57 protein-coding genes (2 of these 57 only partly in view) are annotated in these 55902 nt (G+C 71.2%); 29 read left to right on the top strand and 28 right to left on the bottom strand.

The genetic code is table 11. From position 1 onward, the window contains the following. The 3 genes from H7A73_RS05305 to H7A73_RS05295 all read right to left on the bottom strand — a co-directional run. The coding region annotated (locus H7A73_RS05305; RefSeq protein WP_259362720.1) for an alpha/beta fold hydrolase crosses the window boundary (this coding region is incomplete at its 3' end): on the bottom strand, positions 1-2001 show 2001 of its 2511 nt. 510 nt of the annotated region lie to the left of the window's left edge. Further along, the gene (locus H7A73_RS05300; RefSeq protein WP_182064995.1) at positions 1998-3071 is read right to left on the bottom strand and encodes a 3-oxoacyl-ACP synthase III; all 1074 of its coding nucleotides are present in this window, start codon (positions 3069-3071) and stop codon (positions 1998-2000) included. The genes H7A73_RS05300 and H7A73_RS05305, both read right to left, overlap by 4 nt. Positions 3072-3140: 69 nt before the next feature. Beyond that, complete coding sequence (locus H7A73_RS05295) at positions 3141-4319, bottom strand: RimK family alpha-L-glutamate ligase (protein WP_182064987.1); 1179 nt, start codon at positions 4317-4319, stop codon at positions 3141-3143. An 87-nt stretch (positions 4320-4406) separates the two neighbouring features. Here H7A73_RS05295 and H7A73_RS05290 point away from each other — a divergent pair, with 87 nt between their 5' ends. Continuing rightward, the gene (locus tag H7A73_RS05290) at positions 4407-4889 is read left to right on the top strand and encodes an ATP-dependent zinc protease (protein WP_027465989.1); all 483 of its coding nucleotides are present in this window, start codon (positions 4407-4409) and stop codon (positions 4887-4889) included. A 117-nt stretch (positions 4890-5006) separates the two neighbouring features. Here the strand turns inward: H7A73_RS05290 and H7A73_RS05285 are convergent, their stop codons facing one another. Both H7A73_RS05285 and H7A73_RS05280 read right to left on the bottom strand, forming a co-directional pair. Then, complete coding sequence (locus H7A73_RS05285; RefSeq protein ID WP_182064986.1) at positions 5007-5900, bottom strand: alpha/beta hydrolase; 894 nt, start codon at positions 5898-5900, stop codon at positions 5007-5009. After that, positions 5897-6514: a TetR/AcrR family transcriptional regulator gene (locus H7A73_RS05280; protein ID WP_182064985.1), complete on the bottom strand. Its 618-nt coding sequence runs from the start codon at positions 6512-6514 to the stop codon at positions 5897-5899. Before H7A73_RS05280 ends, H7A73_RS05285 begins: the two co-directional genes overlap by 4 nt. A gap of 23 nt (positions 6515-6537) precedes the next feature. Here H7A73_RS05280 and H7A73_RS05275 point away from each other — a divergent pair, with 23 nt between their 5' ends. The 6 genes from H7A73_RS05275 to H7A73_RS05250 all read left to right on the top strand — a co-directional run bounded on the left by H7A73_RS05275 (position 6538) and on the right by H7A73_RS05250 (position 12575). After that, the gene (locus tag H7A73_RS05275; RefSeq protein ID WP_220456591.1) at positions 6538-7701 is read left to right on the top strand and encodes an MFS transporter; all 1164 of its coding nucleotides are present in this window, start codon (positions 6538-6540) and stop codon (positions 7699-7701) included. Positions 7702-7784: 83 nt separating this feature from the next. Then, entirely contained in the window at positions 7785-8477 is a 693-nt protein-coding gene (locus H7A73_RS05270) for a peroxiredoxin-like family protein (protein ID WP_182064983.1), read from the top strand. Between the two features lie 10 nt (positions 8478-8487). Beyond that, positions 8488-9762, top strand: coding sequence for a sensor histidine kinase (locus H7A73_RS05265; RefSeq protein ID WP_182064982.1), 1275 nt, complete (start codon positions 8488-8490; stop codon positions 9760-9762). Beyond that, the gene (locus H7A73_RS05260; protein ID WP_182064981.1) at positions 9744-10475 is read left to right on the top strand and encodes a response regulator; all 732 of its coding nucleotides are present in this window, start codon (positions 9744-9746) and stop codon (positions 10473-10475) included. The genes H7A73_RS05265 and H7A73_RS05260 overlap by 19 nt, the downstream gene beginning before the upstream one ends. A 145-nt stretch (positions 10476-10620) precedes the next feature. Then, positions 10621-11502: an ABC transporter ATP-binding protein gene (locus H7A73_RS05255; RefSeq protein WP_027465984.1), complete on the top strand. Its 882-nt coding sequence runs from the start codon at positions 10621-10623 to the stop codon at positions 11500-11502. Beyond that, positions 11499-12575 carry an ABC transporter permease gene (locus tag H7A73_RS05250; RefSeq protein WP_182064980.1) on the top strand — a complete coding sequence of 359 codons (1077 nt, stop codon included), beginning with the start codon at positions 11499-11501 and terminating at the stop codon, positions 12573-12575. Before H7A73_RS05255 ends, H7A73_RS05250 begins: the two co-directional genes overlap by 4 nt. 79 nt (positions 12576-12654) lie before the next feature. Here H7A73_RS05250 and H7A73_RS05245 read toward each other — a convergent pair whose 3' ends face one another. From H7A73_RS05245 to H7A73_RS05235, 3 genes are all read right to left on the bottom strand, one after another. After that, a complete protein-coding gene (locus tag H7A73_RS05245) occupies positions 12655-12885 on the bottom strand; it encodes a helix-turn-helix domain-containing protein (protein ID WP_071245067.1) in 231 nt (76 codons plus the stop codon). Beyond that, complete coding sequence (locus H7A73_RS05240) at positions 12885-13496, bottom strand: hypothetical protein (protein ID WP_182064979.1); 612 nt, start codon at positions 13494-13496, stop codon at positions 12885-12887. Before H7A73_RS05240 ends, H7A73_RS05245 begins: the two co-directional genes overlap by 1 nt. 77 nt (positions 13497-13573) lie before the next feature. Continuing rightward, positions 13574-14605 (bottom strand): YeiH family protein, encoded by a 1032-nt coding sequence (locus tag H7A73_RS05235; RefSeq protein ID WP_182064978.1) that lies wholly within the window; start codon positions 14603-14605, stop codon positions 13574-13576. A gap of 56 nt (positions 14606-14661) precedes the next feature. Between H7A73_RS05235 and H7A73_RS05230 the strand changes: the two genes are divergently transcribed. The 4 genes from H7A73_RS05230 to H7A73_RS05215 all read left to right on the top strand — a co-directional run bounded on the left by H7A73_RS05230 (position 14662) and on the right by H7A73_RS05215 (position 17418). Continuing rightward, the gene (locus H7A73_RS05230) at positions 14662-15345 is read left to right on the top strand and encodes a hypothetical protein (protein WP_182064977.1); all 684 of its coding nucleotides are present in this window, start codon (positions 14662-14664) and stop codon (positions 15343-15345) included. Next, on the top strand, positions 15342-16007 hold the full coding sequence (locus tag H7A73_RS05225) for a hypothetical protein (RefSeq protein ID WP_182064976.1): 666 nt from the start codon (positions 15342-15344) through the stop codon (positions 16005-16007). The genes H7A73_RS05230 and H7A73_RS05225 overlap by 4 nt, the downstream gene beginning before the upstream one ends. A 92-nt stretch (positions 16008-16099) precedes the next feature. Beyond that, positions 16100-16927: an alpha/beta hydrolase gene (locus H7A73_RS05220; protein ID WP_220456590.1), complete on the top strand. Its 828-nt coding sequence runs from the start codon at positions 16100-16102 to the stop codon at positions 16925-16927. A gap of 146 nt (positions 16928-17073) precedes the next feature. Further along, positions 17074-17418, top strand: coding sequence for a hypothetical protein (locus tag H7A73_RS05215; RefSeq protein ID WP_182064974.1), 345 nt, complete (start codon positions 17074-17076; stop codon positions 17416-17418). Positions 17419-17515: 97 nt separating this feature from the next. On the opposite strand, the gene H7A73_RS05210 is transcribed toward H7A73_RS05215, so the two are convergent. Both H7A73_RS05210 and H7A73_RS05205 read right to left on the bottom strand, forming a co-directional pair. Next, positions 17516-18895, bottom strand: a complete 1380-nt coding sequence (locus H7A73_RS05210; RefSeq protein ID WP_182064973.1) for an MFS transporter — start codon at positions 18893-18895, stop codon at positions 17516-17518. A 198-nt stretch (positions 18896-19093) separates the two neighbouring features. Next, entirely contained in the window at positions 19094-19264 is a 171-nt protein-coding gene (locus H7A73_RS05205; RefSeq protein WP_164941189.1) for a hypothetical protein, read from the bottom strand. 169 nt (positions 19265-19433) lie between these two features. Between H7A73_RS05205 and H7A73_RS05200 the strand changes: the two genes are divergently transcribed. The 4 genes from H7A73_RS05200 (at position 19434) to H7A73_RS05185 (ending at position 22089) form a co-directional block, all read left to right on the top strand. Beyond that, positions 19434-20213, top strand: a complete 780-nt coding sequence (locus tag H7A73_RS05200; RefSeq protein ID WP_182064972.1) for a LamB/YcsF family protein — start codon at positions 19434-19436, stop codon at positions 20211-20213. Continuing rightward, positions 20210-20842 (top strand): 5-oxoprolinase subunit B family protein, encoded by a 633-nt coding sequence (locus tag H7A73_RS05195; RefSeq protein ID WP_182064971.1) that lies wholly within the window; start codon positions 20210-20212, stop codon positions 20840-20842. The genes H7A73_RS05200 and H7A73_RS05195 overlap by 4 nt, the downstream gene beginning before the upstream one ends. Beyond that, a complete protein-coding gene (locus tag H7A73_RS05190; RefSeq protein ID WP_182064970.1) occupies positions 20839-21723 on the top strand; it encodes a biotin-dependent carboxyltransferase family protein in 885 nt (294 codons plus the stop codon). The genes H7A73_RS05195 and H7A73_RS05190 overlap by 4 nt, the downstream gene beginning before the upstream one ends. A 63-nt stretch (positions 21724-21786) precedes the next feature. Continuing rightward, positions 21787-22089 (top strand): putative quinol monooxygenase, encoded by a 303-nt coding sequence (locus H7A73_RS05185; protein WP_182064969.1) that lies wholly within the window; start codon positions 21787-21789, stop codon positions 22087-22089. Between the two features lie 52 nt (positions 22090-22141). On the opposite strand, the gene H7A73_RS05180 is transcribed toward H7A73_RS05185, so the two are convergent. The 4 genes from H7A73_RS05180 to H7A73_RS05165 form a co-directional block, all read right to left on the bottom strand. Next, positions 22142-22324, bottom strand: a complete 183-nt coding sequence (locus H7A73_RS05180; RefSeq protein ID WP_182064968.1) for a hypothetical protein — start codon at positions 22322-22324, stop codon at positions 22142-22144. A gap of 62 nt (positions 22325-22386) precedes the next feature. After that, on the bottom strand, positions 22387-23448 hold the full coding sequence (locus H7A73_RS05175) for a DUF2891 domain-containing protein (RefSeq protein ID WP_259362718.1): 1062 nt from the start codon (positions 23446-23448) through the stop codon (positions 22387-22389). Next, complete coding sequence (locus H7A73_RS05170; RefSeq protein WP_182064967.1) at positions 23435-24517, bottom strand: DUF979 domain-containing protein; 1083 nt, start codon at positions 24515-24517, stop codon at positions 23435-23437. Before H7A73_RS05170 ends, H7A73_RS05175 begins: the two co-directional genes overlap by 14 nt. Continuing rightward, positions 24514-25221 carry a DUF969 domain-containing protein gene (locus H7A73_RS05165; RefSeq protein WP_182064966.1) on the bottom strand — a complete coding sequence of 236 codons (708 nt, stop codon included), beginning with the start codon at positions 25219-25221 and terminating at the stop codon, positions 24514-24516. Before H7A73_RS05165 ends, H7A73_RS05170 begins: the two co-directional genes overlap by 4 nt. Before the next feature lie 97 nt (positions 25222-25318). Between H7A73_RS05165 and H7A73_RS05160 the strand changes: the two genes are divergently transcribed. Beyond that, entirely contained in the window at positions 25319-25963 is a 645-nt protein-coding gene (locus H7A73_RS05160; protein WP_182064965.1) for a GntR family transcriptional regulator, read from the top strand. An 82-nt stretch (positions 25964-26045) separates the two neighbouring features. Here the strand turns inward: H7A73_RS05160 and H7A73_RS05155 are convergent, their stop codons facing one another. Together H7A73_RS05155 and H7A73_RS05150 are read right to left on the bottom strand one after the other, a co-directional pair. Continuing rightward, complete coding sequence (locus H7A73_RS05155; protein WP_182064964.1) at positions 26046-26624, bottom strand: TetR family transcriptional regulator; 579 nt, start codon at positions 26622-26624, stop codon at positions 26046-26048. 53 nt (positions 26625-26677) lie between these two features. Beyond that, entirely contained in the window at positions 26678-27217 is a 540-nt protein-coding gene (locus tag H7A73_RS05150) for a hypothetical protein (protein WP_182064963.1), read from the bottom strand. 371 nt (positions 27218-27588) lie between these two features. Here H7A73_RS05150 and H7A73_RS05145 point away from each other — a divergent pair, with 371 nt between their 5' ends. After that, the gene (locus tag H7A73_RS05145; RefSeq protein WP_182064962.1) at positions 27589-27921 is read left to right on the top strand and encodes a hypothetical protein; all 333 of its coding nucleotides are present in this window, start codon (positions 27589-27591) and stop codon (positions 27919-27921) included. Positions 27922-28223: 302 nt separating this feature from the next. On the opposite strand, the gene H7A73_RS05140 is transcribed toward H7A73_RS05145, so the two are convergent. The 7 genes from H7A73_RS05140 to pstC form a co-directional block, all read right to left on the bottom strand. Then, entirely contained in the window at positions 28224-29000 is a 777-nt protein-coding gene (locus H7A73_RS05140; protein ID WP_247738054.1) for a phosphate ABC transporter ATP-binding protein, read from the bottom strand. 98 nt (positions 29001-29098) lie between these two features. After that, positions 29099-30145: a sortase gene (locus tag H7A73_RS05135; RefSeq protein WP_182064960.1), complete on the bottom strand. Its 1047-nt coding sequence runs from the start codon at positions 30143-30145 to the stop codon at positions 29099-29101. A gap of 89 nt (positions 30146-30234) precedes the next feature. Continuing rightward, complete coding sequence (locus H7A73_RS05130; protein ID WP_182064959.1) at positions 30235-32301, bottom strand: Ig-like domain repeat protein; 2067 nt, start codon at positions 32299-32301, stop codon at positions 30235-30237. Positions 32302-32365: 64 nt separating this feature from the next. Beyond that, a complete protein-coding gene (locus H7A73_RS05125) occupies positions 32366-34969 on the bottom strand; it encodes a hypothetical protein (protein WP_182064958.1) in 2604 nt (867 codons plus the stop codon). After that, the gene (gene pstS, locus H7A73_RS05120) at positions 34966-36711 is read right to left on the bottom strand and encodes a phosphate ABC transporter substrate-binding protein PstS (protein ID WP_259362717.1); all 1746 of its coding nucleotides are present in this window, start codon (positions 36709-36711) and stop codon (positions 34966-34968) included. Before pstS ends, H7A73_RS05125 begins: the two co-directional genes overlap by 4 nt. Continuing rightward, complete coding sequence (gene pstA, locus H7A73_RS05115) at positions 36708-38072, bottom strand: phosphate ABC transporter permease PstA (RefSeq protein ID WP_182064957.1); 1365 nt, start codon at positions 38070-38072, stop codon at positions 36708-36710. Before pstA ends, pstS begins: the two co-directional genes overlap by 4 nt. 2 nt (positions 38073-38074) lie before the next feature. Then, positions 38075-39058, bottom strand: a complete 984-nt coding sequence (gene pstC, locus H7A73_RS05110; RefSeq protein WP_182064956.1) for a phosphate ABC transporter permease subunit PstC — start codon at positions 39056-39058, stop codon at positions 38075-38077. Between the two features lie 570 nt (positions 39059-39628). Between pstC and H7A73_RS05105 the strand changes: the two genes are divergently transcribed. From H7A73_RS05105 to H7A73_RS05095, 3 genes are read left to right on the top strand one after another with little or no spacing between them, the layout of a single operon-like run. After that, the gene (locus tag H7A73_RS05105) at positions 39629-41095 is read left to right on the top strand and encodes a DUF6421 family protein (protein ID WP_182064955.1); all 1467 of its coding nucleotides are present in this window, start codon (positions 39629-39631) and stop codon (positions 41093-41095) included. Further along, complete coding sequence (locus H7A73_RS05100) at positions 41092-41775, top strand: SDR family NAD(P)-dependent oxidoreductase (protein ID WP_259362716.1); 684 nt, start codon at positions 41092-41094, stop codon at positions 41773-41775. Before H7A73_RS05105 ends, H7A73_RS05100 begins: the two co-directional genes overlap by 4 nt. Positions 41776-41779: 4 nt before the next feature. Beyond that, a complete protein-coding gene (locus H7A73_RS05095) occupies positions 41780-42853 on the top strand; it encodes a threonine aldolase family protein (protein ID WP_182064954.1) in 1074 nt (357 codons plus the stop codon). A gap of 39 nt (positions 42854-42892) precedes the next feature. Here H7A73_RS05095 and H7A73_RS05090 read toward each other — a convergent pair whose 3' ends face one another. Further along, positions 42893-44386 (bottom strand): CitMHS family transporter, encoded by a 1494-nt coding sequence (locus H7A73_RS05090; RefSeq protein WP_182064953.1) that lies wholly within the window; start codon positions 44384-44386, stop codon positions 42893-42895. Positions 44387-44539: 153 nt separating this feature from the next. On the opposite strand from H7A73_RS05090, the gene H7A73_RS05085 reads away from it, so the two are divergent. Both H7A73_RS05085 and H7A73_RS05080 read left to right on the top strand, forming a co-directional pair. Continuing rightward, the gene (locus H7A73_RS05085) at positions 44540-46249 is read left to right on the top strand and encodes a sensor histidine kinase (RefSeq protein WP_182064952.1); all 1710 of its coding nucleotides are present in this window, start codon (positions 44540-44542) and stop codon (positions 46247-46249) included. Continuing rightward, positions 46246-46908 (top strand): response regulator, encoded by a 663-nt coding sequence (locus tag H7A73_RS05080; protein ID WP_182064951.1) that lies wholly within the window; start codon positions 46246-46248, stop codon positions 46906-46908. Before H7A73_RS05085 ends, H7A73_RS05080 begins: the two co-directional genes overlap by 4 nt. A 77-nt stretch (positions 46909-46985) precedes the next feature. Here H7A73_RS05080 and H7A73_RS05075 read toward each other — a convergent pair whose 3' ends face one another. Then, entirely contained in the window at positions 46986-48233 is a 1248-nt protein-coding gene (locus H7A73_RS05075; RefSeq protein ID WP_182064950.1) for an endo-1,4-beta-xylanase, read from the bottom strand. A gap of 205 nt (positions 48234-48438) precedes the next feature. Between H7A73_RS05075 and H7A73_RS05070 the strand changes: the two genes are divergently transcribed. The 3 genes from H7A73_RS05070 to H7A73_RS18030 all read left to right on the top strand — a co-directional run bounded on the left by H7A73_RS05070 (position 48439) and on the right by H7A73_RS18030 (position 50065). Then, positions 48439-48900: a hypothetical protein gene (locus H7A73_RS05070; protein ID WP_182064949.1), complete on the top strand. Its 462-nt coding sequence runs from the start codon at positions 48439-48441 to the stop codon at positions 48898-48900. Between the two features lie 187 nt (positions 48901-49087). Continuing rightward, a complete protein-coding gene (locus H7A73_RS05065) occupies positions 49088-49921 on the top strand; it encodes an ornithine carbamoyltransferase (protein WP_182064948.1) in 834 nt (277 codons plus the stop codon). 9 nt (positions 49922-49930) lie between these two features. Then, entirely contained in the window at positions 49931-50065 is a 135-nt protein-coding gene (locus tag H7A73_RS18030) for a hypothetical protein (RefSeq protein ID WP_259362715.1), read from the top strand. Positions 50066-50159: 94 nt separating this feature from the next. Here H7A73_RS18030 and H7A73_RS05060 read toward each other — a convergent pair whose 3' ends face one another. Further along, a complete protein-coding gene (locus H7A73_RS05060; protein ID WP_182064947.1) occupies positions 50160-50675 on the bottom strand; it encodes a GNAT family N-acetyltransferase in 516 nt (171 codons plus the stop codon). Between the two features lie 177 nt (positions 50676-50852). Here H7A73_RS05060 and H7A73_RS05055 point away from each other — a divergent pair, with 177 nt between their 5' ends. Further along, the gene (locus H7A73_RS05055) at positions 50853-51461 is read left to right on the top strand and encodes a hypothetical protein (protein ID WP_182064946.1); all 609 of its coding nucleotides are present in this window, start codon (positions 50853-50855) and stop codon (positions 51459-51461) included. Positions 51462-51625: 164 nt separating this feature from the next. Here the strand turns inward: H7A73_RS05055 and H7A73_RS05050 are convergent, their stop codons facing one another. Then, positions 51626-51790 (bottom strand): hypothetical protein, encoded by a 165-nt coding sequence (locus H7A73_RS05050; protein WP_182064945.1) that lies wholly within the window; start codon positions 51788-51790, stop codon positions 51626-51628. Here H7A73_RS05050 and H7A73_RS05045 point away from each other — a divergent pair. Then, on the top strand, positions 51780-53111 hold the full coding sequence (locus tag H7A73_RS05045) for a family 20 glycosylhydrolase (protein WP_182064944.1): 1332 nt from the start codon (positions 51780-51782) through the stop codon (positions 53109-53111). The two genes, H7A73_RS05050 and H7A73_RS05045, sit on opposite strands and share 11 nt — an antisense overlap. 74 nt (positions 53112-53185) lie before the next feature. Here the strand turns inward: H7A73_RS05045 and H7A73_RS05040 are convergent, their stop codons facing one another. Then, a complete protein-coding gene (locus H7A73_RS05040) occupies positions 53186-54127 on the bottom strand; it encodes a LysR family transcriptional regulator (RefSeq protein WP_182064943.1) in 942 nt (313 codons plus the stop codon). Positions 54128-54246: 119 nt separating this feature from the next. Between H7A73_RS05040 and H7A73_RS05035 the strand changes: the two genes are divergently transcribed. Together H7A73_RS05035 and H7A73_RS05030 are read left to right on the top strand one after the other, a co-directional pair. After that, positions 54247-55221 (top strand): putative oxygenase MesX, encoded by a 975-nt coding sequence (locus tag H7A73_RS05035; RefSeq protein WP_182064942.1) that lies wholly within the window; start codon positions 54247-54249, stop codon positions 55219-55221. Between the two features lie 20 nt (positions 55222-55241). After that, a protein-coding gene (locus tag H7A73_RS05030; RefSeq protein ID WP_182064941.1) for a methionine synthase crosses the window boundary here: on the top strand, positions 55242-55902 show its 5' portion. 389 nt of this gene lie beyond the right edge of the window; only the first 661 of its 1050 coding nucleotides appear in the window; the start codon lies at positions 55242-55244; its stop codon lies off the right edge, out of view.

Here is a 55902-nt window from a genome sequence, read left to right as displayed (position 1 = left end):
CATCAGCTCGGTCGCCGCGGTCAGCAGCGCAGCCGAGACGGGAGCCCCGGCCGACAGGAACAGCCGCACGCCCCGCAGTGCCCGGCGGTCGGCGTCGGTGAGTTCCGAAGCGGTCGCGACGACGTTCGCAAGGGCCGCCGGCGACAGGAACACCACGGTGGCGTCAGCCGCGGCGACCGAGGCCGCGACCGCCTTCGCCGTCAGGGTGCGCGGCGCGGTGACGTCCATGTCGGGCGCGACCGACCGGGCGCCGAGGGCCGGGCCGAGCAGCGCGAACGGTGCGAAACCGGCGACGAGCCCGGTGCCGACACCGACGTCGTACTGGGTGGCCAGGGCGTCCCGGACGGCACTGAGCTGCCCGTGCGTGTACACGACGCCCTTCGCCGGGCCGGTCGATCCCGAGGTGAAGAGCACGGCAGCGGGCGCGTCAGACGACGGGGCCGCCGGCAGCGCGGTGCCGTGGGCGAGACGGCGGGCGCCGCGGCGGGCGACGTCGACGAGCGTGTGCTCCACCCGCAGTGCCTTCCGGGCCGGCGCGGGCAACGAGACCGTCGCGATGCGTCGCCCCGGCCAGCCGAGCGCACGCGCGGCACCGAGCCCGGGCAGCGCGCCGATGATCCAGTCCGGTCGGGCTCCGCGGACAGCCCGGGTCAGGCCGCCGAGTCCGAGTCCGGCGTCCGCGACGACGACGACCGCCCCGATCCGCACGCAGGCGTACAGGGCGGCGGTCAGGTCGGCGCCGGGGGTCACCAGGAGCGAGACACGGTCGCCGCTCCGGACGCCCAGGTCGTCGAGTCCTGCGGCGATCTCGTCGACCCGTCGGGCGAGCAGCCGCCACGTGATCGTGCGGGGGCCGCCGGCGGCGGCCATCTCGACCAGCGCGGGTTCGTCGCGCTCGCGCAGTTCGTCGAGCCGCGCCCAGAGCGGCGGGGTCGCCTGTGCGGGCGGTCCCGGGTCCACGGCGGAATGGAGGCCCGTGGGGGCCTGGGCAGGACGGCCACCGTCCGGCAGGCGGTCACCGAGCCAGTCGAACACCGCGCCCGCCACGTCGGCGTCCTCGGGCAGCAGGTGCCCGGCGCCCTCGAACCTATGGACGTCGGCGTGCGGCACGCGTTCGGTCAGGTCATCGAGGTAGCGCTCGAGGAACACCGGGTCGCGCGGACCCCAGAGCAGGAGCACCGGCACGTCGAGCGCGGCGACACCGGCGGCGATGCGGTCGAGTTCTGGGGCGCTCCGGTGCCGGGCGTCGACGGGGATGTCCGCGACGAAGCCGCCGATGCCCCCGCGTCGGGCGGCACCGCGGTAGGGCGCCCGGTAGCCGTCGGCCGTGGCACGGTCGAGCTTCGGGTGCGCGATGGCCAGGGTGGTCTCGAGGAACGCCGGGGTCACGACCGTCGCGCGGCCGAGCATCCCCGGGCCGAGGGCGAGCCGCAGCGGTGCCGGGATCGGGGCGTCGTCGGGCTGGTGCACGGCGGTGTTGCACGTCATCGCGGCGGCCAGGACGTCCGGGTGGTCGACCGCCCACCCGAGCGACACCACACCACCCCAGTCGTGGCCGAGGGTGACGACCGGTCCGGTCAGCCCGAGTTCGTCGGTCAAGGCCCCGAGGTCTGCGACACGCTGCGCCAGTCCGCGCTCGACGCCGGTGCGCTCCGAGAACCCCATGTCGAGCTGGTCGACGGCGACCACGCGCCAGGCCGGACCGCCGGCCTGGGCGACCTCGAGCGAGGTGCGGAGCACCGACCGCCACAGGTACGACCAGGTCGGGTTGCCGTGCACGCACAGGATCGTGCCGACCGGTTCCACACCGAGCGCGGCCAGGGCGCCGGCCGTGTCGAGGAGGTGCCACGTGCGCGCGGCGCGATCCGTTCCTCCTGAGCGATCACCGGACCACTCGGGGACCGTGACCAGACGCGACCACGCCGGGTCGAGGCCGGGCAGGGAGGGCGGCTGCGTCGCCGGAGCCGTGCTCGCGGCGACGCGGGGCAGCCGGGACCTCACCAGTGGAGTTCCATCATCGCCGTGTTGATGCCGGAACCGACGCCACCCAGGAACACGCGGTCACCGCGACGGATGCCGCCGGAAGCGACCTCGTCGGCCAGGGTGATCGGGATCGACGCGGGACCGACGTTGCCGAAGCGCTGGTAGGTGGTGGGGACCTTGTCGCGCGGGATGCCGATCGCCTCGACGAAGGCGTTGGTGTGCACGTCGGAGACCTGGTGCAGCACGTAGCGGTCCATGTTCGCCCAGTCGAAGTGGGCGCGGGCCTCGGTCCAGGCGGCGACGACGAGCTCCATGCCGCCCTTGAGCAGCATCTTCGCGTCCGTGAACATGCCGTCGACGCTGCCGACGCACAGGTCGTACCACTGGGTCGCCGCGCGGGTGACGCCGCCGACGATCCGGTGGCCCTCGGGGTGCAGGTCCGCCGGGCCGAGCACGGCCGCAGCAGCGCCGGACCCGAGGGTCAGGCTGGCGAACTCGCTCATGAAGTCCTTGCGGTTCCGGCCGCCCTGGTTCAGGCGGTCGATGGTGTTGAGCTGCACCTGGTCGGCGTCCTCGCCGTCGACGACGAGCGCGTACTTGATCTGCCCGGAGTCGATCATGCCCGCGGCGACGCTCATGGCGTTGACGAACCCGAGGCAGGCGTTCGCGATGTCGAAGTTGATCGCCGACGACGGCAGGCCGAGCCCGTGGTGCAACCGCACGGCGACGCTCGGCTCCAGGTGCGGGCGCGTCACCGAGGTGTTGATGAGCAGCCCGATCTCGTCGGGACGGACACCGGCCTCGGCCATCGCGCGACGTCCGGCGTCGATCGCGGCGTCCTGGAAGGTCTGCCCTTCGCCCCAGTTGCGACGCTCGATGACCCCGGCGACACGCTCGAGCAGCCCCATCGGCAGACGGAGCCGACGGAGGACCCCGCGGAGCTTGGCCTCGATGTCGGCCGAGGTCGTCACACGCTCCGCCGTGGTGGTCGCCACGGAGAGCAGTGAGACGTTCCGGTGCTTCGCCGTGGCGTTGCCGGGCTGCTCCGGTTCACTGCTCGATGCCTGGTCGACCGGCCGTTCCGTCATGATCGTCACCGACACATACTTCCGCATCTGGCCTGTGTGCGCGATCCGGATGCGCTGGACGGCTCCGGATCAGACGTCCTTCGGCAGCTTCCGCACCTTTGCTCGCCGCTTGCGGCGCTCGGGGATCATCGACCGCATCTCCTCGAGCTTGCCGAAGCAGAGCAGCCGGTCGCCCGGTTCGAGGGCGACGCCGCTGCGCGGGTTCGGGATGACGTTCGAGCCGCGGTGCAGCGTGAGGACCGTGATGTCCCGGTCCCAGAGCCCGGACTCCTTGATCGTCTTGCCGACCAGGTCGGCGTTCGTGTGCACGAGGAGCTCGGCGACGCCGTAGCCCGTCGAGACGGACAGTCGCTGGCGGACGTCGATCTCGGGGAACGCGACCTGGTTCGCGATGAAGTCGACGACGGCACCGGCGATGTCGAGGCTGGTGGCACGCTCGACGCCCTCGAGCCCTGGCGACGAGTTGACCTCCATCACGAGGGGCCCGTCGTTGCCCTCGAGCATGTCGACGCCGGCGACCTTGAGTCCCATGATCTGCGCCGAGCGCACGGCCACGGCCTCGTACTCGGGCGAGAGCGTGACCTTCTCGACGGTGCCGCCGCGGTGCACGTTCGAGCGGAACTCGTCACCCGAGGCGGTCCGGCGCATCGCCGCCACCACCCGGTCACCGACGACGAGGGCCCGGATGTCACGACCGCGGCTCTCGGCGATGAACCGCTGGATCAGGACGTTCTGCTTGGTGGAGTGCAGGGTCTCGACGATCGACTCGGCCACCTTCGCCTCGGGTGCCAGGATCACGCCGATGCCCTGCGTGCCCTCGAGGAGCTTGATGACGACGGGCGCGCCACCGACCCGTTCGATCGCGCCGCGCACGTCGTTGCGGCCGGCCACGAAGGTCGTCGCCGGCATGCCGATGTCGTGCCGCGACAGGATCTGGTTGGCCCGCAGCTTGTCGCGCGAGTTCGTGATGCCGTTCGCCGTGTTCGGCGTGTAGACGTCCATCTGCTCGAACTGGCGCACCACGGCGGTGCCGTAGTAGGTGATCGAATTGCCGATGCGCGGCAGCACCGCGTCGTAGTCGCTCAGCAGCTTGCCGCGGTAGAGCAGGTCCGGGTCGTCACCGGACAGGTCGATCGCGAAGCGCAGGGTGTTGAGCACCTTGACCTCGTGGCCGCGGTCGAGTGCCGCTGCGCGGAGGCGCTGGGTCGAGTACGCCTGGGGCGCGCGCGACAGGATGGCGAGTTTCATCGAGGGGTTCTCCGCTGGGTCGGATCGACGGCGACGCCCCATCAAAGCATGCGGACGTGGCCACGGAGCATGCGACAGGATGGGCACATGGCGCGAGCTCCGAAGTCCTCCGACAGCGGGCTCGTCGTCGCCGGGTGGCGGGAGTGGGCGGGACTGCCGGACCTCGGCGTGCCGTGGATCAAGGTGAAGCTCGACACCGGCGCCCGGAGCTCCGCGTTGCACGCCTTCGACCTCGAGGAACTGCCCGGCGAGCGGGTCCGGTTCTCGCTGCACCCCTGGCAGGACACCGATGCCGACGCCTCCACCATCGAGTGCGACGTGCACGACCGGCGGATCGTGCGCAGCTCGACCGGACACACCCAGGAGCGCATCGTCGTCCGCACGCGGATCGCGTTGGCCGGGCAGGTCGTCGAGTCCGAGGTCACCTTGAGCAACCGGGACCAGATGGGGTTCCGGATGCTCGTCGGTCGCGAGGCGCTCCGGCAGGGCTTCCTCGTCGATCCTGCGCGGTCCTTCATGGCCGGGCGGGCTCCGAAGGAGATCCGGCGCCGCAACCGCGGACGCGCCTGAGCGCTCCTGGTCGCGCGACGCGGGCCGTGGGGTGACCGGTCGACGGCCTGGAGGCGCGGTGCGGGGCTGCCACGGGCCTCCCGTCCGCCTCGACGCGCGTCTCGGGCGTTGCCCGGGTCAGCGACCCAGGTGGCGGCCGAGGAAGGCGAGCTGCTGGGGCGCCAGACGGCGCCAGTAGCCGTGCGTGTGGGCGCCGGGTGCGAAGCCCCCGGCCGGAGGCGTGTCGAAGCCGTCGACGTAGGCGTGCACCGCCGGCGCGAACCCGTCACCGTTGCCGCAGTCGACGCGGACGGCGACGCCATCGAGCGCGCGCTGCCGGCCGAGGACGGTGTTCGCGCGGAAGTCGGCAGCATCGTCGAAGGCGCCCCGGGCGGTGTCGGCGGCCGACTTCCAGAGCGCCGGGCTGATGGCCGAGACGGCTCGGACGCGCTCGGCACCGAGGACCCCGCCGAGCCGGAGCGCTCCGAAGCCACCCATCGAGTAGCCGGTCAGGGCGAGGCGGTCCGTGTCGAATCCGCGGCGGGCGATCAGGGGCAGGAACTCGTCGACGACCATCGCGGCGGGATCGTCCCCGTCGGCTCGTGGGTGCCAGTAGCGGTTGCCGCCGTCGATCGAGGCGATCGCGAACGGAGCTCCGCCGTCGGCGACGTGCGCCGCGAGGAACCGGTCGTAGCCCAGGCTCCGCCCGAAGAACGAGGTGTGGTCGTCGCCGTAGCCGTGCAGGGCGACCGCAACCGGCAAGGGGGCGTCCGACGCCGGGGCCGCGATGGTCCAGCCGACGGTGCGGCCGTTCCGCGCCGCCGACACGAAGGTGCCGGAGGTGGTGGGGACGGGCTCGACGTCGGGGACCGTGCCGTCGGTGCCGTCCAGACCGAGGACCCGGTACAGGGTGGAGCGTCCGGGCAGCAGGCTCAGGTTGATCGCCTCGGCCACGGCTCCCGCGGCGACGACGCCCGTGCCACCGATCAGCAGGGAACGCCGCGTGATCGTGGCAGCACGCGATCGGGTCATGGGGTGGGCGCCGTTCCGTCTGCGGTGTCTCCGTCTGGGGTGTCTCCGTCTGGGGTGTGTTCACGGATGAGGGCCGCGGCGACGGACCGTGCCGTCGTCGTGTCGAGCGCGGGATCGCGCAACCGCATCGCAAGGGAACCGGAGACGATGAGGAGCAGCTGGTCGGCGAGGGCGTCGGCACGCGGACCGACCACCGGCACCGCCTGTGCCAGGAGCCGCTGGCGCAACGTGGTGGTCTCGAGGTCCAGCACCTGTCGGACCTCGGCGGGGGCGTCGGCGTACTCGGCGGCGGTGCCGAGGAAGGCGCACCAGCGGGAGCCCGTGGGCGTCGAGCGGTAGTCGTCGAGGGCGTCGAACACCGCCAGGAGTCGGCCCAGGTCGTCCCGTTCGGCGGCGACCGCACGGTCCCAGGTGGCGATCCAGTCCTCGTGGCGACGGGTGAGGGCCGCGGCGACGAGCGACTCCTTGCTCGCGTAGCCGCGGTACAGCGTGGCCGTCGAGACCCCGGCCCGTTCCAGGACGGCGTCGATCGGGGTGGCGGCGATGCCCTGTGAGAAGAAGAGCTCCTCGGCGGCGTCGAGCAGCCGTTGCTCGGTCCCTGGGCGCATCACCATGAGAGCACCCTAGGCTCTGAAAAGTGAAACGATCGTTTTCGTTACGACACCGACTGCTCCTCGTGAGCGGACTCGGCCTGATCGCCGCCACCTACGGGCTGGTGCGCCTGGCGTACGGGCTGTTCCTGCCCGACGTGCAGCGCGACCTGGGGCTCCGGTCCGACGCCGCCGGGTGGGTCTCGTCGGGCGCCTCGGCGATGTACTGCGTCGGTGCGGTCGCCGGCTTCCTGCTCGCCGCACGGATGCCCCGGGCGCTCGTCGCGGTCTCGACCCTGGTGGCGGGGGTCGGTGCGATCGCCATGGCGGCGGCCGGCGGCTCGCTGGCGTTCGGCATCAGCGCCGTGGTCGCGTCGGCGGGTGCCGGACTCGCGTCCCCCGCCCTCGTCCGGATCGTCGCCGAGCAGGTGCCGTCGGCGCTGCTCGGTCGAGCGCAGGCGATCGTGAACGCCGGCACCGGCCCCGGGCTCGTGGGCGCCGGGGTGCTCGCACTCGTGCTGCTGCCCGACTGGCGGACGGCCTGGGCGGTGTCCGGGGTGTTCGCCCTGGCCGTCGGAGCACTGCTGCTCGTGGTGTCCTGCGGCGGGGCTGCCGCGTCCCGGGCACCACTGCCCGGCGCTCCGTGGTTCACGGCACACCGAGGGGTCCTCCTGCTGGCGCTGCTGTTCGGGGCAGGCTCCGCCGTCGTCTGGACCTACGGACGTTCGGCGCTGGTGGAGGCCGGCGCGTCGGTCGTCGTCTCGGTGTCGGCCTGGATCGCGCTCGGGATCGGCGGAGCGGCCGTCGTCATGACCGCCCGGTGGACGAACGGATTGCGCGCCCGGACGCTCTGGGCGGTCACGGCGGGGTCGGTCGCCGTCGCCGTCGTGGTGCTGGGGGCAGCGCCGCAGTCGACGGTCGCGGCGCTGCTGGCGTGTGTCGTGTTCGGCTGGGGCTACACGGCGGCGACCGGGGCGCTGATCGCGTGGACGACCGAGATCGATGCCGAGCGGTCGTCGGCGGGCACGTCGATGCTGTTCGTCGCACTCGTGCTCGGGCAGGCTGTCGGTGCGGCGGGTGCCGGAGCGCTCGTCGGTGCGATCGGGTTCGTCGCGACGTTCGTGGTCGGGGCAGGCGTGACCGCGGCGAGCGCCGTGCCCGCGGTGGTCCGAATCAGCTCCCGGTCACCGCAGTTCTGTGACGATCCGTGACACACCGGCGACCGGTGCCGAGTGCTCCGTGCCTACGCTCCGTGCGGGCGGCGACCCGGCCGACCACGACCATGGAGTAACCGATGCCCCAGGAAACCATCGCTCGTCGCGTCGACGAGTTCAACGTCGGCTTCACCGCCCAGATCGGTCCCGAGCTCAGCACCGTCTTCGATCGCGAACAGGCAGACCTCCGTGCCGCCGGGGTCCCCGTCGCGGCGCTCGGGGAGGGCGACAGCGCGCCAGATGCGGAACTGCTCGACGCGACCGGTTCCGCCACCAGCCTGCGACAGATCCGAGGCGGCGCACCGACCGTGCTCGTGTTCTACCGCGGCGCCTGGTGCCCGTACTGCAACCTGACCCTCCGCACCTACCAGCAGGAGCTGCTCCCGGCGCTGCAGGACCGGGGCGCGCAGCTCGTCGCCGTCTCACCGCAGACCCCGGAGGGCACCGAACAGGCGATCGCGAACGGCGAGCTCGCGTTCCCGGTCCTGTCCGACCCGGAGAACGCGCTCGCGGGCCGGTTCGGCGTCGTGACGGCGCCGAGCACCGAAGCGCGAGCAGCACACGCGCAGCTCGGCTTCGACGTCGCTGACAGCAACGCGGACGGCACCGCGGCGATCCCGTTCCCGTCCGTCTTCGTCATCGACGAAGACGGTGTCGTGCGGTTCGCGGACGTGCACGTCGACTACACGAGTCGGACCGAGGTCGCGACGGTCCTCGACGCCCTCGACTCCCTCGACTCCCTCGACTCCCTGGAGGTCGAGCGCACCCAGTAGCGTTTCCTGCATGGGGACGACGGCGGAGTGGTCGCGACTGCCGGTGGGGCGGGACGAGTACCGGCAGGACACGGTGCTCGCAGTCGTGCTGGCCGGCGGGCTCGCCGTCACGACGTTCCTGTACGGGTCGGCCGGTACGTACGGTGACGACCAGGCCGCGTGGTGGGTCTCCGCGCTGATGATCGTCGCGAACGCAGCCCCGATCGCGTTCCGCCGCCGGTTCCCGATGTCGGTGGCCCTGGTGTCGGCGGTGGCGTTCGCCGCGACGCAGCTGCTCCAGGTGCCCGAGGTCTTCCTCGTCAACTTCACGCTCTTCATCGCGCTGTACACGGTGGGTGCGTGGTGCTCCGACCGGGTGCGGGCCGAAGCAGTGCGCTGGGTCGTCATCGGCGGGATGTTCGCGTGGCTGTTCGTCGCGATCTCGTTCGGGTGGGCGTCGCCGAACGCGCTGCCGAACGACACAGACTCCCCCGTGGCGCCCTACGTGGCGATCTCGCTGCTCAACATCGTCATCAACGTGATCTACTTCGGCGCCGCCTGGTACGCCGGCAACCGTGCCTGGGCCTCCGCGGTCGCACGGCACCAGCTCGCCGAACGCACCGCCGAACTCGCCGCCGAGCGGGAGCGGTCCGCGGCACAGGCCGTCACGATCGAGCGGGTCCGGATCGCCCGCGAACTGCACGACGTGGTCGCTCACCACGTCTCGCTGATGGGCGTGCAAGCGGGTGCTGCACGGCGCGTGATCGACCGCGACCCGGCTCAGGCAACCGCTTCGCTCGGGGTGGTCGAGGAGAGCGCCCGCACCGCGGTGGAGGAACTCCGACGGATGGTCGGCACCCTGCGCTCCGACGACGACGCGGACGGCCTCGGGACACCGCATGGCGACGGCCCGAGCACCGAGGGCATCACCCGGATCGCCGAACTGGCCGAGTCCGCCCGGGTGGCGGGCCACCCCGCCGAGTACGTCGTCGTGGGCGACGAGCGCCCGGTACCGCCGACGGTGGCCGCGGTGGCGTACCGGATCGTGCAGGAAGCGGTGACGAACATCCTCAAGCACGCCGGACCGACCGCCCGCGCCGACGTCCGGCTGCGGTACCTGGACGACGGCGTCGAGGTGGAGGTCACGGACGACGGGCTCGGTGCCCGTGCCGCCCGGAGCACCTCCGGCAGCGGCCTCGGACACGTCGGGATGCGGGAACGCGTCGCCGCCGTGGACGGACGGATCGAGATCGGGCCACGAGCCCGAGGAGGTTACCTGGTGCGGGCATGGCTGCCGACGACGTGAACGCGACGACCGACCTGACCATCGTGCTGGTCGACGACCAGGAGCTCGTCCGCGCCGGGTTCCGCGTGATCCTGGAGTCCGAGCCCGGGTTCCGGGTCGTCGGCGAGGCCGCGGACGGCGCAGGGGCGGTCGAGGCCGTGCAGCAGCTCCGTCCGGACGTGGTCTGCCTCGACGTGCAGATGCCCGGCGTCGACGGGCTCGAGGCGGCACGACGGATCGCGGCACTGCCGGACCCACCGGCGGTGCTCATCCTCACCACGTTCGACAGCGACGACGCGCTGTTCCAAGCGCTCGAGGCGGGGGCGAGCGGGTTCCTGCTGAAGAACGCCTCCCCCGAGCGGCTGATCGACGCGGTGCGGACCGTCGCCGCCGGGGACGCCCTGCTCGCGCCGGACGTCACGCGCCGGGTGATCAGCCGGGCGACGGCGTCCGCTGCGGCCCAGCCCTCGGCGACCACCACCGCGACGACTGCGACGACCGACACGACGACCACGACGGGCGACGACGCACTCGCCGCGGCCGGGCTCACCGAGCGGGAGACCGAGGTGCTGCGACTGCTCGCCCGCGGCCTGAGCAACGCGGAGATCGCCGCCGAGCTCTACGTCGGGGACGCCACCGTGAAGACCCACGTGTCGAACGTGCTCCAGAAACTCGCACTGCGCGACCGGATCCAGGCCGTCGTCTGGGCGTTCGAGCACGGCGTCGCCGGCTGACCGGACCGGACCGACGCGCGCTCCTCCCCCACGTGGTGGAGCCGACCACCCACCGAAGTCCCGCCTGGCGGCGGAGGCGGGGCGTGCCTCCCGGCCAATAGCGTCGGACGCAGCGACGACCAGCGTCGCGACGAAGGGGAACGACATGCTCACCATCGAAGGGGTGACCAAGCACTTCGGCGACCGCCGCGTGCTCGACGACGTGGGGTTCACGGTCGGCAGCGGCCGCCTCACCGGCTTCGTCGGCGGCAACGGTGCCGGCAAGACCACCACCATGCGCATCATGCTCGGCGTGCTCCAGGCCGACGCCGGCTCGGTCTCGATCGACGGCACCGCGGTCCGTCCCGCCGACCGCCGCCGCTTCGGCTACATGCCCGAGGAACGCGGTCTGTACCCGAAGATGCCGGTGGCCGAGCAGATCACCTACCTGGCCCGGCTGCACGGCGTCGACAAGCGCGCCGCGACGACCCGCACCGGCGAGCTGCTCGAGCGCCTCGAACTCACCGCTCACGCCGGCGACCCCGTCGAGAAGCTCTCGCTCGGCAACCAGCAGCGCGTGCAGATCGCAGCGGCGCTGGCACACGACCCCGAGGTGCTCGTGCTCGACGAGCCGTTCTCGGGCCTCGACCCGATGGCCGTCGACACGGTGCTCGGCGTCCTGCGCGAGACCGCGGCCCGCGGCGTCCCGGTGCTGTTCTCGAGCCACCAGCTCGACGTGGTCGAGCGGCTGTGCGACGACGTCGTCGTCATCGCCGGCGGCACGATCCGCGCCGCCGGTCCGCAGGAGGAACTCCGCAAGCAGGCCGGTCCGGCCGCCTGGGAGCTGCTGGTCGACGGGGACGTCGCCTGGCTCCGGGACGAGCCGGGTGTGGCCGTGCGGGAGTTCGACGGCGGGTACGCGGTCTTCGAGGCCGACGCCGCCACCGCCCAGCGCGTCCTGCAGCGCGCCGTCCAGCACGGCACCGTCGGGTCGTTCTCGCCGCGGGTGCCGCGGCTCAGCGAGGTCTTCCGGGAGGTCGTCCGATGAACAACTCCTTCGTGCAGGCCGTGCGGCTCGTCTCCGCACGTGAGATCCAGGCACGCATCCGCAGCAAGGCCTTCGTGGTCTCGGCACTCATCCTGATCGGCATGGTCGTCGCGTCGATCGTCGTCGGCGGGATCGTGAGCAAGGCCACCGCCGACGACACCACCCCGGTCGCGGTCGTGGACGGCGTCTCACTGCCGACCACCAGCGGACTGGACGTCACCAAGGCGGCATCGGTCGACGACGCCGAACGGCTCGTGACCGAGGGCGACGTCGACGCGGCGATCGTGCCGTCGGACGACCCGCTCGGCTACGAGGTCGTCGGACTCGACGAGGCACCGTCCGAGGTCGTCTCGGCGTTGAGCGTCGCCCCGCGGATCGAGCTGCTCGACCCGGACGCGTTGCCCGGTGGCCTGGTCTACCTGATCGCCATCGCGTTCGGCGTCGTGTACTTCGCGTCGGCGGTCACGTTCGGCCAGTCGATCGCGCAGAGCGTCGTCGAGGAGAAGTCGACACGGGTGGTCGAGATCCTGATGTCCGCGATCCCGGCCAGGGCGCTGCTCGCGGGCAAGGTCCTCGGCAACAGCATCATGGCCTTCGCCCAGATCGTCGCGGTGGCCGTCGCCGCCATCGTCACGTTGGCGGTGACCGGGCAGGACAACATGTTCGCGATGCTCGGCCCGAGCATCCTGTGGTTCATCGGCTTCTTCGCGATCGGGTTCGTGCTCCTCGCGTCGCTGTTCGCCGCGGCGGCCGTGCTGGTGTCACGCCAGGAGGACGTCGGCAGCGTCACCACCCCGGTGATGATGCTCGTGATGATCCCGTACTTCCTGATCATCGTCGCGTACGACAACCCGACGATCCTCGGCATCATGTCCTACGTGCCGTTCAGCGCCCCGATCGGCATGCCGATGCGGATCTTCCTGGGGACAGCCGAGTGGTGGGAGCCGATCCTGTCGCTCGTCATCGTCGCCGCTTCGGTCGTCGCGGTCGTGGTCATCGGCGCCCGCGTCTACGAGAACGCCCTGCTCCGCACCGGCAGTCGCGTGAAGCTGTCCGAGGCGCTGCGCGGCTGACGCCGCAGCCCCGGCGGGTCCGGCCGGGAGGCCCGCCCCACGTGAGCAGATCCGCTCACGTCGGGCGGGCCTTCCGTCGTCAGTCCGTGCGCACCGAGAACACGTCGCCCGGTTGGCAGCCGAGCACCTCGCACAGCCGGGTGAGGGTCGAGAACCGGATCGCGCGTGCCCGGTTGTTCTTGAGCACCGAGAGGTTGACGACGGTCACACCGACACGGTCGGCGAGCTCGGTCAGGGTCATCCCACGCTCGGCCAGCAGGTCGTCGAGGTGGCAGACGACGGCGTGGCCGTCCTCCTGTTCCGGGGGCATCAGACCAGGCCGGCCTGGTCCCGCACCATCCGCTGCGAGGCGGTGAGCGCGAACCGGAAGCAGATGACGACGAGCAGGCCGAGGTACACGGGCAGGAACTGGTGGTCGACCACCGGGGTCGGCAGGTACCCGTCCCAGCCGAGGCCCGACACCACCCAGTTCCACCCCATCCGGCGGACGAACGACGGCAGGAACCCGGCCACCAGCACCGCGCCGGCGAGCCAGTCGAGGATCCGGGTGGTCGAGCGGTCGAAGAGCCCGCCGCGTGAGATCTTCCAGGCCACCGCCGCGACCAGGGCGATGAGGGCGCTGACGAGCAGGACCTCGAGGGCGTCGCCGACGCGGATGTACCCGATCGCGCCGCCCGGCACGTCGGCGACCGGTGCCCGGAGCACGAGCTGGTCGGAGGTGACCGCCGCACCGCCGGGGGGCTGCGGGACGGCACTGGTCTCGCGCATCCGGATCGGCACCGCGACCGTGCCCGAGGTGATCGAGCGGACGAGCTGGTCGACGTACCGCCACACCACGAAGACGATGCCGATCGCGCACGAGACGACGTAGGCCAGGTAGGAGTTCCGCCCGCGGGGCGGTTCGTAGACGGGTGTGGTCATGGCTGCTTCCCCTGTCGATCATCGATACCATCGAATTTCGATGCAACGATAAACGATAGGTCCAGTGCCGGCAACCCCTAGAGCAGACCGAAGGCCGCCTGCATGCCGAGGCTCGTCCCCGCCACCAGGGCCCAGAGCGCGATCCCGAGCAGCATCGGTCGGAACCCGGCTCGTCGGAGCGCGGCGAAGTCCGTGGAGCATCCGATCGCGGCGAGCGCCACCGTGATGAGGAACGAAGCGGCCGTCGCGAACCCCGGTGCCACGGACGCGGGCAGGACCCCGACCGTCCGGAGCAGCACCACCACGAGGAACCCGATCAGGAACCACGGCACCAGCCGGAACACACGGATTCCCCGACCCGTCCCCGAGGCGGGGGCGAGCTGCTCGCGTGAGGCGCGGCGGGCCTCCAGTCCGGCGAGCCCGATGACGATCGGGATGATCATCAGGGTGCGCACCAGCTTCACGACGACCGCGGTGTCGGTCGCCTGGCGGCCGTAGACCGTCGCGGTGGCGACGACGGACGACGTGTCGTTCACGGCGGTGCCCGCGAAGACGCCGAAGGCGTGCTGGCTGAGGCCCAGGGCGTGCCCGAGCAGCGGGAAGGCGAAGACGGCCGCGATGTTGCAGAGGAAGATCGTCGACATCGCGTAGGCGACGTCCGCACTGACCGCTCCGATGACGGGTGTCACGGCGGCGATCGCCGAGGCGCCGCAGATGCCGGTCCCGACACCGATCAGGGTGCGGAGTGCGCCCGAGACCCGGAGCAGTCGCCCGATCCCCCAAGCGGCCACCAGGCAGACGACGAGCGTCGCGAGCATCACCGGCAGGGTCTCACCGCCGATGCGCAGGACCTCGCCGATGGACAGCTGCGCGCCGAGCAGGACCACGGCGAACTGCAGGACCCGGCTCGACGAGAACTTCACGCCGGGAGCCAGCGCGGCGAGTGTGCCACCGGTGCGGCGTCGGACGAGCCACCCCACGACGGCACCGATCAGGACGGCGGGGACGGGGCCGCCGACCACCGGGACGACCCGGCCGACGAGGGTGGCGACGATGCCGATCGCCACGGCGAGGGCGACACCGGGTGCGGCGGCACGGACGGACTGCATGAAGACAGCATGTCGCGCCCGCGGACGATCCGTGCCGTGACGGGCAGGATGGGACGGTGGAGTACTCGGGGGAACGGTGGGTGCAACGGCTGCGCGACGGGGAGATGCCGAAGCGGTGGCCGTTCTTGCTCGGGTTGGCGATCGTGACCGCGGCCGGCGGCACCGGGGTCGTGTTCTCGATCACGCACCTCGACGTCTTCCTGCACTCGGAGGCACGCCGTCCGTTCGCCCTGCCGCTGTTCTCGGTGGTCCTGCTCGTGCTCGGCCCCGTCGCGGCAGTCCTGTCGCGGATGCGCGGCCGGAGTGACCGACGGATCCTCGCGAGCATCCGTCGGCACGGCACGACGCCGCACTTCCACCTGCCGGTCCTGCGCACGGGCGACTACACCCTCGACGACTTCCCGGAGCCGAGGCCCGAGATGTGGACGGTCGATGCCGCCGGGCTGCACGCGTGGTCGCCGGAGCGGGAGACTCCGGTGTTCGACCTGGCGTGGCGTGCTGTCGGTTCGTTCGAACTCGCCTCGGCTGAGGTCCGTGGGCAGCGGGCGGACACCGGCATCTGGATCATCACCGAGGCCGTCGGACGGTTCGCCGTGCAGCCGCGGCCAGCGATCGGACGGCCCTTCGGAGCCAGCGCGACGAAGATCCACATCGAGTTGCAGGTGCTCCGGTCACTGCACCGGGAACTCGGGTCCCAGCAGGACGCCGGGCGTCCTGGTCAGACACGGACCGAGGGATGAGCCCGGCGGACGAGCCCTGGGTGCAACGGCTGCGCGACGGGGAGATGCCGAAGCGGGGGCCGGTGCTGCTCGCAGCCGTCGTCACCACGGCAGTGGGGGTCGCCGCACTGGTCGCCGAGTTCGCGTTCCCGGACTTCCTGCGCGGCATCGACAACGCGCGGACACAGGGGTCGTTCGTGCTGTGGCCGATGCTGGTCGCCGGGTTCGGGGTACTGCTGGCCGTGTCGACACTGTCCTCCGGGCGAGGCGACCGCCGGACGCTCGCGCACATCCGAGCGGGGCGGGCACCCCGATTCCACCTGCCCGTGCTGACGTCCGGCCTGCGCACCTCCGACGACTTCCCGAAGCCCCGCCCCGAGGTCTGGACCGTCGACGAGTTCGGCCTGCACGCGTGGGCACCGTCACGGGACGCGCCGGTGTTCGACCTGCCGTGGGCGCGCATCCGGCGGTTCTCCGTCGCGACGAGGGAATCCCGCGGTCAGCGCGCCGACTTCGGCGTCTGGATCAGCACGACCGACGGTGACGACGTGGTCGTGCAGCCGCGGTCTGCCCTCGGACGCGGGTTCGAGGCCGGACCGGACAAGCTCGACACCCTCGTGCGGGTCCTCCGCACCCTGCAACGAGAGCTCGGCGTGGCCCCTGCGCGGGCCGACCGTCACTGAGCGGGCGGGGTGTCTCCCGTCATCTCGACGCGGCCGGTCTCGTCGTTCCAGGTGAAGGTTGCGATGGTGCGGCGTCCTGCGACACTGCTCCCATGCGGGGGATGCACCAGGACCCGATCGAGGTCGCGGACGACCGGATCGACGGACCACACGGACCGGTCCCCATCCGGCGGTACCGACCTCGGGACCGGAGCGCCGGCAAGGGATCCCCGACCCTGGTCTGGGTGCACGGTGGCGGGTTCTTCCGGGGCGACCTCGACCTGCCGGAGTCCCACGCCGTCGCTCGGGCACTCGCCGAGCGCGGCCTGCCGGTCGTGACCGTCGACTACCGCCTCGGACCGCTGCCCGGACTGCCCTGGCTCGGCCGGGGAGGACCGCGAGGGCGACGCCGGGCACCGCACGCGCGGGACGAGATCGTCGCAGCGCTCCGGCACCTGCAGGACGAGGCGCCCGCCGGCCTGCTCGGCGGAGCGAGCGCGGGTGCGTGCCTGGCGGCATCCGCGGTCGCGACCGCCCCGCCGCTGGTCGGCCTCGTGCTGACCTACGGGTTCTTCCACGCCCGGCTCCCCCGTGACCCGGCGGTGCGGCGACTCGTCCGAGGGCACCGGCGGCTCACGCACGCGCCGCTGCTGCTCGACCTGAACAACCGGGCCTATGCGGGCGGCCGCCCCGCTGCGGTCCACCCGGCGTCCGACGACCTCGGCGGGTTCCCCCGCACCCTGCTGATCGACGCCGAGCGGGACGTGATGCGCGCCTCGGGCGAGCGCTTCGCGAACGAGCTCGAGGCCGCGGACGTCGAGGTCGAACGACACGTCCTGCCGGGCAGCCGTCACGCGTTCCTCAACCGACCCGGCACGCGGGACTTCGACGACACGATCGAACGCGTCGCGGAGTGGGCTGACCGGACGCCCATCCGCTGAGCGCTCATCCGCCTGCGAAGGGCGGACATCCGGGAACGGCAGGCACACCGCGGACGTACTCTGGAATCGGAAGCAACGGCGGTTCCGAATCCCCTTCGCCACGCTCCCAGCCGTGGCGCCTCACCACCGTGACGAAGAGTTCCATCGTGACCGAACACCTCATCGAGTACGTCGCCCGCGACCGCACGGGCATCACCGCCGTCGTGACACCGACCGGTGTGATCGACGTGGACACCGTGATCCAGCACATCCGCGCCGGCCACGCGGGCTACTACGTGGCTGCCGACTCGTGGAAGCGCACGCCGGTCCGGAGCATGTCGTTCATCGGCGGGACCTACCTGTTCGCCAACTGGGACGGATCGAAGCGGAACATGCTGCACGACCTGGCATTCCGCTCACCGACCCGCTCGATCGAGACGCCCCACGAGCCGGAGTCGCGGTTCTCGCGGTTCCTCGACGCGGTGTTCGGCAGGCGCACACCGCAGCTGTGACCCCCACCCACCGGGTGAACACGCGTGGCGCAGGGGACCGCCTGGAGGCGCGGCGTGCGTCGCGGACGCAGGTCGCGCCTCCAGGCGGTTGCGTCGGTCAGCGGACCGACTTGATGGGCAGGATCACGAGGGCGCCGAGGATGACGGCGACGCCGGCACCCCAGAGCATGAGGGTGTAGTTGCCGCCACCACCGATGCCGAGCAGGAACAGGCCGACGGCGGGGGCGAGCGACTGCGGCAGGGCGTTCGCGATGTTGATGACGCCGAGGTCCTTGCCGGGGCGCTCCGGGTCGGGCAGGACGTCGACGATCAGGGCGGTGTCGATGGCGGCGTAGATGCCGAAGGCGAACCCGAGGACGATCTCGGCGAAGTAGAACCCGCCGACGGTGTCGACGTGGGCCAGGATGACCAGGCCGACGGCGGTCATGGCCGTCGACCCCCAGACGAAGGCCTTGCGACGCTGGATCCGGTCGGAGACCCATCCGGACAGGGCGGCACTCACGAGCAGAGCGATCGTGTACAGCAGCACACCGAACGCGACGACGCCGACTGCCTCGGACTGCGGGAGGCCGATCTGGTCCTCCATGTACAGCAGGCGGTACGTGGTGAACATGAACGTGCCGAAGGTGATGAGGAAGCGCCCCCACCACGCGAGCCCGAAGTCGCGGTGCTTGATCGGGTTCGTCCAGAACGAGCTGATGAGGTTGATCCAGCTGAACGGCTTGAACGGTGTCGTCGGCAGCTCGTCACGGGCCACGATCGAGTAGACGACGATCGCGACGATCGCCAGGACACCGGGTGCGATGAAGAGCAGCGGCAGGTTGCCGACCAGGTAGACGGCGAGGTACAGGCCCGCGAGGATCGCGATGTTCTGCGCGAGGGCGATCGCGCTCGACGCCTTGCCGCGCTGGAACTCCGGCACGTTGTCGGCGAAGCTCGCGGTCAACGTCGCGAGGACCGCGTTCGCCGAGACCTGGGCGAGCACCCACGCGAAGGTGAGCTGCAGGACGTCCGGGGCGAAGGCGAGCCAGGCGAGGGCGACGACGAAGACGAGGACTCCGCCGACCATCCAGGGGCGGCGACGGCCCCACCGCGTGCGGGTGCGGTCCGAGATCGCACCGAACAGCGGGTTGGCGAACAGCGCACCGAGGGCACCGAACGGCAGGACGGAGCCGACGACGGTCTCGGGGCTCGACGGGTTGAGCTCGGTCGCCTTGATCGACATGCTGACGAACACCGGCGTGAGCAGGGCGAAGAAGAGGCCGAACTGGCCGAGGCTGAGCGCCCAGAGGTACCCCTTGCCGACGCGGAGCGTGGAGACCGACTGGGTGATGCCCTCGACCGAGAAGGCGCGGGACGCCGCGGCCTCGGACGTGGTCGACCCCGAGGTGGCGGTGGCGGGCGGGACCGCTGTGGCACCCAGGCCGCCCAGGGGTTCCTTGGGGCCGGGTTGGTTGTTCGACGTCGGTGTCGGCATGACTCCTCCTCGAGTCATCGGGGGCTACCGCCCTCTCAATCCCTAGTCCTACTAGGTGATCGGGACAGTAACACCGAAAACCGTTTCCCGGAAGGTTTCTGACGTGATGTTGCGTGGATCGCGCGGGCGCAGCACGACGCCCCCGCTGCCGTGTGACGACGGGGGCGTCGTGGCGCGTCAGCCCGCCGGCCGGGGCGCCTAGTGCTCGCCGTCCTCTTCCGGGTTGAAGTGGGAGTCGTCACCCGTGTGACCCGCGGCCAGGCCGTCCGGGTTGTTCGGGATGGTGTTGTCGTCGCCGAGGCCGCCCGGCTTCTCGGTGCCCTCGGAGTCGTTCTTCGGGGCGTCGTGCGTGTTGTCACTGTCGGTCATGAGCTGCTCCAGTGCAGAGATCGATCCGGCAGCACTGCCGCCGGTGGTACTGAGGACTCGGACAGTACGTGGCGCACCTCGGAAACCGCCGTCCGACCGGAGGAAGCGGATGACAGGGACCGGGGCGATCGGTAGATTGTTCAACAACCCGCGAGGACAGGGAGCACCCGTGACGACGATCGACCTGAACAGCGACCTGGGCGAGGGCTTCGGCGCCTGGACCATGGGCGACGACGCCGCGATGCTCGATGTCGTCTCGAGCGCCAACGTCGCCTGCGGGTTCCACGCCGGCGACCCGACGATCATGCTCGCCACCGCCCGCGCCGCCGCCGAGCGTGGTGTGGCGATCGGCGCACACGTGGCCTACCGCGACCTGATCGGCTTCGGCCGCCGGCCCGTGCACGTCACGCCCGACGAGCTGTACGCCGACGTCGTCCACCAGCTCGGCGCGATGGCCGCCACCGCGAACGTCGCCGGCACGGCCGTCACCTACGTCAAGCCGCACGGCGCCCTGTACAACACGGCCTGCGCCGACCCGGTGCAGGCGGACGCCGTCGTCCGTGCCGTGACCGACGTCGACCGGTCCCTCGCCGTGCTCGCGCTGCCCGGGTCGGAGCTGCTGCTGGCGGCCGAGCGGCACGGGCTCCGGGCGGTGAGCGAGGCCTTCGCCGACCGCGCCTACGAACCCGACGGCTCACTGGTGTCACGGAAGCAGCCGGGCTCGGTGCTGCACGACCCGGACGAGGTCGCTGCCCGGGTGCTCCGCATGGTCACCGACGGGGTCGCGGCCGCCGTCGACGGGTCCGAGGTCGCCGTGCGTGCCGACTCGGTCTGCGTGCACGGCGACTCCCCCGACGCGGTCGCGATGGCCCGAGCCATCCGGGCGCTGCTGACCGAGCACGGCGTGACGATCGCGCCGTTCGCACCGTCCCCGCCGCTCGCGCCGTGACGGGTCCCGAGGTCCGCTCCGCCGGCGGCACTGCACTGCTCGCGACGTTCGAGACCCTCGCCGACGTCGTCGCCTTCCGCGCCGGGCTCGCACAGACCACCCTGCCGGGGCTGACCGAGGTCGTCTCCGGCGCCCGGACACTGCTGCTCCGGTTCGACCCGACCACGACGGACGCCGGGCGCCTCCGCTCGGAGCTCATCCAGGTCGCCCCGGTCAGCGCCACGCTCGACACGCACGAGACCGAGCCGCTCGTCATCCCCGTCACCTACGACGGTGAGGACCTCGACACCGTCACCGAGCTGACCGGCATGCGGCGGGACGAGCTCGTGGCGTGGCACACCGGGCAGCTCTGGACGAGCGCGTTCTGCGGCTTCGCACCCGGCTTCAGCTACCTCACCGGCAGTGATCGACCGCTCGACCTGCCTCGCCGCAGCACCGCCCGGACGGCCGTCCCGAGCGGGGCCGTGGCGTTGGCCGGCGAGTTCAGCGCCGTCTACCCGCGGACATCGCCCGGCGGCTGGCAGCTCATCGGCCGCACCGACGTGCCGATGTGGTCGCTCGACCGCACGCCCCCGGCACTCGCGCCCGCCGGAACCCTCGTCCGTTTCGTCGTGGCGAGTGCGGCATGACCGCGCTGACCGTCCTGCAGGTCGGCTACGGCGCGACCACGCAGGACCTCGGGCGCCCCGGCTTCAGCGACATGGGCCTCGGGGCGGCCGGGGCCGCCGACCGCGGCTCCGCAGCACTCGCCAACCGGCTGGTCGGCAACCGTCCCGACGCGGCCGTCCTGGAGGCCCTGCTCGGCTCCGTCACGCTCCGCGCCGACGCGTACGTGGTCGCGGCCACCACCGGCGCGGCCTGCCCCGTCGAGGTCGAGCGGGCGGACGGATCGGTCCGCGGTGCCGCCTCGCACGAGGTGCTGCTGCTGGCCCCGGGCGACACGCTCCGGATCGGCTCCGCGACCGTGGGCCTGCGCACCTACGTCGCGGTCCTCGGGGGCTTCGCGGTCGCCCCGGTGCTCGGCAGCCGCTCGTGGGACTCCCTCGCGCGCCTCGGTCCGCCGCCGCTGTCGGCCGGTGACGTCCTGCCCGTCGGCGACGCCCGGGCGTCGTGGCCGATCGTCGACGCGGTGCCGCAGCCCGAAGCCCGGTGGTCCGACGAGCCGGTCGTGCTCGACGTGGTGCCCGGACCGCGCGACGACTGGTTCACCCCGGAGTGGCGTGCGACCCTGACCGGTCAGGACTTCTCCGTCAGCGCGGACAGCGACCGCGTGGGGGTCCGCACCACGGCCGAGACGCCGCTCGTCCGCGCCGTGGCACGCGAGCTGCCGAGCGAGGGCGTCGAGACCGGTTCGCTGCAGGTTCCACCCGAGGGCTTCCCCGTGCTGTTCCTCGCCGACCACCCGGTGACCGGCGGGTACCCGGTCGTCGCCGTCCTGACGCCGTCGTCGGTCGACCTCGCGGCGCAGCTCCGTCCGGGCGATCCGCTCCGGTTCCGCATCCTCGGATGACCGATCCGGAACACGCGGAGGGGGTCAGGAGTTGGCTCGGACACCGCTGACGAAAGGTTCCCCATGTCGATGACCGTCCTGCTCGAGGTCCAGTTCCAGAGCGACGCCCCCGCCGATGCCGTCCAGACGGCGATCCGCGAGACGCTCGAACAGACCGCTTCCTTCCACGGCCTGGAGTCGCTCGAGGTCCTGGTCGACGACGCCGACCCGAACACGATGGTCGTCGTCGAGTCGTGGACGACCGCCGCGGACCACGACACCTACGTGGCGTGGCGGGCGACCCCGGAGGGTGCAGCAGCCATCGGCCCGCTCCTGGCGGCCGCGCCGATCACCCGCACCTTCGCCCGGACCGTCCCGCTCGACTGAGACGGCATCTGCGCCGGGGCCGCAGCACCGCGTCGGCGCCGGACGCGATCGCTCAGATGGTGTCGTCGTCGGTGTCGAGCGGCACCGGTCGGTCGTCGTCGGGGAGCACTTCGTCGTCCGCGTCGTCGACCACCGGCAGGTCGTCGGGGTCGAGCACGGTCGGCTCCGGTTCGTAGTCGGTCTCCTGCGCCTCGCGGAAGTCGTCGAGGGTCTCGTCGTCCTTCGGATCGCTCATGGCCCCGAAGGTACCTCCGGATCCTCGACGTGTCCGCAGACGATCAGCGCTCCCGACGACGATCAGCGGGCAGCGTGCTCCCGGGCCTCCATGGCGTCCCAGGCGAAGCTCGCCAGCCAGTGGGTGGAGTAGTACTCCTCGCCCACGCTCGCCGCGAGCCCCGAGGCCAGCAGCCGGTCGGCCGCGTCGTCGAGCAGGTCGGCGATCCCGGTGCCGGAGTCGTCCGGACCGTCGGCGCGGAGTGCGTCCGCGATGCGCCGGGCCGACCCCGCCCGCGACAGGTCGAGTCCGAACAGGTGCACCTGCTGCGGGTCGTTCTCGTCGCGGACCACCGTCGACCGCAGGATCGCGTCGCCCGGCTGCACCGCGGCGAAGAAGCCGCGCGCCCACGTGGCGAACTCCGGGGCGGGCAGCACCGTCCGCATCAGGTCGGCTTGGGCGAGGCCGGCGGACAGGAAGTCGTGCCCGCTCCGTTCCCAGGCGAACGGCCACCCGGCGTCCGCGCCGAACCAGTCCTGCGCAGCCCCCTCGACCGCTGCCGCCAGGGCCGGCCGGTCGAGGGACCGAGCGGCCTCGAGCACGAGCAGCAACCCGAACGCGGAGTTCGAGTGCACACCGTGCCGGACCGGGTGCGCAGCGCCGTCGATCCACCGCACGACCAGGTCTTCGAGGACGTCGACGACGGGCGTGAACCCCGGCGCCAGTGCCCGGACGGCGGGCACCTCGGATGCCGACACCTCGGCGGCGAGCCGCGCGAGCCAGGCCCAGCCGTAGGGGCGCTCGTAGTGCGGCGTCTCGCGCAGGTAGGCCGCCTCGGTCGCGAGGTGATCCGTCGTGAGGTGCGCCTGCAGGATCGAGGTGAGCCGGGCCTCCAGGTCGGTGGGCAGGCCGTGCGCGACCAGGCGCGCCGCGAGCCAGTGCATGTGCACCGACGAGTGCCAGTCGTACGACGTGGCGAAGGCGGGGTGGAGCTCGACGGGCAGCGCCCGGTCGTCCGGTCCGGACGTCGCGTGGTGCGCGGCGTACGGGTACTCGCGGGTCGTGTTGTCCGCGGCGACAGCCGCGAAACGGTCGGCCCAGGCGGCCCTGGTCAGGTCGATCGGGGCGGCATCAGAATGCGACAAGGTACATGACTCCCATGTTGACGACGAGCAGGATGGCGGCGGTGGGGATCTGCGCCTTGATCGGGCCGTACTTGTCCCGCATCTCGAGCAGGGCGGCCGGTACCAGGTTGAAGTTCGCGGCCATCGGGGTGACGAGCGTCCCGCAGAAGCCGGCCAGCATGCCGATCGCGAAGATCGCGGCGGGGTTGCCGTCGAAGCCCTGCACCAGCACCGGCCAGCCGATCGCGGCCGTCATGATCGGGAACGCGGCGAACGCGTTGCCCATGATGATCGTGAACAGCGCCATGCCCAGGCAGTAGATGACCACGGCGGCGAGCAGCGAGCCGTCGGGCAGGACCGACTTGATGATCGTGCCGACGGCGTCACCGACCCCCGCCTGGGTGAAGACGATGCCGAGCGTCGAGAGCATCTGCGGCAGCAGCGCTGCCCAGCCGATCGCCTGCAGCAGGCGACCGCCCTCACGGATCGGGGTGGCGATCTTCGGCGGGCGCAGGACGAACACGGCCACGACCACGGCGAGCACGGAACCGATGCCCAGGCCGGTCAGGGTCGCGCTGCCCTCGGCGAGGAGCGGTTCGCCGCCGAACGAGACGAGGGGGCCGAGCGTCGCGACCAGCACGGCGACCACCGGCACCACGAGGGCCGGGATGAAGAGCCGGTTGCCGTACTTCGTCGCGAACGCGGCACGCTCGTCCGGGCTGGTGGTGGCGAGCACACTCGTGCTGCCGCTGCCGGCGCTCGTGATCTCCTGCGTGACGCCGGTGGGTTCGGCGGGGCCGGTCTCGGCACCCGTGCCCGCGCCGGGGATGCTCGCGACCCGGGTGCGGCTCGTCGTGCCGGTGAAGCCGAGTCCGGCGAGCGCGACCATCACGAGGACGGCGATCCCGAGCGTCCAGGCCGGCACGGTGCCGGCGGCGACGAAGGTGCCGTAGAAGAAGGACAGCCCGAGGATGCCCCAGAACGCCGCGTTGCCCAGGCGCTTCGCGTGCGCGGTGTCGGTGACGATCAGGACGGCGACGGCGATGAAGAACGCGCCGATGAGCCAGTAGAGCCATTCGCTGGTGATCACGATGCTGCCCCCAGGGTCGGGGCGTCGGCACGGGCGTCCGCCGCCATCTTGTCGAGTCGGCGGTCGAACAGCAGCAGGCGTCCGCCGTGCACGATGAGCGCCGCGATGCCCGTCGGGATCGCCCACAGGGCCAGGTCGATCGGTTCGAGCGACAGCCCGTAGGTCGAGTCGACGAACGTCGTGATGAGCAGGATCGAGCCGACCGCGACGAAGACGTCCTCGCCGAAGAACACGCCGACGGTGTCCGACGACGCGGAGTAGCCCTTGATCTTCTCGCGCATGCGGTCGTCGATCCGCCCGTACTTCTTGGTCGCCGCACCCTCGGCCATCGGGTAGACCAGCGGGCGCACGGTCTGCGCCGGGCCACCGATGCTCGTCAGGCCGACCGCCGCGGTGACCTGCCGGATCACCAGGTACCCGGCGAGCAGACGACCGGTCGTGAGCTTGTCGAGCTTCGCGATCAGACGCTTCGCCTGGTCCTGCAGGCCGTAGCGCTCGATCAGACCGATGACGGGCAGGACGAGCGCGAAGGTCGTGACGGACCGGCTCGAGGCGAACCCGTTGCCGAACGCGTCGAGGATGCCGACGGGACCGATCCCGCCGATGGCCGCGGTCACGATGCCCGCGACCGTGACGACGAGGAGCGCGTTGATGCGCAGCGCGAAGCCGACGATGACGACGGCGACGCCGATGAGGACGAACATGCGGGACAGTCTGGACCGCATTGTTCAACAATCGCAAGAGCCGGTTCTGCTCTGTAACACGCCCTTCACAAACGCCACCCGTGCCAGGATCGGTGCCATGACCCGAACCGTCGGCGGCGCTGACTCCACGGCCACGCGGTTGCGCACCATGATCGCGTCGGGTGGGTTCTCTCCCGGGGCGCAGCTGTCCGAGGAGCGGTTGAGCGACCAGCTCGGGGTGTCACGGAACACCCTGCGCGAGGCCTTCCGGCTGCTCGCCCGCGACCGTCTGGTCGAGCACGTGTTCAACCGCGGGGTCTTCGTCCGCCGGCTCTCCGCCGCCGACGTCACCGATCTCTACGCGGCTCGGCGAGTGCTCGAAGAGGCAGCCGTCCGCGCCTGCACCCCCGACGCACCGGCACTCGCCGAGGCCGCCGCAGCGGTCGCCGACGCCCGGGCAGCCGCGTCCGCGGGCGACTGGGGCGCGGTCGGCACCGCCGACATCCGCTTCCACGCCGAGCTCGTGCGCGCGGTGCCGAGCGACCGGATCCACGCCCTGATGGACGGCCTGCTCGCCGAGATGCGGCTCGCCTTCCTGACCACCGCAGACCCGGCCTCGTTCCACGCCGACTTCGTCGAACGCAACGGCGCGATCGTGTCCGCGTTGCGCGGTGGCGACCAGGACGCCGCCTCGGCGCTGCTCGCCGACTACCTCGACGACGCGGAGCGGACGCTGCGGATCGCCGCCGGCGCGGCCGACTGAGGGACGGACAGGAGGCCCGGCGCAGCTCCGCCCCGCACGCTCGGTCCGCGACCACTCACGCTGGACGCTCCGGTTCCCTCGATCAGGACTTCCCGCCGAGCAGCGCCGTGACCGCGTCGACCACGACCTGGCGACGCCGCGGCGGCGCCACGGCCTGCACCAGCGGCTCGTACTCCGGAGCGGTCGCGCTCCAGAACGCGGCGGTGTGCAGGACGAGCCCGAGGAGCACCGCCGGACGGAACGCCCGCGGCAGGACCCCGGCGCGCTGCGCGTGCTCGACCTCGGCCACCGCGTCGGCGTAGCTCGTCGCGACCGACTCGAGCGGCGCGTCTGCTCGCTCGAGCCGGTGCCAGGTCGCCAGACGCGGCGCCCACGGGCGGCGCTGGTACGACTCGGCCAGGCGACCGGCCCAGGCGGCGAGGTCGGAGGTGTCCAACGGGACCTCGGAGAACGTGTCGGTCACGGTCTCGGCGACGAGGGCGTCGAACAGGCCCTCCTTGCTGCCGAAGTAGTGGAAGACCTGCGCCTTGTTGCTCGACGCCGCCACCGTGATCCGCTCGAGCTTGCCGCCGACCAGTCCCGCCGACGCGAACTCGTCCCGCGCGGCGAGCAGGAGCCGTTCGCGCATCGCATCGGCGGCAGGGGGCGTGAATCGGGCCATGACGACCACCGTACCGATCCCGCAGCCCGCGGAGCTGGAGTGCCGCAGCAGCTTCAGGCCCGCTGTCTCCGCACAGCGCTCCTGAGCACCAGCGCGAGCGTCGACAGGACGCCGGCGACCACGGCCCCCTGGACGAGGTCGGCGAAGCCGCGCTGCAGACCGTCCCCCGTGACGAGGATCGCGACGACCAACGCCGCCGCCGTCCCGAGCACGGTCGACCGCTGGCGCACGTTCCCGTCGGACCGGCTCACGGCGGCGTCGATCGCCACGAGCGGGACCGGGAAGAGCGCGGCGAAGGCACCCGAGCCCTCCAGGAGGAGCAGTCCGAGGAGCAACCCGACGCCGAGACCGGAGGACAGCGCCACCCACTCCGACGCGGCGACCCGGGTCCGCGAGGCACCTCTGCGCCCGCCCTGACCGAGCCAGTACATCGCGGCGCAGACGGCGCCGCCGAAGAGCAGGACCGAGCCGGGATCCCACAGCGCGCGGTCCGGAGCGGTCGCCATCGACGCCCCGAGCGCCGTGCAAGCGACCAGGATCGTCAGGACGCTGCTCCGCCCCGGGCGCTCGACCGTCTGCAACTGATGTTCCACATTGTGACTGTAGCGGGTGCGCTCAGCTCGTGCTGAAATACGAATATCTTGTTCCACACGCTGGTTGATCGGAATGGTCCTGCTATCACCCCACCCGCGACTGATCTGAGGAGATGGCGTTGTTTCGGATACTCACTGCAAGGACCTCGGCAGCGTTCGGAGGCTGCCTGCTCTTCATCGCAACCCTTGCGCCGCCAGCAACAGCGGCACCGAACCCCGAACCGGCCGCCGGCGCGGACGTACAAGAACAGGCGCGGGAACTTGCTGCCCTCGAGCGCGCCTACAATGCGAACCAAGCCGGCAAGGGCAACTCGATCAACGCAGGGTTCGCCTCGTCGCCGGTGGCGTCCTTCCGCTGGAGCTACCGAGGCGTGACGATCGTCGTGCCGGCGGGGTGCTTCCTCAACATGTCCGTCCGCGGTTCCGGGCTGCGGGTCACAGGGTCGACGACGGCGGTCGAGTGCTACGGCCTGGCGGCCGTCGTCCCCAGCATGTTCTGCAATTGGCGCGGTGTCTACCGGTTCAAGGACGTCAACGGGCGGCAGTACGCCCAGGAGACTACCTCGGTGCGTGCCGGCTGCGGGCAGGCCGTCTTCCACATCCCCAGTGTCAAGAAGCACACGTTGCGTCCGGGGAGCATGTGCGTCGACTTCAAGAACAACGGAGACGTCCGCGGTCGGACTTGTATGGCGATCTACCGTTGACCGGTGATGGGCGACCGGCACACGCTCGCCTCCTCGACGGACCCGGCACCGGACTCGCAGCGACGGCGGTCCTGCTCGGAGCCACGTACTCGTACTCGTCCTCGTCCTCGTCAAGGTACTTCCGAGTCCGATCGCACTCACGAAGCACGACGTCAACGCGCTGCGCTCCGCGATCAGGTGACGGAGTTACCGGTCGTGGTGATCGACCGGTGCTGTGTGCTGACCCTGGCACTGGTGCCCTGGGCGCGATGGTCACCGGACGGGAGGCGCGGGGCGGGCCCGCACCGCGCCTCCCGTCCGGCTCACCCGAAGCGACCGTTCACGTAGTCGGACGTGCGCGGATCCTGCGGTGTCTCGAACATGGCGTCGGTCGGGCCGTGCTCGACGATCGCGCCGGGGGTCCCGGCCTCGGCCAGGAAGAACGCGCAGCGGTCGGAGACGCGCTGCGCCTGCTGCATGTTGTGGGTGACGATGACGATCGTCACGTCGGTGGCGAGCTCCGTGATCGTCTGCTCGATGCGCCGGGTCGACGTGGGGTCGAGGGCGGAGCACGGCTCGTCCATCAGGAGCACCCGCGGACGGACGGCGAGCGACCGCGCGATGCAGAGCCGCTGCTGCTGCCCACCGGACAGACCGCCGCCGGGTTGCCGGAGACGGTCCTTGACCTCGTTCCACAGGCCCGCCTTGGTGAGGGTCTCCTCGACGAGCGCGGCCTTCGCAGCCTTGTCGAGCCGCACACCCGTCAGGGCGAGCCCGGCGAGCACGTTGTCCTGGATGCTCATCGCGGGGAACGGATTCGGCTTCTGGAACACCATGCCGATCTGCCGTCGGGCCTCGGTGATGCGCCGGGACGCGTCGTAGATGTCGACGTCGTCGAGGAGCACCTCGCCCGCGAGCGACGCCGTGGGGACGAGCTCGTGCATGCGGTTGAGCGTGCGGAGGAACGTGCTCTTGCCGCAGCCGGACGGTCCGATCAGGGCGGTGACCTGGCCGGCCGGCATGGTCAGCGAGACACGGTCGAGCACCTTGTGGTCCCCGAACCAGGCGGAGACGGATCGGGCGTCGAGCGTCGCGGGCAGGGTCGCCGGGTCCGGTGCCGGCGGCACGCGGTCGAACCAGCTGTCGAACTCGGCGAGGAGGGTTTCGGTTTCTGTTCCGGGCATCGTGGTCTCTTCGGTCACATCAGGTTGGGCAGGAGGACGGTGAGCTGGGACGCCGCGGAGAGCCCGACGGCGAGCACCACCGGGACGGCGACGACGAGTGTCTGTCGACGGCCCCAGAAGCGCATCCCGACCGCGAACAGCGCGACCATGCCGGCCAGGACGATCAGGCCGAGCACCAGGAACGGCCACACCGAGCCGTCACCGGCCATCGTCAGTTCGGCGGGGGCGAGTGCGGAGTAGCCGAACGAGGGCGTCGGGGTGGGAGCGGCCTTCGAGACGAGTTCGGCGTCGACTCGGACGACCGAGTCGGGCAGGAACGGCAGCCCGGCGGCGGAGACCAGGGTGAGCCGACCGTCGCCGGCCTCGAGCGGTGCGGGGACGTGGTCGCCGGTGCGGCGGACGTCGACGACCCGGTACTTCGCGGTCCCCTGCCCGGTCGTCGCGGTGATGACGGCACCCTTGTCGAGCTGGTCGATGCGCCCGAAGGGGCCGCCGTAGGCGGTCTGGCGCCCGTAGACGACGCTCGCGCCGACCTGACCGGGCAGCGGGGTGTCCCGACGGTGGCCGGGGCCGGAGCGGGTGGTCTCCGACGTGGTGCCCTGCAGCACGACCGTGTCGAGGCCGAGCGCCGGCACCCGGACGATCGCGACGGGGGTGCCCTCGGGGACCAGGCGCCCGTCCGTGCCGGTCTGGCCGACGGGGGCGATGGCGTTGGCGAGCTGGTAGCGGAACGCGTCACGGGCGAGCTGCTGGTCGCGCGAGTACGTGACCTGCGACACGGCGGTGAACTGCAGCGCGAAGCCGACGAGCAACAGCCCGACGACGACGATCGCCGACCCGCTGAACCGCCAGCGGTCGGGGGCTCCGAGGACGGGGATCGCCCGGGCGGCGGGGCCGGCGGACTCGTGGGACCAGCCGGTGACCGGGCGGGACGGACGCCGGGTGCGGGACGGACGCAGTGCCCCGATCGGTGACCACGTCCGGACGGCGCGACGGCGGCCGCTCGCGTCCGGTTCGCCGGTGGGTCGCCGGCCCGGCAACCAGGAGGTGAAGCTCGTCATCGATCCGTCCGTCGGGGTGTTCGGGGGTGGTGGTGTCTTCGGTGTGGGGTGCCCGGCCGGTCCTGTCGGCCCGGCCGGGCGGGGTGGGGCTAGCGCGTGATCTTCACCGAGGACGAGGTCCGCGCGGTGTTCCAGAGGGAGTCACCGCTGTAGACGACGGTCAGCTTGTGCGTGCCGGCCTTGAGACGCGGGAGCGAGACGGTGCCGCGCCCGGTCCCCGACAGCGACACCGAAGCGAGCGTCTTGCTGCCCTCCTTGACGGTGACCTTGCCGGTCGGGGTCACGCCGGTGCCGCTCACGGCGACGGTGACCTTGGCGTGGGACTTGGCGGAGACCGACTTGACCTTGCCGGCCTTCACGGTCGGCGCGCCCTTGGCGACCTTCACCGTCGACACGGCACTCGTGGCGACCGTCCCGCCGGCCGTGGCCGGAGTGTAGGTGGCGACGAGGCTGTACGAGGTGCGCTTCGGGACGAACGAGACCGACGCGGTGGTGGCCCCGGCGGCGACCTTGGCGGTGCCGACGGTCTCCGTGCCGTTCCCGATCGTGACGGTGCCGCCCGTGGCGTTCCCGCCCGTGATCGTCGTGGTGACCTTGGCGGTCTTGCCGACCGTCAGACGCGGGACCGTCATGGTGACGCCGGTCGCGGCCGAGACGGTGACCGTGGACGCCGCCGAGGTGCTCGACGCGACGCCGGCGAGCGACGGGATGAACAGCGCGTTGACCGAGGCCGTGCCGCTGGGCAGGGTCACCGGGGCGGTGACGCTCTTCGCGCCCTTGGCGATCGTGCCGGTCCCGACGACGGTGGAGCCGTTCAGGAACCGGACCGTGCCGCCGCCGGTGCCGAACGAGTCGACGGAGACGGTGGCGCTGACGGGCTTGCCCGCGACGGCCTTCGCCGGGATCGACAGAACGGTGGTGCTCAGCGACGCGGGGAAGGCGCGCAGCTGGGCGTAGCCGCAGGTGGTGGCGGCGTTCGTCGCCGGCTCCGGCAGGAAGCCGTAGGCGGCGATGGTCGCGCCCTGCTTGCAGACGAGCGAGTCCTTGCCGACGAACGTCTTCGCGATCGCGCTGGACGGGTCGTCCGCCAGACGCGACGGCACGATGTTGTAGACGTCACGGACGAAGCCGGCGAAGGCCGGGTTGGTCGCGTAGGCCTTGCCGCTGCCGGTGGTCGCCGGGGTCTGGCTGCCGGCCGTCTTGCCGAGGTCGGCGAGCGTCACGCCGTGGCGACGGTCGGTGACCCCGCCGACGCCGTTGGCCTGCGCCACCCACTGGCTGACGGAGAACGGGGCGATCGCGAGGGTCGAACCGGTGTCGGCCGCGACGACGGCGGTGCCGTCGTGCTCCTCGATCGGCTTGCCTGCCGAGGTGTCGGACACGAAGGAGTTCGTGCTCGTGAAGCCCGAGGCGTCGGTCAGACCGAGCTGGCCGAGGAAGTAGCTGCGGGTGCCCGACCCGAACTTGGGCAGGAGCGGCTGGATCTTGGAGGCCTTGGTGCCGTCCGGACCGGTCGCGCTGCCACCCACGGAGTTGTACGAGCCGTCCACGTTGAAGTACGCGTAGGACACGTCACCGCGGTAGACGTTCCAGAGCGTCGGGGCCGTCTTGGCCTGCGAGCCGTCACCGATGAAGAAGGGCACCTTCGCCAGTGGGCTGCCCGGCGCGTAGGCGACGTCGACCGCGTCGCGGGCGAACGGCACGTACGCCAGGACGCCGTCGGCCGACTGGTCCTTGGCGGCGGGCCCGCCGGACGAACGGGCGAAGTCGAGCTGGCCGACGACGGACTCGTCGATCGTCGTGCTCGTGCCGTCGGCCAGGGCGACGCCCGACTTGTTGGCGACCGCACCGATGGAGACGAGCAGCTCGTCACGGCCGGCGCCGGAGCCGGAGACGCGCGGGATGGCCGCTCCGCCGGAGCGGGTCACGACGGTCGGGCCGGCGTTCGTCGCGTCGTACGAGGCGATCTGGTTCCCCCCGACCGCTGCGGCGACGCCGTTCATGACGTCCTGCGTCGTGTCCGAGCCGAGACCGACGAGCTTGCCGAACGCGTTCCCCGCGGGGTCGGCCTGGGCCGCCGGCACGGAGAGGGCACCGACGATCAGCGCGGCTGCACCGAACGTGACTGCCGACTTGCAGAAGGTGTTGACCTTCATGGCTGGTGTTTCCTTTCGTGGTTTCGACGCTGCCCAGGTGGCAGCGGTCGTGGGTGGAACTCGGTCACACGTGGGCGGCGGCCAGCATCGCCAGCCTCCGGCCACGGCGGATCAGGAACGGCCCCACGCCGAGCGCCGGCAGGCCGGCTCCGAGCGCCGCGGCGAGACCCAGGCGGGTCGCCGCGAGCGGCTGGTCGTGGGTGCGTTGGGTGGGTCCGGACGCCTCGTCGACGTCGTTGGTCGACACGGGAGGCGCGGCGTCGGCCACCGGGTCGACGGTCGCCTCCGGCAGGGTGTCGGTCGACGTCCCCGGGTCGGTGACGGGATCGGTCGCGGTCTCCGTCGTGTCGGTGGGCGGCGGGACCGCTCCGTCGGTGCCGGACGTCGTCGGCTCGGTCGGGGCCGACGTCGCCGGAGCCTTCGGGCAGGCGGCGGCGACCGTCCGGGCGTCGGTCAGCCCGGCGGCGACCTGCCCGGCGGCCGCCCGCATGCTGCTCGGCAGCGGGACGTAGCCGGCGGGGAGTTCGCCCTGCTTCTCCCCGGGGACCTGACCGGCGCCGCTCGCGTACCGGATGAAGGTGGCGTAGTCCGACCGCTCCGCGGGGCTCGAGGCGCAGACGTTCACGGCCGCGTAGCTGAGCACGGCCAGCGGGTACGCCCCGGCGTCGCGGTTCGCGGGGTCCGCCACGACGACGCCGGGGACGGTCGACGGTCGCATCGTCGCGATGCCCTTCGTGATCGACTCGGTGGTCGGGGCGACGGCCTCGCCGGCGGCGTTCACGAGCTTCGCGGTGGGCAGCGCGTACCGGGCGGCCGAGGCCGTGTCCGTGATCGAGAGCAGGAACCGGCTCCCCGGCACCTGGGCGCCGAGCGAGGTGTAGCCCTTCGGCTGCCCGAATGGGTTCCAGGAGTCCTTCTGGTTGGGGTCCGCCTTGAGCGTCCGGTAGGCGCCCTCGTGCATGTCGTTCATGTACGGGCGCATGTCGAGGGTGCCGTAGCCGGTCTCGTCCGGGTCGCCGCCCTTCGCGATGGTTAGGTCGGCCTTCGGGAAGCTGTCGATCGTCGTGTCGGTCGCCAGTGACAGCGGGCGGTAGGCGGGGTTGATCCGCATCCCCCACTCGTCCGGGCGCCCGTCGAGGAACGCCGCCGCGACGGGGTCCGCCCGCAGCCACGCCCAGACCCGGGCGTTGGCGTTCGTGTCCCCGAGCGCGACCATCAGTCCGGCCGGGGCGGTGTCGCTCTTCGAGCCGACGAAGGTCGGGTTGAGCGCGAGGAACTCCGGGTCCGTCACGATGCTCGAGGCGTTCGCAGCCACGGTTGGGTCGCCCTTGCCGCGGCCGGGCACGTCCGCCTGGTACGACTGCGTGAGCAGCTTCGCGACGAGCCGTGCGTCGAGGGTGAGCTCCTGTGCCTGCAGCCCGTTCCGCGCCTTGGCGGGGGCGTCCGGGTACAGCCGGTAGTCGATCGAGAAGCCGATCACGATCGCCGACTGCGCCACCGGGGCGTACCGGATGGTCGTGTCGGGGGCGGTCGCGGGGTCGAGCGGCGTGTTCACGAGGGCGAGCCGCGATGCCCCCCCGGTCGTCGAGACGATCTGGTGCTGCGCTTCCTCGTCGCCGATCTGGGAGTAGCCGTAGGTGGTGCCGAGTCCGCACAGTGCGGGCTGCCAGGCGGTGACCGCCTCGGTGGCGGGCTCGGAGCCGACCAGGCGCTGTTCCGCGTTGCCGATCGGGCAGGACTGGGCCACGGACTGGAACCCGAGGGGGAACACGACGCGGTTGCGCCAGGCGGACGCCGACAGCGGCGAGCCGGTGACACGGCCTGCCGCGGTCGACCCCGCGGTGCCACCGTCGAGGTTGTGGCTGCCGCGCGGCACGATCACGAGCCAGCAGTCCCGCGGTGTTGCCTTGCCGGCCACCACACGGTCCTGCCCGCAGCCGAGCTGCGGCGCCTCGAGCCCCGACTGGGTCTCGAAGGTGACCTGACCGGTGCCGTCGCTCGCGGTGCGGGCGGCGGTGACCTCGTTCGTCGTCGTCGCGTCGAACTGCTTCGACAGCTCCGTGGTGCTCTTCGACAGGGTCCCGTCGACCGACCGGAAGGGCACGCGGTAGGCGCGGAGGAAGGGGTTCTCGACGGGCGGGTCGAGCAGCAGGTCGGGGTTCGCGTCCGGTCCGGTCAGGGTCGGGTCCTGCAGCGGGTCGTCCCCGTTCACCAGGTCGCGCTTGGCGGCACCGACGCCGGTCAGGGCCGCGATGGTCGACGACGGAGCGCCCCACTGGCACTGTTCGGGGGACGGCCCGGCCGCCTCGTCGCCCCAGCACTGCATGACCTGGACGTAGTCGGTGGCGTACTCACTCGGCGAGGTCGGCTTCGCACCGGTCCAGCTCACCGTGACGCCCTGGTCGGTGAGCTCGCGGGTCTGGCTGACCGTGAAGGACATCTTCGAGAAGTCCGCCGCGTCGGGGTCGGGCGTGGTGGTCGATCCCCCGGCACCGAGGGCGGCCTGCGCGTCGACCCACGACTTCGTCACCGCGGACGAGGGCGTGGCCGACGGCGCGGTGGCCGACGCCGGGATCGTGGCGACGAGCAACGAACCGGCGATGGTCGAGGTGACGGCGCCGAAGACGAGGGCCGCGGAACCGAGTCGGACGAGGTGCTGGTTCTTCACTTCTGGGTCCTCCGTCGGGACACGAGCACGCCGATCAGCGGGGGCAGCAGGACCACGCCCAGCAGTGCGGCCACGGCGCAGAGCATCAGGGTGCGGGTCGGCGTCCAGCCGTCGGCCGCGTCGACCTCGACCGGCAGGGCGGCCACGTTCTGGCACACACCGCTGTCGGCGTCGCACTGCACGGGCGAGCCGTTGTTCAGCGCCGGCACCGCACCGCTGCCGGTGCCGGTGCCGCCGGAGAGCTCCTCCGTCGAGCCGCTGCCGGACCCCGAACCGGACCCGCCCGAACCGCCGGAACCGGAGCCCCCGGAACCGCCGCCCTTCGCACCGGTCCCCGAACCGCCGCCGCCGGAGCCCGAGCCGGAGCCCCCGGCCGCCCCGGTACCGCCACCGGAACCGCCCGCGCCACCGCCGGACGCGCCACCGCTCTGGGTCGGCGTCGTGGTGCCCTTCGCCCCGCCGGTGCCCGTGTTGCACTGGGTCGCACCGAGCTTGTCGCACGCGGGCGGCTGCGGTGCCTTGACGGCGAGGGTGTTCTTGCCGTCGGCGGAGAACGTCGGGTTGTTGCACTTCCGGATGTCGATCTTCTTCGCTTCGACGCCGGGGATGCGCCGGACCTGGTCGAGTCCGGCCTGCACCAGGTTGATCGGCAGCGGCGAGTACCCGAGCACCTCGGCCTGCTGCTGCCCCTCGCACAGGAAGTAGTAGTCGAACGCCCCGAGGGTCTTGCCCTTCGCCTGGGTCAGGCTCGCGTCGGTGGTCGTCGGCACCACCATGTAGGAGTACGACGACAGCGGGTAGGTGCGGGCGTCGGGGTTGTCGTAGACGCCGTCGAGGATCTGCGTCAGGTACGACGACGACCGCTTGTCCTGGTTGATCTTCGCGCCGAGCAGGCCCACCGCGACGTTCGAGGCGGTCGGTTCGACGTAGTAGCCGGCCTTGTTCAGCACCTTCGCCACCGGGTAGCCGGTCTTCAACGCGTAGGAGTACTCGACGTACGTGATCGTGCCGACGTTGGCCTTCTGAGCGACGTAGCCGGACACGCCCTGCGAGTTCGGCTGGGCGATGAAGCCCTTGCCGGCGACCGTCGGGTAGTTCGACGTGATGCCGCACGGCAGCGGACGGCCCGCCTGCTTGCAGTACGCGTTCCACTCAGACGGGTACTTCTTGCTCATCCAGGTGGTGAACTGCGCGGTCGACCCGGACCCATCGGACCGGACGACCGGCACGACGCGACGCTTCGGCAGGTCGAGCCCGGGGTTGTCGGCCTTGACCTTCGGGTCGTCCCAGCTCGTGATCTCGCCGGTGAAGATGCCCGCGAGCACCGGGCCGGACAGCCGCAGGTTGGTGATCTGCTTGCCACCGGCGCTGAGGTTGTACATGAAGGACGTGCCACCGGCGACGATCGGCATGTACGCGTAGCCGACCGTCGGCGGGACGTCGGTGACTCCCCCGTCCTTGATGCCGTACGGGATCTCGGAGACGGCGAAGTCGACCGTGCCCGCCTTGAACTGGTTGCGGCCGTCGGAGGACCCGGTGCTGGCGTACCGGACCTTCATCCCGTACTGCTGCACGTTCACGGCCCACTGCTGGATCGCGACGGAGCTCCACGACGAGCCGGCGCCCGAGATGGGCACGTAGGACTCGCCCGCGTCGGCCGCGGTGGCGGGGAGGATCGACAGGGCCAGTGCGGCGGCGGCGGCCAGGACCGCGCCCATCAGGCGTGTTCTGCGGGGTCTCACGAGGGGTCCTTCTGGGAGGCGTCGGCGGGGAACGGGTGGACGTAGCGGCGGGCGTGCCGGCGGACGAAACGGCCGACGGGGCGCCAGACCGGTTCGGCGGCGGCGACGCCGCGCAGGACCAGGCGACCGAACGCCCGGAAGCGGTCGTTGCGGCGCTCGCGTGTGGCGACGGTCTGCGACCCGATCACGCGGGCGATCACGAAGAGCACCAGCACGAGGAACATCAGGACCGCGGCCGCGCCGAAGCCACGGGCGATCATGTTCGGTTCGGGCGACTTGACGAACTCGAAGATCGCCAGGGGCAGCGAGATCATCGGTCCGCTCGTCGGGTCGAGGTTCAGGTCGGGCGCGAACCCGGCGGTCAGCAGCACCGGGCTCGTCTCACCGATGCCGCGCGCGGTGGCGAGGATGATCGCGGTCACCAGGCCGGAGCGGGACGTCGGCAGCACGACCCGCCACACGGTCTGCCACTGACCGGCACCGAGCCCGATCGACGCCTCCTTCAGCGTCGACGGCACCAGGCGGAGCACGACGTCGGCGGACCGGATCATGATCGGCAGCATCATCACGCTGATCGCCAGGGACGCCGCGAACCCGGACTTGTCGAAGCCGAGTCCGACGATGACGCTCGCGTAGATGAAGAGCCCCGCGACGATCGAGGGCAGCGCGGTCATCGCCTCGACGATGGTGCGGACGAACCGGGCGAAGGGTCCGGGCACCTCGGTCAGGAACAGCGCCGTGGTCACGCCGAGCGGCACCGTGATCACGAGCGCGATCGAGATCTGGATGAGCGACCCCGCGATGGCGTGCAGCACCCCGCCGGAGGTCATCGGGTCGAGCGGCCCGGTGAGCGCCATGTCCTGCGTGTAGAAGTTCCCGTGCGGCAGCGCCTTCGTGGCCCGGATCACGCTGAACGAGACGACGAACACCAGCGTGGCCACCACGACGAACGCCAGCGAGTGCACCGCGGCGGAGACGACCCGGTCACGGACCACGGCCGCGCTCTCGTTGGTGGCGACGAGGAGCGCGTAGAACACCAGGAACATCACGTAGGCGACGGCCGCGAAGGCGATCGGGCCGGAGACCGGGGCGAGTTCGGTGAACACGATCGACGTGACCGAGACCGAGGCGACCCCGGCACCGACGACGCAGAGCACGTCGCTGATCCGGGTGCCGCTGAACCGGCGCTCCTCGGGCCCACGGGCCGGCTCGGACTCCCGCTCGAGCCGCGGCAGGACCGTGCCGGAGCCGGAGCCCGAGGGCGTCGACACCGTCACCGGGCTGGCCGGGACGGGCGTCGACAGGGGGACGGTGGGCAGGGGTGACGTGACGCCCGACGGCGCCTGGGTGGTGTCGGTCATGGCTAGCTGCTCGCTCCCGAACGCGATCGGGCGACCACGGCGGACGCAGCGAAGTTGATGCACAGCGTCATCAGGAACAGCGTCAGACCCGCTGCCATGAGTGCCGACATGCCGAAGGGTGTCGCGTCGCCGTACCGCAGGGCGATCAGCGAGGAGACCGAGCTCGCCCCGGCCTGCAGGATGTGCGGCTGGATGACGAACACCGGCGAGATGATCATGTAGACCGCGATGGTCTCGCCCAGCGCCCGGCCCAGACCGAGCATCGTCCCGCCGATGATGCCGCCGCGGCCGAACGGCAGCACGACCGAGCGGATCATCCCCCACCGCGTCGACCCGAGTGCGAGCGCCCCCTCGCGCTCACCGAGCGGGGCCTGCGAGAACACCTCGCGCATGATCGAGGTGACGATCGGTGTGATCATCAGCCCGACGACGATGCCCGCGATGAACGTCGAGGCCGTGTACGCGGTCGGCGACGCGAGCGGGTCGTCGAGGTCGACGCCCGACACCGAGAAGAGCGGGATCCAGCCGAACCACTGGGAGATCCACCGCGACACCGGCGTGATCTGCGACTGCAGGAAGAAGAAGCCCCAGAGCCCGTAGACGACGCTCGGGATCGCGGCCATCAGGTCGACCAGCCCGATGAACGCCTTGCGGATCCGCAGGGGTGCGTACTCGGTGATGTACAGCGCGGTGCCGAGCGAGAGCGGCAGGGCGAACGCGATCGCGACGGCGGCGATCAGGACCGTGCCGACCAGCACGGCGGCGATGCCGAACCGGTGCGCGTCGGGGTCCCAGGCCTGCGTGGTGAGGAACCCGAACCCGGCGACGCGCAGCGCCTCGGTGGCCCGGACGGCCAGGAACAGCCCGACGAGCAGCATGATCGCGAGGACGGTGACACCGCCGGCACGGGCGATGCTCCGGAACCTGACGTCCGACGGGTCCCGCACGACCGTGAGCAGGCGAGGCGAATCTGTGGACAACGGCATCCTTCGGGGAATCCGGGGCAGCAGATCGGGTGCGCCGGGGGATGCTGCGCTCCCGTTCCGGCGGGCATCACATTGGCAGTCGCTGGACCAACGAAGGCCCCTCAGACGGCGTCCAGGAAACGGCTCAGAAGTGAACAGACAGGTTTCCTGAGCGTATCGCAAGCTTCGTGTGGTCGCCACGCCCTCCGTTCGGGGGCGGACGGAGCAGTCCGGGGTACAGCGATCGGGGCACAAGCCCGATGCGACACAGAACCCCAGATCGGAAGGTGGTTCGTTCCCGGAACCAACCTTTCCTCACACTCGCGCCCGCCCTCGCCCCGCCAGGCGAACGTCCAGGTGGACGAGCCCGGACCACCCCTCCGAGCCGCCTGTCACTCCTGCCAGGACCAGCGGGTCGACGGTTCCGTGCGCGCAGCAGTCGGATCCCCGCGCCGGCACCACGACGACGCACGATTCCACTGCAGATGGGCAACTTTGCGTCTCCCGAACTTCCCTAGGCTCGAGACGATCCGGTAACGCGCACCACTCGTCCGCAGATCCGCGGCCGACCCCGATGACGGGAGGTTCGACATGTCCCAGTTCGCCCAGAAGGTCTCGCACGACGCCATCGTCGGAGAGCCCGAGGTCGTCGAGGACCACCTGTCGGTGCGCGAGATCGCCGCCCACCCCGCCTGGCTCCGGCTCAAGCGCGCGGTCGTCGCCCTGCAGGCCCTGCAGACGCGGGACGGCTCCGTCCCCGAACCGTCCGACCACGCCACTGCCGCCGGTCACGTCGCGGTGATCGTGCCGGCCGTCGCCGAGCTGGCGCCGCACTTCCCGCACGACGCCGCGTTCCTGCAGGTGTTGCAGCTCGACTTCGCCCGCTGGCAGGAGCAGGGCTTCGGGGTCCCCGACTTCCTCGACTCCCTCACCGCGTTCCAGCCGCAGGAGCACCGCGTCGACGGGCTCGGCCACCTCGTCGTGTTCCCGATGGTCACGCAGAACGGCAGCACCTCGCGGTTCGTCGAGGCGGTCCTGGTCGAGGTCATCTGGCCGGAGTTCATCGCCGAGCTCGAGGCCGGCGACCACGGCAATGCGTTGTTCGTCGCGCTGCGGTTCGTGGACTTCACCCCGGGGTACGACACGAACTCGGCGGTGCTGTTCCCCGAGACCGTCGCGATGCGCTCGATCCCGGCCTTCACGTGGGGCGCGATCTTCCAGGACCGCGAGGCCGCCCGCTACCGCCGGGTCGTCCGTGCCGCCGCCGACGTCACCAAGCTCGAGCTGCCGGCCGAGGCCGCTGCCATGCTCGACGACCAGCAGCTGACCGAGCGGGTCTTCGTGATGTGGGACATCATCCACGACCGCTCGCACATGCGCGGGGACCTGCCCTTCGACCCGTTCATGATCAAGCAGCGGATGCCGTTCTTCCTCTACTCGCTCGAGGAGCTCCGGTGCGACCTGACCGCGTTCCGCGAGTCCGTGCGTCTGGAACGCGAGCTGTCCGCCGGACCCGACACGGGCCTCCAGGACGCGCAGCGCGCCATCCGCGACCACGCGCGCCTGGTGCAGTACGCGGTCGTCTTCGACCGCATCTTCCGCTTCGCGATCACCGGCAGCCGCGTCCGCAACTACGACGGACTCGGCGGCCAGCTGCTGTTCGCCTGGATGCACCAGCACGGCGTCCTGCACTGGACCGACACGCAGCTGACGATCGACTGGCCCGAGGTGCCGGACGTGATCATCGCCCTGAGTGACGAGATCAACGAGCTCTACCGGCGCTCGATCGACCGGCCGAAGTCGGCGCACTGGCTCGCCGCGTACGAGATGCTGACCCGCACGCTCACGCCGCACCCGGCGTCGAAGTGGGCGCGTGGGCTGCCCGACGAGACGCTCGCCGGACCGCCGCGCGGCTACACCGACGCGGTGCTCGACGACGAGTTCCCGCTGTCGATGTTCTACGAGGCCCTCGACAAGAAGATGGCGACCGTCATCGCGTCCACCGCCGGCATCACCGGCACGACGGACGCCGAGCTCGTCGGCGAGGCCGCCGCGTGACCGACGGCTCGGTGGCCGGTCGCCTGGTGCTGATCGCCGGTGCGACCAGTGCCAGTGGCGCGGCCGTCGCGCGCGCACTCACCGCCGCCGGTGCGTCCGTCGTCGCGGTCGGCACCAGACCCGACGCCCTGGAGGCCCTGCGCGCGTCCGTCCCGGGCGTCACGACGCGCACGTGCGACCTGTCCGACCTCGGTGCGGTCACCGCGTTGGCCGACGACGTCCACGCGGACGCCGGCCGCGTCGACGGGCTGGTCCACCTGGTCGGCGGGTGGCGCGGCGGTGGCAGCATCGTCGGCCAGTCCGACGCGGACTGGGACTTCTTCGACCGCGCCTTCCGGACCCTGCGGAACACGACCCGGGTCTTCCACGACGACCTGGTGGCGTCCCCCGCCGGCCGGCTCGCGTTCGTGTCGTCCACCGCGGTCGACTCCCCCACCGCCGGCGCCGCGAACTACGCAGCCGCGAAGGCCGCGTCCGACGCCTGGGTCCGGGCCGTCGCGCAGGGGTTCCGGAACGAGGCACCGGAGACCGCCGCGGCCGCCGTGTTCGTCGTCGGCGCGCTGTCCGGCCTCGAGGAGCGGCTCGGCGCCGAGGTCGTCCGGCTCTGGGACACCGCACCGGCCGACGTCAACGGTGCCCGCATCCCGCTCACGGCGCCTGATCCCTCGAACCTAGGATGAATGCGTGACCCTCACACTGCACGACCTGGACCTGCGGGGCTTCGCCTCGGACAACTACGCCGGCGTCCACCCCGAGATCCTGTCCGCCATCGCCGCGGCCAACGACGGCCACCAGATCGCCTACGGCGAGGACGTCTACACGGCACGTCTCAACGAGGTGATCCGGGAGCACTTCGGGCCGCAGGCCGAGGCGTTCCCGGTGTTCAACGGCACGGGCGCGAACGTCGTCGGGCTGCAGTCGATGCTGCCGCGGTGGGGAGCGGTCGTGTGCACCGCGACCGCGCACATCCACACCGACGAAGCCGGTGCGCCCGAGCGCGTCGCCGGCATCAAGCTCCTGCCGGTCGAGGCGCCCGACGGCAAGCTCACCCCCGAGCTCATCGACCGCGAGGCCTGGGGCTGGGGCGACGAGCACCGCGCCCAGCCGCTCGTCGTGTCGATCACGCAGACCACCGAGCTCGGCACCGCGTACACGGTGGACGAGGTCCGGACGATCGCCGACCACGTCCACTCGCTCGGCATGAAGCTGCACATGGACGGCGCCCGCATCTCGAACGCCGCGGCGTCCCTCGGGGTGCCCCTGCGCGACTTCACCACCGACGCCGGTGTCGACGTGCTGAGCTTCGGCGGCACGAAGAACGGCATGCTCTACGGCGAGGCGATCGTCGTGCTGAACCCCTCGGCGTCCGAGGGGTTGCACTACCTGCGCAAGATGAACATGCAGCTCTCGTCGAAGATGCGGTTCGTCTCCGCCCAGCTCATCGCCCTGCTCAGCGACGACCTGTACCTGCGCTCCGCCGGGCACGCCAACGCCATGGCCGCCCGTCTGCGCGGTGCGCTGGAGGCCGGCATCGCCGACGGCAGCATCCGGGGCGTCGGCTTCAGCCAGCAGACCCAGGCGAACGGCGTCTTCGCGACCCTGCCCGCCGGGGTGGCCGACCGACTGCGGAAGCACTTCCGGTTCTACGACTGGGACGCCAGCCGCAACGAGGTGCGGTGGATGTGCGCGTACGACACCTCGGAGCAGGACATCGACGACTTCGTCGCAGCCCTGACGCGGGAGCTCGACGCCGCCTGAGCCGGCCCGGCACGCGCCGGGCCGGCACCGGCGGTCGACTCATCCGAACGGGATGACCCGCACCACGATCGCCACCACGAGCATCGCCATCGCGACCACGGCGGCCCGCCACAGCACCTTCCGGTGGTGGTCGCCGAGGTTCACGTTCGCCAGCGACACCAGCAGCAGGATCGCGGGGACGAGCGGGCTCTGCATGTGCACCGGCTGCCCGACCACCGACGCCCGCGCCATCTCCGCCGGTGTGATCCCGTACGCCGCGGCGCTCTCGGACAGCACCGGCAGGATGCCGAAGTAGAACGCGTCGTTGCTCATGAAGAACGTCAGCGGCATGCTCAGCACACCGGTGATGCCCGCCAGGTACGGGCCCATCGAGTCCGGGATCACCGCGACGAGCCAGTCAGCCATGGCCGCGACCATCCCGGTGCCGTCGAGCACCCCGATCAGCACCCCGGCGGCGAACACCATCGAGACGACGCCGACGATGCTCGGGGCGTGCGCGACGATCTGCGCGGTCTGCTGCTTGAGCTGCGGGAAGTTCACGAGCAGGGCGATCGCCGTGCCGATCATGAACACGAAGTGCAGCGGCAACAGGCCGAGCACGAGCGCCACCATCACCGCGACGGTCAGCGCCAGGTTGAACCAGATCCGCCCCGGCCGCAGGGTCGGACGGTTCGGGTCGAGCATCGTCTCGGCCATGGTGCCGGTGCCCGTGCTCTCGTCCCCCGACCCGACGCCGTCCACGCCCTCGCCGTCCGCACGCCGACCGTCGGCCTTCCCGCCTCGCAGTCCGAGCGCGACCGTGGGGCTCGTGAACATGCCGCCGCCGGTCCCGCCGACCGCCGCGAGCACCCGTGAGCCCGCCCCGGCGTTCGCGCGCTCCGGTACCCGTGCACCCCGCGAGGCCTCGGTGAACTCGATCAGGCCGAGCCGCTTGCGCTCCCGCAGCCCCATCGTCCACGCGAACGTGAAGCACAGCAGCAGCCCCACGACGAGCGACGGCACGAGCGGCACGAAGATGTCCGTCGGGTCGATCTTCAGCGCTGCGGCGGCACGGGCGGTGGGACCGCCCCACGGCACGATGTTGAGCGTGCCGTTCGTCAGCCCGGCCACGCACGTCATCACGACCGGGCTCATACCGAGCTTCAGGTAGATGGGCAGCATCGCCGCAGTGACCACGATGAAGGTCGTCGAGCCGTCCCCGTCGAGCGAGACCGCCCCCGCCAGCAGGGCCGTCCCGAGCACGATCTTCGCCGGGTCGTTGCCGGTCACCCGCAGGATGAACCGCACGAGCGGGTCGAACAGGCCGACGTCGATCATCAGCCCGAAGTACATGATCGCGAACATCAGGAGCGCAGCCGTCGGCGCCAGTGTGCCGATCGCCTCGGTCACCATGTCGCCGAGTCCCAGGCCCGCCCCCGCGAACAGTCCGAACACGGTCGGCACGATGATCAGCGCGAGCATGGGCGACATGCGCTTGGTCATGATCAGGACCATGAAGGTCAGGACCATCGCGTACCCGAGGATGACGAGCATCAGGACTCCTTCGTCCGTGTCTGGCAGTCCGGGCACGCTACGACCCGGCCTGGAGGCGCGGCGCGCTTCTGCACATTGGCGCACCATCGCGCGTTCACCGCTTTCTGCGCATTGTGCGCAGGCACGTCGGCTCGCCCTCCGTACGCTGGGGTCGTGACCGACGACCGTTCACGGCGCCCCAGGCTCCGCTTCGCCACCGAGGTGCTCGTGCTGCAGCTCGCCGTGGTCGTCGCCGTCGTCGCCCTGACCAGCGCCGTGTTCGTCCGGATCGAGGTCACCCGGCTCGAGCGTGCTGCCGAGGGGACCGCACTCGCGATCGCACAGAGCGTCGCCGCGCAGTCCGACGTCCGGGCCGCGGTCGCCCGCTTGAGCGTCGACGGCACCGACCTCGACCCCGCGGTCCTCGCCGACGGACCTGTCCAGCGTGCGGCCGTCGCGGCCCAGCGCCGGACCGGAGCACTCTTCGTCGTGGTCACCGACGACCGCGGCATCCGACTGGCCCACCCCGACGTCGATCGGATCGGCGAGATGGTGAGCACCTCCCCCGACGCCGCACTCGCGGGCCGGGAGACCGTGTCCTGGGCGCGCGGCACGCTCGGTGAGTCGGCGCGGGCGAAGGTGCCTGTCTCCGCGCCCGCGGCCAGCGGGGCGGAGACGAGCCGGGCCTCCCGGCAGTCCGCCGTCGTCGGCGAGGTGAGCGTCGGGTTCAACCGGGCACGCGTCTACGACACCCTGGTCGAGGACAGCATGCCGGTGATCGGTGCCGGGCTGGCGGCGGTCCTGCTCGCCGTGGTCGCCTCGGTGCTGATCCGGCGGCGACTGGTGCGGCTGACGCTCGGGCTGCAGCCGGAGGAGCTCGTGACGCTCGTACAGAACCAGCAGGCCGTGCTCGGCGGGGTCGGTGAGGGCGTCATCGCGCTCGGGCCGTCGGGGGTCGTCACCGTCTGCAACCCCGAGGCCGTGCGACTGCTCGGGCTGGTGGACCCGGTCGGCCGTCCGGTGGCATCGCTCGACCTGCCCTCGCCGCTCGGGTCGATGCTCGACGTGACCACCGCGGTTCCGGCGAGCGCCACGATCGTCGCCGGGCACCGGGTGCTGCTCGTCGACGTCCGCACGGTGTTCCGCGACGGACGCGACCTGGGCCGGGTCGCCGTCCTGCGCGACCGCACCGACGTCGAGGCCCTGACCCGGCGGCTCGACGCCGTCGGCGCGATGAGCACGGCGCTCCGTGCACAGCGCCACGAGTTCGCGAACCGACTGCACGCGATCTCTGGACTACTCGACATCGGCGAGACCGCCCGGGCGCGCGCGTACCTGGCGGACGTGCAGGAGCGCGGGCCGCTGCGCTACCCGGTGCAGCACGCCGACCGGTTGACCGAGCCGTACCTGCAGGCGTTCCTCGGGGCGAAGGGCGTCGAGGCCGCCGAGCGGGGCGTGCTGCTGCGGATCGGGGCGGAGACGCTCGTGCAGGGGACGATCACCGAGCCGGGTGACGTGACGACCGTGCTCGGCAACCTGGTCGACAACGCGGTGTCGGCGGCCCTCGACGGGGACGAGCGCACGCGCGGCGGCCGCTCCCCGTGGGTGGAGGTCGAGGTGCTCGACGACGGGTCCACCCTCCACCTGTCCGTGATGGACTCGGGGCCAGGCGTGCCGGCCGACGCCGCGGACTCCCTGTTCACCCGGGACACGGACCTGCTCGCATCGCCGCCCGACGTCGAACGCGTGCACGGGCTCGGGATCGGGCTGCCGTTGTCGCGGGAGATCGCCCGGCGGCACGGTGGTGATGTGTGGCTCGCCTCCCCCGGCGGTGACGACCACGGCGCGGTCTTCTGCGCCCGACTGGAAGGAGTGGTGTCGTGAGTTCCGTCCACACCGTGCTGGTGGTCGACGACGACTTCCACGTCGCCGACCTGCACCGGCGGCAGGTCGACGAGGTACCGGGGTTCCGTGCGCTCGAACCAGTCGGGACCCTCGCGGCCGCCCGCTCCGCGCTGGCGAGTGGGACCGTGGACCTGGTGCTCGTCGACGTGTACCTGCCCGACGGCAGCGGCCTCGAGCTGCTGCGCTCGATCGACACCGGCGCCGACGCCTTCGTGCTGAGCGCCGCCTCGGACTCCGGCACCGTGCGCCGGGCGATGCGGAGCGGGGCACTCGCCTACCTGATCAAACCGTTCGCAGCCGGGGTGCTGGCCGAACGACTGCAGGCGTACGCGCGGTCGCGGAACGTGCTCGACGAGCGGTCGACGCTCGACCAGGAGGCCGTTGAACGGGCCTTCCGGATCCTGCACGCCGGCGACAGCGGTGGGGCGTCGCCGTCCCGGGCGGCCACGGCGGCGCTGGTGCTCGAGCAACTCGGCGCCGGCGAGGAACGATCCGCCGCCGAGGTGGCTGCGGCGATCGGGGTGTCGCGGGCCACGGCGCAGCGGTACCTGGCGCAGCTCACGGCGGACGGAACCGTCGCGATGCAGTTGCGGTACGGGGCTGCTGGGCGGCCGGAGCACCGGTACCTGCGGCGGTGATTGGGTCGGTGTGACCGACCCGTGACGGCCGGGAGGCGCGGGGCGGGGTCGCGTCGGGCCTCCCGTCCGTCAGGTGGTCACGTGACGATCCGCACCTGCGTGGGGACGTCGGTGACGGCGAACGGAGCGGACGTGCCGCGCACGTCGACGCGGTAGTCGCCACGGAACCCGCGGACCGGCACCCGACCACGGGCATCGGTGCGCAGCACCGTCGGGCCGAGCCACCACTCCTCCTTGACCAGGCGGCGGAGTGCGTCGTAGGACGGCTTCGGGGTGCCGTCGGCGCGGACGAGTCCGATCGGGGCGCCGAGCCACGCGCCGGCGTCGGTGATGCCCCAGTAGGTGATCGCCTCGACCGAGGGATGCCCCACCAGGCTCCGGTAGTGCCGCTCGAGGTCATCGGCCTGACGCTGCTCCCCCTCGGGCGTCGACGGCCACGAGTCCACCTGGTGGTCGTTGAGGTCGACGATGTGCGCGGGCATGAGGTCCCCGGACACGAGCGAGGTCTCGGTCAGGTGCAGCGGCAGGCCGTATCGAGCGAACCGGTCGACCATCGCGAGCATCGTGTCCTCGCCCCAGTAGCCCTGGTGCATGTGGGTCTGCAGCCCGATGGCGTCGATCTGCACGCCAGCCTCGAGCACACCCTCGATCAGGCACTCGTACGCACTCGACAGGTCGAAGTCGTTCAGCAGCAGGGTGGCGTGCGGATTTGCAGCGCGGGCTTCCTCGAAGGCCATCCGGATCATCGGGATGCGGCCCTTGGCGCGGGCGAGCGGGGTGATCGCGTTGTCGCCGTTGTCGAACACCGGCATGATGACGACCTCGTTGATGGCGTCCCAGGTGTCGATCGTGCCGGCGAAAGCGGAGACCTCGCGGCGGATGCGCTCCCGCTGCAGCTGCTCGACCTCGTCCAGCGGGAGCCCGAGCAGCCAATCGGGCTGCACGGTGTGCCAGACGAGCGGGTGACCCTTGAGGGCGATGCCCCGTTCACGGAACCACTGCGCCGTCGTCAGGAGTCTGGCGGTGTCCGGGGCTCCGCGCTCGGGCTCGAAGCGGCCCCAGTAGAACGGGAGTGTCGCGGTGTTGAAGACGTCGGTGTAGAGGTCGGCGAGGTGCTCGGTGCCTGCTTCGTCCTGCGCTTCGGCGTTGGCTTCGCCGGTCGCTTCGCCGTTGGCCAGTCCGATGAAGTCGAAGCCGATGTTGCCGAAGGCGAAGGCATGGCGGGTCTGCTCGACGGTGATGTCGGCATCGGGGATGGGATTGCCTTCGGCATCGACGATCGTCAGGGTCGTCTCGCCGAAGCGGTGCTCTGGTGCGTGCGTCATCGCGCGTCCTCCGACGTCGTCGTCCGGGATTTGTTGTGCGCGCAAACATAGCAGCGGAGGGCGTGGGCGTCACGTCGTAGATTGATGGTGTGAACTCGCAGAAGCAGTGCGCTCGACGCATCGCACGGTGGACGCCGGTGCTCGTCTGCGTGTTCGGAGCCACGCTTGCGCGGGTCGCTGGCCGGATGCCCTTCGACGCAGCACGGTGATCATCGGCGTCGCCGTCGTGGCCCTCGTGTCACTCACGGCCTGTTCTGATCACCCGACGCCGGAGGAGAACGACAAGGCGTCCTCCCGCTGGATGCAGCGCGTGCAGGACCGATGGGCAGGACAGCCCGGCGAGCTGGGCAGCGGCGCCGGCACGAACGACTCGTCCAGCCGGCTCTCCCTCGGCGACGACGGAGCCGGGGACCGTGCGCGAATCCGCGTCTCGGTCACATGCCAGGGTGACGAAACCGTGCAGATGGCCGTGTGGGCAGGACGGTTCGCATCGAACGGCGGGGAAGCGGGCAAGCGACTCACGTCACGCTCCGTCCACTGCGGACACGACGAGGACCTGTACGTGGTCACCTCAAGCGCGGCGATCACGATCGGCCCGACCGCCGGAGACGGCACCGTCGGCTGGTACGCGGCGGCCTACAGCGATCTCGCTGCGCGCACGCGCTGAGCAAGCACCGCAACAGCGGAGCAGCGAGCGCAGCGCTTGCCGCCAAGGGCGCAGGCCGATCCTCCGACCGGGCCGGTTTCCGGCCACACCACACGGCGGCCTGGAGGCGCGTGGCGGCGCCGCCACGCGCCTCCAGGCCGTCTTCCGGTCACGTCGGGGCGCGCCGGCGCGTCCCTAGGGTGGCGGGATGCGATCGCTCACCAAGCTCGATGACTGGAGCAGGTCCGACGTCGAGGCCGTCTTCACCCTGGCCGACGACTACCGCGACGGCCGAGGACCAGCGACCGCGGGCTCCGCGGTGATGTTCTTCCCGTCCACCAGCCTGCGGACCCGGGTCACGTTCGAACGGGGCGCCTCCCTGATGGGCCTGCAGCCGATCGTGTTCCCCGACACCACGCTCGACAAGCCGGAAGCATTGACGGACGTCGCGCAGTACCTGGCGGTGTGGGCTGACATCCTCGTCGTGCGCCATCCCGACCTCGCCGTCGTCGAGGATCTGGCCGCAGCAGCGGCACTGCCGGTGGTGAACGCGATGACCGACGAGAACCACCCCTGCGAGGTGCTGTCGGACCTGTACGCACTGCGGAAGCGAGGCGACATCGCGTCGCTCCAATACCTGCTCGTGGGCCCTGACGGCAACATCGCCAGGGCGTGGCAGGAAGCGGCTCGGGTCCTGCAGCTCGATCTGGTCCAATGCTGCCCCGCCGAGCTCGCTTCCCCGGGTGCGGTGTGGACGGACGAGCTGGAGACCGCCGTCCGGTCAGCGGACGTGGTCCTCACCGACGGCCCCGGCCAGCACGCCCGAGCCCTCGAACCGTTTCAGATCACGGCGGCCCTGCTCGACCTTGCCCCGACAGGGGTGCTCCTCGACCCGTGTCCACCCTTCGTGCGCGGTCGGGAGGTCAGCGCCGACGCGCTCGAACACGCTGCCTTCGTCGGGCACGCCTTCAAGGCGGCACTGCTGCCGGTCCAGCAAGCTGTCATGGCGCATTGCCTCGAACTGCCGTCCGCGACGCCGTAGGTTGGCGGTGTGAAGCCGCAGCCTGTCCGACGCAACCCGTGGTGGGCCGTCGCGCTCGTGTACCTGTTCGGGGGCGTGCTCGCGCTCGTCGCCGGTCGGATGCTCCCCTGGCAGGACCAGGACCGTCAGGATCCCGACTACTGATGCATGCGGTCGTCACGGCCGTGTTGAGATCGCGCCGGTTGGGTGGAACAACCCGCCGGTGAGCCCGTCGGGCTCGCGTCCGACTCAACATCGGCTACCGGGCCAATTCGCGTTCGTAGAGGCTGGAAGCGAGTTGGCGCCCGCCGTCGAGGGAGGTCACCGTCACATCGCGAACGTGCCGGAACCCGTGCTGTTCGTAGAATCGCCGCAAACCCGGGTTGTCCGTCGCGCAGTCAAGACGAACGCAGGCAGCCCCACGGTCGGCAGCTCTTGCCTCGACCCACGCGAGCAATCGTTGCCCGAGTCGGCTGCCCCGGTGCGTCTGAGCCACAGCCAGCCGGTGCACGTACAGCGCGGGGCCGTAGTCCACACCCCACGCCTCCGAATCCGATTCGGACACCGTGACCATCGCCACGATCACCTCGTCCTGGCGCGCCACGAAGAGATTCCCCTGCTCTGCGTCGCGCAGGAGAACGGCGTCGGGAACTGGGTCCTGCCACTGGTCGATCCCTCGCGCGCGGAGCCACTGCCGCGCACCATCGATGAGCGCCTGAGCCGCGGGGACATCAGCGATCGTGGCCGTTTCGATCGTCAGTACGTCTCGATCCATGGAATGACGCTACGGGAGCGGCCTCGCCGGAGGTGTGCTGAAGCGCCGCGCGCTCGGGGTCTGATGGCGATCGTTCCTCGAGGTTCGGATCACACCTGCAAGGTTGTGCTTCGTATTGATATGCAGAACTCTGGCTGGGTCCGCCGTGATCTCGGCGAGGAGGCGTAGGGGAAGAACATGACGAAGGCCGCGCAGCGGGGACGAGCGATGAGCGCGCCACGATTCGGGCTCTCGGTGCGCAGAGCCACCACCGTCGCCCTGATGATGGCGACCATCGGTGCCGCCTTGCTCGCGATCGACAACCTGCTCGGATTCGTCAGTGCACACCTCATCGCGGTGGGCTTCGTCACGATGGTCGCAGTGATCTCCGTGCCGGCCGGGGTGGTGGCCGCTGCGGGCGCCGCGCTCGCTCGCGACGGGGCACGCGTCCTCCTCGCCGTCGCCGTCGTCGGTTTCGTGGCCGCTCTGTCTCCAGCGACCGGTAGCCAACTGTGGCTCACCGTGTCGGTCGCGATGCAGGCCCTCGTCCCGTTGGCGTTCGCTGCGGGCGGGCTGCTCCCCGTCCGCAGCCAGCGCGAGTTCGCCGCCGTGCGAGTCCTGACGGTGATGCTCCTGGGGTTCGCCGCCGCCTGGATCATCGCTGCGTTCGTCCCGGTGGCGCTCGTGGCGTTCTTGGTCGTGCAGGCGGGCACACTGCTCGTCGCGGCCGTCCTCAGCATGGAATTCGTTCTTCGCCGGGTCCGGGGTCTTGCGCGTGAGCTGTGGTCGAGCGCGGAGGTGCGTTGAGGGGTCGGCTCACGGCTCCGCTTGACCGCGAGGTCAGTGGGCGGCGGTGCGCCTTCGGCGCGGTCCAGACACGCACCGGAGCCACGTGATCCACCTGCGGTAGAAAGGTGATGCCGTCGCACGAGTGAAGGACGCGCATTGCCGAGGGAGAGCGTCGTGGAGCGTCAGAGCAGGATCTCGTCCCGATCGACCGCAGCGCCTGCGCCGCACGGCGTCAGACGGATCATCGCGGTCAGTCTGGCGATCGCGGTGGCTGCGGCGGCCCTGGTCGGCATCGATGCGATCGCAGGGTCAGCCGTCGTGTCGAATACCTCGACGGTGACGGTCACGAAGGTCACCGCGTCCACCACCGCCACCTCGACCGGCACCGCCGTGCGCACCACCCTGAAGGTCAAGAACACCGCCTCGGTGCGGAAGCCGGCTTCCTCCGCTTGGCTGTACCTGTCCGCCGGCACCAAGAAGTACACGCTCGGCCGGGTCGCGGTGAAGGCACTCGCCGCTGGTTCGAGCACCTCGGTCACCGCAGTCCGCGGGACCCCTTCCCGCGCAGCAGCCGGCAAGTACTCCGTCCTCGCCTGCGCCGGTGCGTACTCGGCGAAGCAGTGCCGCACGTCGGCTGCGACCGTCACCACCAAGCCCACGAAGCGCGCGCGTCCGGAGACGGGCGTGATGCTCGACGTCGCTCGCGCCTACTACCCCGTGGCGTTGGTCAAGCGGTACATCGACCTGCTCGCCGACGACGGCGGCCGCTTCCTGCACCTGCACCTCACCGACGACCAGAACGTCGGGATCGAGAGCACGGTCCTCGGCCAGACCCTCGCGAACGCCGATCTCGACCACGGCGTCTACACGAGCCGGGTCACCCATCGCCCGTTCCTGAGCGCCGCGCAGGCGCGCACGATCGCCGACTACGCGGCGAAGCGGGGCATCGCGGTCGTGCCGGAGATCGACACTCCCGGCCACATGGCCGCCGCGTTCGCCCTGCTCGAGGCGCAGCACGGCACGAAGTGGGTCGACCGCATCCGTTCGGGTGAGAACGAACTCGACACGTCGGTGCCCGAGAGTCTCGCGCTGGCGAAGAAGCTCTCCGCCGAGGTGCAGCGGACCTTCCCCTCCAGCCGCACCGTGCACATCGGCGGCGACGAATGGGGCGACGACGTCACCGCCGCCCAACGCGTCGCCTGGATGAACGCGATGGCGGCCGCACTCGGCGACCGCGAGGTCTGGGCCTGGAACGACGGGATCGATCGGGTCACGGTCGGGCGACTCGACCCCCGCATCCACGTCACCTACTGGAGCTTCGACGGCGACACCGAGGACGCAGCGGAGCGCCGCGAACGCCGAGCGCGGCGGGCCAGTGCGGCCGACCTGCAGAAAGCCGGCATCGACCTGCTCAACTACAACTCGTACTACCTCTACGAGGTGCCGACCGACCTCGACCCAGCCGACAGCGAGTACACCGTCGCCGACCTCCGCGAGAATTGGTCACTCCGGGCGTGGGACGGCGACTCCGGTTCACTGCTCGCTGCTCCGATGTCGGGCGCGGCCGTCGCGATCTGGGGAGAAGACCTGGAGGCTCCGCCCTCTGACGCGCTCCTGCGGTGGAGCGCGCCGCACGTGACGGCGATGCTCGAGACCGCAGCCTCCTGACGGACGCGGGGCGGGCCTCCAGGCCGATCGCTGCAAGCGCCGGATCCGCCGGATCCGCCGGAACCGCCGCCCGCCTACCCGAGCGGCTCGACGCCGTAGCCGGCGACCACCGCACGCAACTCGTCCAGGTAGGCCTGCGCCTGCACGGTGAGGGGAACCGAGGCGTGAGCGATCCAGCCGATCTCGATGCGCTCATCGACGTCGAGGGGGATGGCGACGATCTCGGGGTCGAGGTCGTCACTGATGAGCCCGGTCGAGATCGTGTACCCGCCGAGGCCGATCATGAGGTTGAAGATCGTCGCCCGGTCCGACACACGGATCTCCCGCTTGCTCGACATCGTCGACAGGATCTCCTCGGCCAGGTAGAAGGAGTTGTTCGCGCCCTGGTCGAAGGTCAGGCGGGGCAGGTCGGCGAGGTCCTCGAGCGACGCGCGTTCCCGTGCCGCGAGCGGGTTCCGCTTGGCGACGAAGATGTGGGGCTGGGCGACGAACAGCGGGGTGAACACGACTCCGGCGTCCCGCAGCAGCTTGCCGAGCACCTGCGTGTTGAAGTCGTTGCGGTAGAGGATGCCCACCTCGCTGCGCAGGGTGCGGACGTCCTCGATGATGTCCCAGGTGCGCGTCTCTCGGAGCGAGAACTCGTACTCGTCCGCAGCCGCCGCCTCGACCATCCGGACGAAGGCCTCGACCGCGAACGAGTAGTGCTGGGCGGACACCCCGAGCAGACGACGCGACCGTTGGCCGCCGACGTACCGCTGCTCGAGGAGCGAGACCTGCTCGACGACCTGTCGGGCGTAGCCGAGGAACTCGACGCCGTCGACGGTGAGCACGACCCCTCTGGCCGAGCGGGTGAAGAGCGGGCGGCCGATCCGCGTCTCGAGGTCCTTCATCGCCGCGGACATCGTCGGCTGCGACACGTAGAGCAGATCGGCCGCTGCGCTGATCGAGCCCTCCGTCGCGACCTCGATGAAGTACCGGAGCTGCTGCAGGGTGATGTCGTTCGAGACACGGGCCATAGGCCGAGGCTATACCGGTGCATAGCGTCTCGGTATTACCTGATGGCTCACCGTTCCCGCCATGATCGAGGCACCCCTTCCCCAGCGCCCGCGGGCGCTCGACGAACAGATTGCCGACCATGGCGAACGACTTCACCTTCAGCATCACCCGGACCCGGTTCGACGAGGACTACTCCCCCGCGGACAGCTCCCGGCTGACCACGAACTTCGCGAACCTGGCGCGCGGCGAGCGTCGGCAGGAGAACCTGCGTGCAGCGCTGGCGATGATCGACGGGCGCGCGAACGACCTCGCGGGGGCTTCTGCTGACGGTGCCGGTGACCGCTACCGCCTGCAGCTCGACATCGTCTCGGTGGCGCTGCAGTTCTCCGACGGCGGGGCGGACGCGGAGTTCCCGCTGCTCGAGATGCTCGACGTCACGATCGTCGACCAGCACACCGGCGAGCGCCACCGCGGGATCCTCGGCAACAACTTCTCGTCATACCTGCGCGACTACGACTTCTCCGTCCTGCTGCCCTCATCGCCGGGCTTGCCGTCTGACTTCGGGGCGCTGCACGGGGCGCTCTTCCAGCGCTTCCTGGAGTCCGACGCCTTCCACGCCGACTTCGACACGGAGCCGGTCGTCTGCATCAGCGTCTCGACGAGCCAGACCTACCGGCAGAACGGGTACGTCCACCCGGTGCTCGGCGCCGAGTACGAGCACGAGCACTCCTCGCTCACCGACGACTACTTCGGCCGGATGGGCATGCGGGTCCGGTACTTCCAGCCCGCCGGAGCGGCAGCCCCGCTCGCGTTCTACACGCGCGGCGACCTGACCGGCGGCTACACGGACCTCCAGCTGATCGGGACGATCGCCACCATGGAGACGTTCCAGAAGATCTACCGTCCGGAGATCTACGCCGCGAACACCCCAGCCGGCAGCACCTACCGCCCCACCCTCGACCACACCGACTTCACGCCCACCCCGGTGACCTACGACCGCGAGGAGCGGAGCCGCCTCGGGATCACGCAGGGGCGCTGGACCGAAGAGCACCTCGTGACACCGCACGGCGCGCTCCTCTCCCGTTTCGCTGCCGAACCCGTCCCCGCCCGCTGACCGTCTGGACCGCCACTCCCATGAGCTCTCTCCTCCCCACTTCGATCGTCGGCAGCCTGCCGAAGCCGTCCTGGCTCGCCGAGCCCGAGCGACTCTGGTCCCCCTGGCTGCTCGAGGGTGCCGCCCTGGTCGAGGGCAAGCAGGATGCCCTGCGCTCCGCCGTGCACGAGCAGGAGCACCGCGGGATCGACATCGTCAGCGATGGCGAGCAGACCCGCCAGCACTTCGTCACGACGTTCATCGAGCACCTGGACGGCATCGACCAGGAGCGCAAGGAGACCGTCCGGATCCGCGACCGCTACGACGCTGCTGTCCCCACGGTGGTCGGCGCCGTGAGCCGTCCCGCCCCGGTGTTCGTCGACGACGCCAGGTTCCTCCGCGCGCAGACCGACCGGCCGATCAAGTGGGCGCTCCCCGGCCCGATGACGATGATCGACACCCTCTCCGACCAGCACTACAAGAGCCGCGAGAAGCTGGCGTGGGAGTTCGCCACGATCCTGAACGAAGAAGCCCGCGAGCTCCAGGACGCGGGCGTCGACATCATCCAGTTCGACGAGCCCGCCTTCACCGTCTTCCACGACGAGGTGCAGGACTGGGGCGTCGCCGCGCTCGAACGCGCGACCGAGGGCCTGCGCGTCGAGACCGCCGTGCACATCTGTTACGGCTACGGCATCGAGGCGA

Origin of the sequence: Curtobacterium sp. ME12 (assembly GCF_903970855.1) — a bacterium.
GTDB lineage: Bacteria > Actinomycetota > Actinomycetes > Actinomycetales > Microbacteriaceae > Curtobacterium > Curtobacterium poinsettiae_A.
The sequence above is the reverse complement of the archived record's forward strand: the minus strand, read 5'-3'. Positions and strand labels throughout refer to the sequence as shown.

Excerpts from the sequence above, each read along its gene's own strand:
- H7A73_RS05300 (WP_182064995.1), bottom strand. The coding sequence starts at position 3,071 with ATGACGGAACGGCCGGTCGACCAGGCATCGAGCAGTGAACCGGAGCAG.
- H7A73_RS05295 (WP_182064987.1), bottom strand. The coding sequence starts at position 4,319 with ATGAAACTCGCCATCCTGTCGCGCGCGCCCCAGGCGTACTCGACCCAG.
- H7A73_RS05290 (WP_027465989.1), top strand. The coding sequence starts at position 4,407 with ATGGCGCGAGCTCCGAAGTCCTCCGACAGCGGGCTCGTCGTCGCCGGG.
- H7A73_RS05285 (WP_182064986.1), bottom strand. The coding sequence starts at position 5,900 with ATGACCCGATCGCGTGCTGCCACGATCACGCGGCGTTCCCTGCTGATC.
- H7A73_RS05280 (WP_182064985.1), bottom strand. The coding sequence starts at position 6,514 with ATGGTGATGCGCCCAGGGACCGAGCAACGGCTGCTCGACGCCGCCGAG.
- H7A73_RS05270 (WP_182064983.1), top strand. The coding sequence starts at position 7,785 with ATGCCCCAGGAAACCATCGCTCGTCGCGTCGACGAGTTCAACGTCGGC.
- H7A73_RS05265 (WP_182064982.1), top strand. The coding sequence starts at position 8,488 with ATGGGGACGACGGCGGAGTGGTCGCGACTGCCGGTGGGGCGGGACGAG.
- H7A73_RS05260 (WP_182064981.1), top strand. The coding sequence starts at position 9,744 with ATGGCTGCCGACGACGTGAACGCGACGACCGACCTGACCATCGTGCTG.
- H7A73_RS05255 (WP_027465984.1), top strand. The coding sequence starts at position 10,621 with ATGCTCACCATCGAAGGGGTGACCAAGCACTTCGGCGACCGCCGCGTG.
- H7A73_RS05250 (WP_182064980.1), top strand. The coding sequence starts at position 11,499 with ATGAACAACTCCTTCGTGCAGGCCGTGCGGCTCGTCTCCGCACGTGAG.
- H7A73_RS05245 (WP_071245067.1), bottom strand. The coding sequence starts at position 12,885 with ATGCCCCCGGAACAGGAGGACGGCCACGCCGTCGTCTGCCACCTCGAC.
- H7A73_RS05240 (WP_182064979.1), bottom strand. The coding sequence starts at position 13,496 with ATGACCACACCCGTCTACGAACCGCCCCGCGGGCGGAACTCCTACCTG.
- H7A73_RS05235 (WP_182064978.1), bottom strand. The coding sequence starts at position 14,605 with ATGCAGTCCGTCCGTGCCGCCGCACCCGGTGTCGCCCTCGCCGTGGCG.
- H7A73_RS05225 (WP_182064976.1), top strand. The coding sequence starts at position 15,342 with ATGAGCCCGGCGGACGAGCCCTGGGTGCAACGGCTGCGCGACGGGGAG.
- H7A73_RS05220 (WP_220456590.1), top strand. The coding sequence starts at position 16,100 with ATGCGGGGGATGCACCAGGACCCGATCGAGGTCGCGGACGACCGGATC.
- H7A73_RS05210 (WP_182064973.1), bottom strand. The coding sequence starts at position 18,895 with ATGCCGACACCGACGTCGAACAACCAACCCGGCCCCAAGGAACCCCTG.
- H7A73_RS05205 (WP_164941189.1), bottom strand. The coding sequence starts at position 19,264 with ATGACCGACAGTGACAACACGCACGACGCCCCGAAGAACGACTCCGAG.
- H7A73_RS05190 (WP_182064970.1), top strand. The coding sequence starts at position 20,839 with ATGACCGCGCTGACCGTCCTGCAGGTCGGCTACGGCGCGACCACGCAG.
- H7A73_RS05185 (WP_182064969.1), top strand. The coding sequence starts at position 21,787 with ATGTCGATGACCGTCCTGCTCGAGGTCCAGTTCCAGAGCGACGCCCCC.
- H7A73_RS05180 (WP_182064968.1), bottom strand. The coding sequence starts at position 22,324 with ATGAGCGATCCGAAGGACGACGAGACCCTCGACGACTTCCGCGAGGCG.
- H7A73_RS05165 (WP_182064966.1), bottom strand. The coding sequence starts at position 25,221 with ATGTTCGTCCTCATCGGCGTCGCCGTCGTCATCGTCGGCTTCGCGCTG.
- H7A73_RS05160 (WP_182064965.1), top strand. The coding sequence starts at position 25,319 with ATGACCCGAACCGTCGGCGGCGCTGACTCCACGGCCACGCGGTTGCGC.
- H7A73_RS05155 (WP_182064964.1), bottom strand. The coding sequence starts at position 26,624 with ATGGCCCGATTCACGCCCCCTGCCGCCGATGCGATGCGCGAACGGCTC.
- H7A73_RS05135 (WP_182064960.1), bottom strand. The coding sequence starts at position 30,145 with ATGACGAGCTTCACCTCCTGGTTGCCGGGCCGGCGACCCACCGGCGAA.
- H7A73_RS05130 (WP_182064959.1), bottom strand. The coding sequence starts at position 32,301 with ATGAAGGTCAACACCTTCTGCAAGTCGGCAGTCACGTTCGGTGCAGCC.
- pstA (WP_182064957.1), bottom strand. The coding sequence starts at position 38,072 with ATGACCGACACCACCCAGGCGCCGTCGGGCGTCACGTCACCCCTGCCC.
- pstC (WP_182064956.1), bottom strand. The coding sequence starts at position 39,058 with ATGCCGTTGTCCACAGATTCGCCTCGCCTGCTCACGGTCGTGCGGGAC.
- H7A73_RS05105 (WP_182064955.1), top strand. The coding sequence starts at position 39,629 with ATGTCCCAGTTCGCCCAGAAGGTCTCGCACGACGCCATCGTCGGAGAG.
- H7A73_RS05090 (WP_182064953.1), bottom strand. The coding sequence starts at position 44,386 with ATGCTCGTCATCCTCGGGTACGCGATGGTCCTGACCTTCATGGTCCTG.
- H7A73_RS05075 (WP_182064950.1), bottom strand. The coding sequence starts at position 48,233 with ATGACGCACGCACCAGAGCACCGCTTCGGCGAGACGACCCTGACGATC.
- H7A73_RS05065 (WP_182064948.1), top strand. The coding sequence starts at position 49,088 with ATGCGATCGCTCACCAAGCTCGATGACTGGAGCAGGTCCGACGTCGAG.
- H7A73_RS05060 (WP_182064947.1), bottom strand. The coding sequence starts at position 50,675 with ATGGATCGAGACGTACTGACGATCGAAACGGCCACGATCGCTGATGTC.
- H7A73_RS05055 (WP_182064946.1), top strand. The coding sequence starts at position 50,853 with ATGACGAAGGCCGCGCAGCGGGGACGAGCGATGAGCGCGCCACGATTC.
- H7A73_RS05040 (WP_182064943.1), bottom strand. The coding sequence starts at position 54,127 with ATGGCCCGTGTCTCGAACGACATCACCCTGCAGCAGCTCCGGTACTTC.
- H7A73_RS05035 (WP_182064942.1), top strand. The coding sequence starts at position 54,247 with ATGGCGAACGACTTCACCTTCAGCATCACCCGGACCCGGTTCGACGAG.